This window comes from Aminobacter sp. HY435 (assembly GCF_027568395.1).
Classification (GTDB): domain Bacteria; phylum Pseudomonadota; class Alphaproteobacteria; order Rhizobiales; family Rhizobiaceae; genus Aminobacter.
Window position 1 is genome coordinate 448,889 of record NZ_JANKZL010000001.1, and the last position, 56,409, is coordinate 505,297.

The window sequence follows — 56,409 nt, forward strand, 5'->3', positions numbered from 1 at the left end:
GCCCTCGCAACGCTGAAGGCCGACGGTATCGCCACGGTCATGCTGACCGGCGACAACGAGGCCACGGCGCGCGCCATCGGCACCGGGCTGGGCATACCCGTTCGCGCCGGGCTTTTGCCGGACGACAAGCAGCGAATCGTTCGCGAGCTGCAAAAGAGCGGCCAGGTGGTCGCCAAGGTGGGCGACGGCATCAACGACGCCCCTGCCCTTGCCGCTGCCGACTTCGGCATCGCCATGGGTGGCGGCACCGATGTCGCGCTCGAAACCGCCGACGCTGCCATCCTGCACGGCCGCGTGACCGACATCCCCGACATGATCGCGCTGTCGAAATCGGTGATGGGCAATATCGGCCAGAACATCACCATCGCGCTCGGCCTCAAGGCGGTGTTCCTGGTCACCACCATCGCCGGCATCACCGGTCTGTGGCCTGCCATCCTCGCCGACACCGGCGCCACCGTTCTGGTGACGGCAAACGCCATGCGCCTGCTTGCCTGGCGCGGGCGCTAGCGCGTTCAACAGCGGTTCTGGTCATCAGTGCGCGACTTCGGGCTTTCCTTAGTGTCCATGACTGGAAAAACAGACTCGATTTCCAGTAGGGATCATGCACATTTGCTGCGACCTTGCGCGCCCTGGCGGGCGGGCAAGGGTTGCGCCTGTTGCGCGCAGCAAATCGCCCTATAGCTTCGCTATGGAATTCACTTGAATCTGCACTCACTGCCTGAGGAACGTATGGCCGAAGCCGATAGTAGTTTGGAACAATCTGTGTCCACGGTTGGGGAGCATTGGCGCGACAGCCCATACTATGCCGATGCCGAACAATGGACACATATATTCTGGGGCGACCAAACCCATTTTCGACGGTTGTTCAATCAACTTGATCTGTCAGACGTCGTGGAATTGGCCTGTGGGCACGGGCGGCACGCGGAAAAAATGGCCCCCTTTGCTCGGCAACTAAGCCTGATGGACCTGCATGACAACAACATCGACATTTGTCGGAAACGCCTGGCTGGCCACCCAAACGTCAATTTCTATGCAAATAATGGCTATGATTTTCAGCCGATAGCCGACAATTCTCTGACTGCAATATTCTGCTACGACGCGATGGTTCACTTCAGCCCGGATATCGTCGCATCTTACCTGGCGGACGCCACCCGAGTGTTGCGCCAAGGTGGGATGGCACTGCTTCACCATTCAAACTACCCGGCACCGCCGGAAAATCATTATGGGCAAAATCCCCACGCCCGAAACCACATGACGCTCGAGCTGTTTCAACAACTCACGAAGGACGCTGGATTGGCGATCGTGGAGACGATACCGCTGCAGTGGGGACTGGTCCCCGATCTTGACCGGCTGTCGCTGGTTCGGAAGGCATAACTCTGCTTCGCAGAGCAATCCGCCGGCCCCTTTATGCGGGAAACGCGCTCAATACGGCGCAGCAATAGACTGCGTCGTCTGCTACCGACATGGCCAGGGTGAGAAGCCCCTGGACATGTCGAGACCTCGAACGGCAGGTACGCTACGGGCAATTTCGCGCTTCTTGGCTGCGGTCATCCGTCGGCCGGGCATCCCAGGTTGGCGGCGACTTAGGACTGCCCCGGCCTGCCTTCACTAGCCTGAGCACCAGCGCCGAGATCAAACATCCACAGCCCCCCGTCGTCCATGTGAGGGGGATGATATTGACGGTCCTGCGGAATAGGCTCGAGCCGCACACCGGTTTCATCCGCCAGATAGTCATAGCCGATGGGCTGGTCACGGCGATCAGGGTCGAGAAAACTGTACAGATCGCGCCGCGCCGCTCGCCGACCTGGATCGATCATTTTCAGATGATAGAGATTTAGCCCGCAGCGCATTTCCTTGAAGCCCGCATTCCGCGGATACCAAAGGTCATGCAATCCAGTGTCAGTTCGTTCTGAAGGGTTGAATGCTCGAAACAGGCAATAGCGGATCTTTGCTCCCCATATGCCATCGATGCGGTAACTGTCCGGCGCGTACAGTTCGCGAAAATTGAACCCCCACGCGATGCGCCCCTTCCTGCTGGTCAGTTCCGAGATTTGCGATGATACCGAACCTTCAAAGCGTTCGTCTGGATCTACCGCCAATATCCAATCGGCACCCGCGTTCCGCGCAGCCCCGATCAAGGCGCGTCGTCGCTCGACTTCATTGCTGAACACCCCCGTCGACAAGCGATCGTCATACGCTATCCAGCCATCGACAATCGGATCGATGTTTGCGAGCAAGTCTGGAACCAAGTGCGCATCAAAGCGGAAGCTGAAGACCGCAATTACCTTTTGCCTGCGCTTGAATATGGATTTCCATCGCGACATGCTTGGCTTGATATTGCTACTAATCACACGGCACCTTTTGAAATTCTAATCATTCAACATGATTCAGCTATTTGGCCGTCCATCGGGAAAACAGCACGCCGCCTGCTTTGGCACCCAACGTGATCCAGAATATCGGCATCGACATCATCACGAAGAATAGATCGCGCCCCCTCAGGCCAGAGCGCGCCAGGGCCCGTGCCGGACGCGATTGGCGCAGCACATCCCGGGCAATCTTCAAATGCGTCTTTCCCAATATCCGATGCATGTCTTGGCCATAGCGGACGCCACGTTGAAACTGATCCGCAATCAGCCGCGTAAGTCGCGTTTCATTGAGATGAACAGTCTGAACCTCGGGTTCCCAGACCGGCTGCAAGTCGTGCGGAAGCCTCTTCAAGAACTCGGTGTCTTCGCAAGTTTGGATGCTCTCGTTGAACTGACCGAACTCTTCGAAGAGTTTTCGATCGAACGAAGCGCCGAAGCGGATTGCAAGATGTTCTGGCAAGCCGGGCAGCCGACGCATGAACATACCGATGTAGCCAGCGCACGCGACCAAGTTGCGGGGATGGCTGTTCACGATGGCGCTGGACACCGCTCGCGCTCCGCGATGATGGCGAGACAGACGCTTTTCTACCCACCCAGCCCGCGCCCGACAGTCACTCGCCAGAAAAGCAACAAACGGCGCTTGTGTTTCGTCTATGCCACGATTGCGGGCCGCTCCGACATACAGGCGCTCCTTGTATTCGATGCATGGCACATCGATGCCTGCCCTATTGAGCACGCTGCGAACGTCACCCCCGCCAGAGTTGACCACGACGATCTCCGTAGGGAGATCCTGGTCCAGCAATGATCGAACAGCATCCACAACGTCCGTCGACGCCCTGTAGCAAAGTACGATCGTCGCGAGTTCACTCTGTCGGGCAAGCACGCAATGCATCTCCAAGCCGAACACTCTCAAAGGCCACCAAGGGAAGTGCCTTTAAGTGATACATGCACAATCTGCAATATGCCTGATACCTAATTACCACAACCTTTGCTTGCCGTTTTCGGATAGCAGTTGTGAGGCGGCGCACCTGCTTCGGATATTTGGGCATGAGCGGCCCAGCAGTCCCAAAACCGGAGCGCATTGCCCGCCGTCCGAGGAAAGGGCTCGACATCGGTCGACCGAATAGCGTCTCGACGATGACTTGATGAGATTTGTGAACGACCCACATCCCCAGACGATACATGAACCGTCGACAGCCCTTTGCGGGCGCAGGTCGCTGGGCAAGCCGCGCGCCCAAACGCAATCGTCGAGGATCATCAAGCCGCCGTAGTTTCGGCGATTGGTCTTGCGGGCAACGGCCCATGTTGCGCCGACACATCGCCAGAGCGATCGACGATCTGCACAAGGCGGTCGCGTTCCTCGACATGATGATGGCGATGAACCAGGCCGACGAACCCAGACTTCGTCGGGAAGCACAGCGATGCCAGGGAGCCTCAGGGCTGCTTGCGCAGAGGCCGCACAGGCAGGAATGAAATCATGGCCAGACTGCCTTTTTATTCCAAGACATCCTTGATTTTCTTGCCAAAATATTCGGATTCGGCCTAGACACAGCCCTGAAGAATACGAGCACATCGGCATACACGCCGGGTACGCCTGATCGGAACGGCCATGCTCACGGATCGTAGGGTGCAGCAGAATGCAAAGATCGACTTTGGACGGGGCCAATGCGACGCGCCTGCTTGCTGCATCGACCATCCTTCTCTTCCACCTGATCAGGATGCCTTCGCTGGAATTCCCTAGTTCGGTTCGTTACATCTACGAATTCGGCGGGTATGGCGTCCCCTTATTCTACATCCTAAGTGCCTTCGTGCTTTGCTATGGCTACTTCGGGAATTTGAACACCCGCTCGCAAGTTATTGATTTTTATGTGAGGCGGTTTTTCCGGATTGCTCCATTCTACTACTTCATGATGGCGATTTTCTTCGCGTGGCACTTGGTGGTATTTAACGGCTATGTTATACCACTGGACAAAATGTTTATTTCAGCAACGTTTCTGTTTAATCTCGTTCCGGGATACGCAGAAGGGGTTGTCTGGGCATCATGGTCCATCGGCGTCGAGATGCTCTTTTATGCAATATTTCCGCTCGTCTCCTGGCTCGCTTTTTCTTTGGGGAGGTCGGTTGCACTCTTTGCAACCGCTGTGTGCATCAACGCGGCCTGGCGCTACTTCTTCATCATTGGTAATGATGACAAGGTTCTGGCAAGCTTCGCCACCTCCTCAATTTTCAATCAACTTCATTACTTTGCGGCAGGGGTCGTTGCTTTTTGGGCTTGGAAGAAGTGGAACTCCATGGTTCCTCATCGGCTCGTGATCGCCGCGGCGCTGTTCTGCATTGGTCTTCTAGCAACCTTTGCTCCAAGTATCATGCACTACTATAGCAAGGTCTTTGGCGCCTTTTGGGCGACTGCGTTCGCCGCAACCTGGGCCGCGGCTTTGGCCTTGCTGGTTGCAGGCTTCGGATTTGACCGCTTCCGGCTCAAGTCGCTTGCATGGACCGCCAAGCTGGGGGAAGCCAGCTTCAGCATCTACCTATGGCATCCTCTCGTTATCGGCTCCCTGAACATGGCTGGCGCTTACAAGTGGCTATATGCTTCCCTGCCCGGCGTTGCTGCCCCGTTCTTCGCGAGTGCGGCACTAACATTTGCAATAGTTCTGCCGCTGTCATCGCTCTCTTACGAGTTCATAGAGAAACGGGCGAGTTTCATGCTTCGTCGCGCCTTCGTGAATGCAACGAAAGCCAGGCCCCCGATAACGATTTGACCACTGTCGCCTTGAGGGTGCCGCTGGCGATGCCAAGCACCGCTCTCGTTTTGGGAACGTGCCGATTACCGCGCCGGCGGGCACGGTTCTATCCATGGTATTTCCTCGCTATGCTTTGGGAAGGCAAACATCGCGCTCGTTGCAAATGGCAACGGGCGAAGCTAGCGTCGTGCGCCTGAGGAACAGGGGGACCGAATGTCAAGCTTACATGAAGAACTCTTGTCGGCCTACCCGCGTTGCGGGACGATTGAAGTATCACAGATCGTCGCTCCAGACGACAGCATGTTCAACTCTGGTCAAGCTTGGTACTTCCCGGTCGGGGCAAGCGGTCTGCGGGTGTGCCTGAATGCCATCTCTCGATCCGGTCTTGGCCAAGTTCGTCGGATTCTGGATATTCCTTGCGGCCATGGCCGGGTAGCACGATATTTACGAGCAGGCTTTCCCGACGCTTCGATGTTTTATTGCGACATCGACCGAAGCGGCGTTGACTTTTGTGCCGAGACACTGGGCGGCCATGGCATCTATTCCGAACCGGACCTGACTGCGGTAGATCTGCCCGGCGACCTCGACCTGATTTGGGTAGGCTCGCTGTTCACCCACGTCGACGAGGCGCGCACGAAACTCTGGCTTGAGCACCTGAGCTCTCGGCTTTCCCCGATGGGCGTTCTGGTTGCCACGTTCCACGGTCTCTACTCGATCATCGAGCATTCGCTCCGGCCCATGATCAACCCCACCGGGTGGGCAGAGATCATGCGCCAGTTCGAGCAGGGAGGCTACGGTTACGCTGCATATACGGAACACGACATGGGCGACTATGGCGTTTCCCTTGTAAGGCCGTCCAAGCTCATCGACATTGCTACATCAATCCCGGAAACGCGTGTTCTCTCCTTTACCGAACGGGCGTGGGCCAACAATCACGACGTTCTCGTTGTCGCGAAACCTGGCAGGGCGAGCCTTATCAGAATTTGAACACCGTCGCCTTGAGGGTGCCGCTGGCAGAGGTCGGGTTAGCGTCGATAATGAAATACTCAAACTGCGACGGGCCGGCGATTGGCGCCCCGATGCCCTTGTTGCCAGTGTTGAGGCCAATGGCGGCAGGGGTCGACATATGACCGACGTTCTCCCTGATGATGCAGTTGCGCCGCGCTGCCCAAAAACCGCAACGCATTGCCCGCCGTCCAAGGAAAGGCTCCCATTGCCCTCGGTCGACCGAATAGCGTCTCGACGATGACTTGATGAGATTTGTGGACGACCCTCACATCACCAGACGATACCATGAACCGTCGACAGCCCCACGCGGGCGCAGGTTGCTGGGCAAGTCGCGCGCCCTACGCGATCGTCGAGGATCATCACGCCGCCAGGGTCAAGCATAGCCAGGCACGGACAATGGGAGGTTGCGGTGTCGCGCGCATGACCTGCGTTCACGTAATGACGCTGAACTTTTGTCCTTCGACAACCAGTCTGCCCCAGCTGAATTGGAGCGCTCGAAGGGGGTGCGCGTGTAACGCTACAGAAAATCTGCGCAAAATCTTGAATTGTTTCAGGAAAGTCCAGCTGGTCCCGGATCGCCGCAAGCTGCCGGCGCTGGGGCCGATCAGCCGATCAAGTGACTTGGTGATCACCTGAAAAGTGATGGTGCGGTCGAGAAGACTCGAACTTCCACGGGTTGCCCCACAGCGACCTCAACGCTGCGCGTCTACCAATTCCGCCACGACCGCACTGTCACAGAGGGCCGGTCCGAACCGGCTCGCGGCATGTAGCAAATCGTTTCCGGGGAGACAAGCGCCCTCGACGATATTCTCCAATCAATCTGCATACCCCAACGGAAAGCAGCGACATTTGTCCACAATGGCGGCCATGGCAGCCCTGGCACTGGACGTTTCGGGCCTGAGAAGCCATATCAGGCACAAGAACGGACCCAGACAATGACCGAACGCAGCCTGATCGCCACGTCGTTTTTGCCCATTTCCGGCTCCTCGCCTGTCGAATGGCGAATCGAGCCCGGCCTCACCCCTTACGATCGGGCGCTGGCCTTCATGGAATCGCGCGCCGACCAGATTCGCCAGGGCACGTCAGGCGAGCTTGTCTGGCTTGTCGAGCATCCCCCGATCTACACCGCGGGCACCAGCGCGCAGGAATCGGATCTCGTCGATCCCGACCGCTTTCCGGTGTTCAAGACCGGACGTGGCGGCGAATACACCTATCACGGGCCGGGACAGCGCGTGGCCTATGTCATGCTCGATCTCAAGCGCCGACGCGAAGACGTCCGCGCCTTCGTTGCAGCACTGGAGGCATGGATCATCGAGGCACTTGCGTCGTTCAATGTGAAGGGCGAGCGCCGCGAAGATCGTGTCGGCGTTTGGGTGGTCAGGCCCGATCGCCCGGCCCTGCCCGGCGGGTCGCCGGCCGAAGACAAGATCGCCGCCATCGGCATCAGGTTGCGCCGCTGGGTTTCCTTCCACGGCATAGCGATCAATGTCGAACCGGAACTCGGCCACTTCTCCGGCATTGTGCCTTGCGGCGTCAGCGACCATGGCGTGACAAGCCTGGTCGACCTTGGCCTGCCGGTGACGATGGACAACCTCGATGTCGCCCTGAAGGTTGCATTCGAGAATATCTTCGGTCCGGCGGAAGTTCCCCTCGCAGCGCTCAGCGAGACTGCCTGAGACCACTCTTGGTGATCCGGGGCCCGGATGACGGAACGCGGGCTGGAGCCGCACGCACAGGGGCATTGCCCCGTAGCCGCCGTCGGTGGAGCCCGCGGGCGACGAGCTGCGGGCAAGCCCGCACCCCTTGTCCAAATACAGGGAACAGGTCCCCAGCGGGCGCTCGTCAGAGCGCGCCGATCCACATGGCCATCGTGACAAGAAAGGCGCTCATGCACACCATCGAGACGACATCCTGGATCAGATCGGTCATAACTCGCTCCTGTTTTTAATATGTTCGTAATTTGTTCTATTTTTGTTCAAATGTCAACGCGAGCCATTGCGTTGCGGCGGCAGGCAGCCACGGCAAGAGAATCGACAGTAAACAAAGGATTTATGCGCGCGAGCGCCAGCCGTCCTCCGTTAAGGAAAGCGGCTCAGCGCGCGATCTGAAGCAAATTGAGCGGAGACCTGGTATCCAGGGGCAGTCGTGGACGACAGCAGCGGATAGGCGCACAGCCCGCGCGCGCCGGCACCGTCAGCGTCCGGCACGCCGCGCCAGGCGCTAGCGCAGCGCCACGACCTTGCCGTCGGCCAGCGTCACCCGACGGTCCATGCGCGCGGCGAGTTCGTGATTGTGGGTCGCGATCATCGCCGCCAGCCCCGACTGCCTGACCAGCGCCGAAAGCGCGTCGAACACATAGCCGGCGGTCACCGGATCGAGATTGCCGGTCGGCTCGTCGGCCAGCAGGACCAGGGGCGCATTGGCGACCGCACGGGCGATCGCCACGCGCTGCTGTTCGCCGCCCGACAATTCGGACGGCCGATGCTGCGCCCGCTTGCCGATCTTCATGTATTCGAGCAGCATGCCTGCCCGCTCGCTCGCTTCCTTGCGCGACAGACCTTTTACCAGCTGCGGCATCATCACGTTTTCCAGCGCCGAGAATTCCGGCAGCAGGTGATGGAACTGGTAGACGAAGCCGACGTCGTTGCGGCGGATCGCGGTGCGTTCGTCATCCGACAGCCGCCCGCAGGCGCGTCCGTTGAGGATGACATCGCCAGCGTCGGGCCGCTCGAGCAGCCCGGCCGTGTGCAGCAGCGTCGACTTGCCGGCGCCGGAAGGCGCCACCAGCGCCACCATTTCGCCGGGCTTCAGCGAAAAGTTGGCGTTGTTGAGGATCGTCAGCTTGCGAGACCCCTGCTCATAGTGGCGTTCGACGCCCTTGAGCTCGATAACGGATTCGATGCCCATCATTCGTACCTCAGGGCTTCGACAGGATCGAGCTTGGCTGCGCGCCAAGCCGGGAACAGCGTCGCCAGGAACGACAGCACCAGCGCCATCAGCACCACCGAAATCGTCTCGCTCACGTCCATCTTGGCGGGCAACTGGCTCAGGAAGTAGAGCTCGGGATTGAACAGCACCGTGCCCGAAAGCCACGAAAAGAACTGCCGGATGCGCTCGACATTGAGGCAGATGACGACGCCGAGCAGCACGCCGGCGATCGTACCGGTCATGCCGATGGCAGCACCTGTCATCAGGAAGATGCGCATCACCGCACCGCGTGTCGCGCCCATGGTGCGCAGGATCGCGATGTCGCGGCCCTTGTCCTTGACCAGCATGATCAGGCCCGAAATGATGTTGAGCGCAGCCACCAGCACGATCAGCGTCAGGATCATGAACATGACGTTGCGCTCGACCTGCAGCGCCGAGAAGAAGGTCTGGTTGCGCTGGCGCCAGTCGGTCAGGAAGATCGGCCGTTGCGCCGCCTCCTCGACCTTGGGCTTGATCGCATCGACATTGTCGGGATCGTCGAGATAGATCTCGATCGAGCCCACCTTGCCTTCCGAATTGAAATAGAGCTGCGCCTCGTTGAGCGGCATGAAGACGATCGAGCTGTCATACTCCGACATGCCCACTTCGAAGATGCCGACGATCGGATAGGCCTTGACGCGCGGCGTCGTCCCCATCGGGGTGACGTCGCCGTCAGGCGAAACCAGCGTGATGCTGTCGCCCAGCACCAGCCCCATGTTTTCGGCCATGCGCCGGCCAACCACCACGCCGTCGCTGCCGTCGAAGCCGACAATCGAGCCCTGCTTGATGTTGTTGGCGACCAGCGTCACCTTGCCGAGGTCCTCGCCGCGGATGCCGCGCACCAGAGCGCCGGAACCGCTGCTGACGTTACCCTGGGCCAGCACCTGGCCTTCGACGAGCGGAATGGCGTACTTGACCCCTGCAACGCCGTTGATGCGGCCAGCCACTGCGGCATAGTCCTCGAGCGGCGTGTCGATCGGCGTGACGATGAGATGGCCGTTGACGCCGAGGATGCGCGTCAAGAGCTCGGCACGAAAACCGTTCATCACCGCCATCACCACGATCAGCGTGGCGACCCCAAGCATGATGCCGAGGAAGGAGATCGATGCGATCACCGAGATGACCGTTTCCTTGCGCTTCGAACGAAGGTAGCGCCAGGCCACCATGCGCTCGAACACCGAAAACGGTCCAGCGCCCGCCGGTTTCGCCGCCGCTTGTTGGCTCATGCGGCAACGCCCAGCTTGCCAAGCGCCTCGGCGACCGGCAGCGTCACGCGCTCGCCGCTCTTGCGGTTCTTGAGCTCGACTTCGCCTGCAGCCGCACCGCGCGGCCCGACGATCACCTGCCACGGCAGGCCGATCAGGTCGGCGGTGGCAAACTTGCCGCCGGCGCGCTGGTCGGTGTCGTCGTAGAGCACGTCCTTGCCGGCAGCCTCGAACGCCGCATACAGTTCGGCGCAGATGCGGTCGCACTCGGCGTCGCCAACCTTCATGTTGATCAGGCCGATGTCGAACGGCGCGATCGATTCCGGCCAGATGATGCCGTTCTCGTCATGGCTCGCCTCGATGATGGCGGCGATCAGGCGGCTCGGACCGATGCCGTAGGAGCCCATCGAAACGAAGTGCTCCTTGCCGTCGGGGCCGGTCACCTTGGCCCCCATCGGCTTCGAATACTTCTCGCCGAAATGGAAGATGTGGCCGACTTCGATGCCGCGCGCCGAAACCTTGTCTGCCTCGGGCACCGCATCCCATGCAGCCTCGTCGTGCATCTCTTCGGTCGCGGCGTAAGGCGTCGTCCACCGCTGTACGATTCCGCCGATTTCGCCGTCATTGGCAAAGTCGACATCGGCGCCGGGAACCGGCAGCGACAGGTAGTCGCGATGGCAGAACACCTGGCTTTCGCCGGTGTCGGCCAGGATGATGAATTCGTGGCTGAGGTCGCCGCCGATCGGGCCGGTGTCTGCACGCATCGGGATCGCCTGCAGGCCCATCCGCGTGAAGGTGCGCAGATACGACACGAACATGCGGTTGTAGGCGGCCTTCGCGCCCTCGTAGTCGAGGTCGAACGAATAGGCGTCCTTCATCAGGAATTCGCGGCTGCGCATGACGCCGAAGCGCGGACGCACCTCGTCGCGGAACTTCCACTGGATGTGGTAGAGGTTGAGCGGCAGGTCCTTGTAGGACTTGACGTAGGAGCGGAAGATTTCCGTCACCATCTCTTCGTTGGTCGGGCCGAACAGCATGTCGCGCTCATGCCGGTCCTTGATGCGCAGCATTTCCTTGCCGTAGTCGTCGTAGCGGCCACTTTCGCGCCAAAGGTCGGCCGACTGGATGGTCGGCATCAGGATTTCGAGCGCCCCTGCCCGGTCCTGCTCCTCGCGCACGATGCGGCACACCTTGTCGAGCACGCGCTTGCCCAGCGGCAGCCACGAGAAGCTGCCCGCCCCCTGCTGCCTGATCATGCCGGCGCGGAGCATCAGGCGATGCGAGACGATGTCCGCCTCGCGGGGATTCTCTTTCAGGATAGGCAGGAAATAGCGCGACAGACGCATCGAATGTTCCATGAAAACGCAGATGCCGGAATCGGCAAATTGATGAGGCTTGCTTGAACGCGCTTCATAGCCATTTCATGGCCGGATGGAAACCCGCGCCTCGTTTCAAAGCAGCGTCAGATTGCCCTGATTGATTGCAAGGCAGCGCCTGCACACCACTTGTGCAATGCAGCACAGGAATGCCCCTTCAGAAGCAAATTTCCGCGTGACAATTCATTTCGGCTTGGTCTAATGTGCCCTGATAACCGAGAGGGCGGAGCATAAATCCGCTCTCCTACGCGGTCAAAGTCTTGGGAGGATGCGATCTAGGCGCGGTAACTCGCAGCCGCCGGATAACGGAAAGCGGATCGGACGCGTTTAAATTGCAAGGCTTCGTGCCTTGCTTTTTTTTTGCATTTACATCTACTTGCAACGCGATGCTCAAGCACCATGGCGCAACGCCGGCGCTCAAACTTACTGAGTTGGCGCATCGTGCTTTGCGAAAATCGGGTCCGATTTTCGGGCCGATGCGCTAGACTAGTTGGAGCGTGGCAACAGGTTGGGGATGTCGTCGAAGTTGTAGCCGAGTCCCTTGGTGACGCCGTAGAAGCCGCCCATCAGCACCGCCGTGACAATTGTCGTCCAAAGCATGGCGCGGAGCATGTGCGGGCCGCGCGGAGCACTCGCCTCGGTCCCCAACGTCACATCCTTGTCGTCGTCCTGCGTCTTCAGCCCGAAAGGCAGGATGGCAAACAGCGTCAGCCACCAGAAGACGAAATACATCGCGGCGATTGAAATCCAGGTCATGCCTGCTCCAATTCGACCAGAGTGCCCTGGAAGTCCTTCGGGTGAAGGAACAGCACCGGCTTGCCATGCGCGCCGGTCTTGGGATTGCCGTCGCCAAGCACGCGGGCGCCCGAGGCCTTGAGATGGTCGCGCGCCGCGAGGATATCGTCGACCTCGTAGCAGACGTGATGCATGCCGCCGGATGGGCTCTTGGCCAGGAACGCCGCGATCGGCGAGTTCTCGCCCAGCGGCTCGAGCAGCTCGATCTTGGTGTTGCCGACGTCGATGAACACCACGGTCACGCCATGCTCGGGCAATGCCTGAGGCTCGGTGACCTTGGCGCCGAGGGTGTCGCGATAGACCGCGCTCGCCGCAGCGAGGTCAGGCACGGCGATGGCAACGTGATTGAGGCGTCCAAGCATTGATCCAAATCCCAGCGAATGGCGAATGGTGAGCAGGCAATTGGAAGAGACGATCGCGGATCGCTCTATTCGCCATGCGCTACGCCCATTCGCTCACCTTGTGACGAACACAGTCACCAGCGGTTTCTTGCCCCAGGCTTCGTTGGCAGCACCTCGCACCGCGCGACGAACAGCTTCCTGGACCAGGTCGAGGTCTTTTCGGCGCGCGCGGGGTATCGAGTCCACGGCGCCTATTGCCGCATCGAGCATCAACTCTTCGAGAGCGTCGCCGCCGGCGTCCGCTTCGGCCACGCCGATGGCAACCAGATCGGGGTCTCCAGACAACTCGTACTTGTCATCGAGCACGACATTGACCGCAACATGGCCGGCAAATGACAGCTTGCGCCGGTCGCGGATGCCCATTTCCTCGTCCGAGCCGATCAGCTTGCCGTCCTTGAAGACGCGACCGAAAGGCACCTGGTCGATGATCTCGGCGGCGCCCGGCCACAGCCTCAGCATGTCGCCGTCGCGGATCTGCGCCACTTCGGGAATGCCGCACATCGCCATCAGCGACCCCTGGCCGACCAGATGGGCTGCCTCGCCATGCACCGGCACGCCGATGCGCGGACGAACCCATTCGTACATTCGCTTGAGCTCGCTGCGGCGCGGGTGGCCGGAGACGTGCACCAGCGCGTCGCCGTCCTCGATGATCTTCATGCCCTGGTCGATGAGCAGGTTCTTGATCTCGAGGATGGCCTTTTCGTTGCCGGGAATGGTACGCGACGAAAACACCACCGTGTCGCCGGGCGACAGCGCCACCGTCTTCATCTCGTCGCGGGCAAGCTTGGCAAGGGCTGCGCGCGGCTCGCCCTGGCTGCCGGTGCAGATGACGACGAGGTTTTCGCGCGGGATGTAGCCGTAATCCTCTTCGGAGACGAACTCCGGCAAGCCATCCATGTAGCCGAGCTCGCTCGACACATCGATGACGCGTTTGAGCGAACGGCCCATGACCAGAACCTGGCGGCCGGCGTCGCGCGCGGCTTCCGCGATCGAGCGGATGCGGCCAACATTCGACGAGAAGGTGGTGACCGCGACCCGGCCCTTGGCCTCTTCGATCACCTTGCGGATGCCCTGCCCGACCTGCTGCTCGGACGGGGAGTCGCCTTCGCGCAGCGCATTGGTGGAATCGCAGACCAGCGCCAGCACGCCCTTGTCGCCGTAGGCGCGGAACCGCGCCTCGTCGGTCATCGGGCCGATTTCCGGCGCCGGATCGATCTTCCAGTCGCCGGTGTGGATCACCGTTCCGGCGGGCGTGGTGATCGCAAGCGACACCGGCTCGGGAATCGAGTGACTGACCGCGATCGCCTCGATCTCGAACGGGCCGATCGAAAACTTCTCGCCGGCGCGGTAGACGGTGACCGGGATCTTCGGCGCACCCTGCTCGGACTGGCGCTTGGCTTCGAGCAGGCCCGCCGCGAACGGCGTCATCCACACTTGAGCCTTGAGCTTGGGCCAGGTGTCGAGCAGCGCGCCATAATGGTCTTCATGGGCATGGGTGATGACGATGCCGCGCAGGTTCTTCAGATCGTCCTCGATGAAACGCGTGTCGGGCAGCACCAGGTCGACGCCGGGCAGCGTCGCGTCGGGGAATGTCACGCCGACGTCGATGATGATCCATTCGCGAGCGTTCGCGGGGCCAAACCCATAAAGGGCGAAGTTCATGCCGATCTCGCCGACGCCACCGAGCGGCACGAATACGAGCTCGGCGTTTTCCGCTTTCGCCATACCAGAAATCCTTTCAGGCCTTTCAGGCCGCGCCGGCAGATGCAACCGCGCCGAAATGCACGTCGCCCGCGGCGATCTTTACCGTTTCACCTTTAGCGTCACGGATGACGAAGCGGCAATCCTCGTCTATGGTTTCGAAGACGCCGCGTACCACATTTCCATCGACGCGCACGGCCACTTCACTGCCCAGTCCAGCCGCCCGAGCAAGCCAGCGCTTGCGAATGGCTGCCAGCCCCCGGCCTTCGGCCCAGATGCGTTCATTGTCGCTCCACGCATCCGACAACGCCAGAAACAGCGTCTCGGCGTCGACGGTCGAGCCCAGGGTTACAAGAGACGTCGCCGGGTACGGCACGTCGCTCGGATGGGCGACGACATTGACGCCGATGCCGATGCCGATGGCCAGGCGCCCCTGCGACAGCAGCGTGGACTCAAGAAGAATGCCCGCCATCTTGGCGCCTGAAGCCAGGACGTCGTTCGGCCACTTCAGCTCGAAACGCTTGATGCCCTGGCCCGTGCCGCCATCGACGCCGACCGAAAAGCGAGCGTTGGGGGCAACGGCGTCGAGCGCATCGGCAAGGGCAAGACCGGCGACAAATCCGAGGGTCGCCGCATGTTGCAGGTCGTGGTCGAGAACCTTGAGCAGCGTCGCGGCGAGGTTACCCTCGGGCGTCGCCCAGACGCGACCACGCCGGCCGCGTCCGCTCTCCTGCTTCTTCGAGACGATCCAGAGCTTGCCCGGATCGCCGGCCAGCGCGCGTTCTATGGCCAGCGCGTTGGTCGACCCGACCGTCTCGTGGGCTTCCAGGCGGAAACCGTCGGCGACGGCTGTCGGTGCGAGCTGGAACCGCATGCCGTCAGAAGAAGGTCTTGGCAGCAGCGCTCGCCATCTGGCCGATCGGACCGCCGATCAGCACGTAGAACAGGACGAACGCGCCGGACAGGCCGAGCACCAGGCGAAGCTCGCCGGCCATCGGCTGGAAGCCGCCAACCGGCTCATCGAACCACATGACCTTGATGATGCGCAGGTAGTAGAATGCGCCGACCACCGAAGCCAGGACACCAATGATCGCAAGTGCGTAGAGATTGGCGTCGATTGCCGCAAGGAACACGTACCATTTCCCCCAGAACCCGGCGAGCGGCGGAATGCCGGCCAGCGAGAACATCAGGATGGTCAGGATCGTCGCCATCATCGGATTGGTCGAGGACAGGCCGGCGAGATCGGAGATCTGTTCGACATTGCCGTCCTTGCGCCGCATCGCCAGGATGAAGGCGAAGGTGCCAAGCGTCATCACGAGGTAGATCAGCATGTAGATGACCACGCCGCGCACGCCGGCTTCGCTGTTGGCGGCAAGGCCGACCAGCGCGTAACCCATGTGACCGATCGACGAATAAGCCATCAGGCGCTTGATGTTCCTCTGGCCGATCGCCGCGAACGAGCCGAGCACCATCGAGGCGATCGAAATGAACACGATGATCTGCTGCCAGTCCGAACCGATCGGCTCGAAGGCGCCCATGGTGACGCGAACAATCAGTGCCATTGCCGCCATCTTGGGGGCAGCGGCGAAGAATGCCGTCACCGGCGTCGGCGCCCCCTCATAGACGTCGGGCGTCCACATGTGGAACGGAACCGCCGAGATCTTGAAACACAGGCCGGCCAGCACGAACACCAGGCCGAACACCAGGCCGAGCTGACGCTCGCCGCCGGTGAGAGCAGCAGCGATCGCCTCGAACGAGGTGTGACCGGTGTAGCCGTAAACCAGGCTGATGCCGTAGAGCAGCATGCCCGAGGACAGCGCGCCCAGCACGAAATACTTCAGGCCGGCTTCGGTCGACCGCACATTGTCGCGGTTGATCGCGGCAATGACATAGAGCGCCAGGGACTGCAGCTCGAGGCCGAGATACAGTGCCAGCATGTCGTTGGCCGAGATCATCAGCAGCATGCCCAGCGTCGCCAGCATGACCAGTACCGGGAACTCGAACTTGTCGAACTTCTCGGCCTTGGCGAAGCCAACCGACATGATCAGCGTCACGACCGCGCCAAGCAGCGTCAGAAGCTTCATGAAACGGGCGAACGGATCGGAAATGAAGGCCGTGCCGAATGCCGCGCCGTCATGGCCGAACACCAGCATCCAGGCGCCGGCGGCAATCAGCAGCGCAACGGCAAGGCCGGTCACCGTGGTGTTGGCCCGCTCGCCGGAGAACACGCCGACCATCAGCAGCGCCAGCGCGCCGACGGCGATGATCAGCTCCGGAGCGGAGAGAGAGAGGCTCGAAAGGAGTTCGGGCGTCATGGTTCGCAAAACCCCTTAGTTCGCCGCCGCGGTCTGCGCGGCATCGATCGATACGGTTACGTTGTTGATCAACGCCTTCACCGATGCCGTCGTGACATCGAAGACGGGCGTCGGATAGACGCCGTAGAAGATCACCAGGATCACCAGCGGATAAAGGACGACCTTCTCGCGGACCGACAGGTCGAACAGACCCTTGAGGCTTTCCTTGGTCAGCGCGCCGAAGATCACGCGGCGGTAGAGCCACAATGCATAGGCAGCCGACAGGATGACGCCGGTGGCCGCGAACAGCGCCACCCAGGTGTTGACCTGGAAGATGCCGAACAGCGTCAGGAACTCGCCGACAAAGCCGGAAGTGCCGGGCAGACCGACATTGGCCATGGTGAAGATCAGGAAGGCGACAGCGTATTTCGGCATGTTGTTGACCAGGCCGCCATAGGCCGCGATCTCGCGGGTGTGCATGCGGTCGTAGACGACGCCGACGCAGAGGAACAGCGCGCCCGAAACCAAACCGTGGCTGAGCATCTGGAAGATCGCGCCCTGCACGCCCGCCTCGTTCATCGCGAAGATGCCCATGGTGACGTAGCCCATGTGGGCGACCGACGAGTAGGCGATCAGCTTCTTCATGTCTTCCTGCATCAGCGCCACCAGCGAGGTGTAGATGATGGCGATGACCGAAAGCGTGAACACGAACGGCGCGAAGAAGTCCGAGGCCAGCGGGAACATCGGCAGCGAGAAGCGCAGGAAGCCGTAGCCGCCCATCTTCAGCAGGATGCCCGCCAGGATGACCGAACCGGCTGTCGGCGCCTCGACGTGCGCGTCGGGCAACCAGGTATGAACCGGCCACATCGGCATCTTCACCGCAAACGAGGCGAAGAAGGCCAGCCATAGCCATGTCTGCATGCTGGCCGGGAAGTCATGCGCCATCAGCGTCGGGATGTCGGTCGTGCCCGCCTGCCAGAACATCGCCATGATGGCCAGAAGCATCAGCACCGAGCCGAGCAGCGTGTAGAGGAAGAACTTGAAGCTGGCATAGACGCGGCGCTTGCCACCCCAGACGCCGATGATGATGAACATCGGGATCAGGCCGGCTTCGAAGAACACGTAGAACAGCACGATATCCAGCGCGCAGAAAACGCCGATCATCAGCGTTTCCAGGATCAGGAACGCGATCATGTATTCCTTGACGCGCTTTTCCACCGACTCCCAGCTTGCCAGGATGCACAGCGGCATCAGGAAGGTGGTCAGGATCACGAACAGCATCGAAATGCCGTCCACGCCCATGTGGTAGGAAATGCCGGAGTCGAGCCAGGCCATCTTTTCGACGAACTGGAAGCCGGTCTCGGCGTCGTCGAAATAGAACCAGATCAGCAGCGACACCACGAAGGTGAACACCGTGGTCAGCAGCGCGACATTGCGGATGTTGCGGCGCGCCGCATCACCGTCGTCCCTGATCAGAAGGATCAGGAACGCACCGACCAGCGGCAGGAAGGTGATCAGCGAGAGAATGGGAACGCCGGACATCAGAAGGAGCTCCCAAGCATCATCCAGGTAACTAGGGCCGCCACGCCGATCAGCATGGCGAAGGCATAGTGGTAGAGGTAGCCGGTCTGCAGCTTGACGACACGGTTGGTTACATCGACGACGCGCGCCGAGATACCGTCTGCGCCGAAGCCGTCGATCAGCCAGCCGTCGCCCTGCTTCCACAGGAAGCGGCCGAGCCACTTGGCCGGACGAACGAACAGGAAGTCATAGAGTTCGTCGAAGTACCACTTGTTGAGCAGGAAGGCATACAGGCCGCGGTGGCGCTGAGCCAACACCTTCGGAGCCTCCGGCGAGCGGATGTAGAAGATGTAGGCGACGACAAATCCCGACAGCATCGCAACGAATGGCGCAAGCTTCACCCACATCGGCACGCTGTGGAAGTCGTGCAGGATGTGGTTGGTGTCGAGCGTGAACAGCGCGCCCTTCCAGAATTCGGCATAGGCTTCGCCGATGAAGTAATCGTGGAACACGACGCCTGCAAACAGCGCACCGACAGCCAGGATGAACAGCGGCACCAGCATCACCGGCGGCGATTCATGCACATGGTGCATGACGTCGGCGGTGGCGCGCGGCTTGCCGTGGAAGGTCATGAAAATCAGCCGCCACGAATAGAAGCTGGTGAAGCAGGCGGAGATGACCAGGGCGATGAAGGCGAAGATCGCAACCGCGTTGTGGCCGACGAACGCACCTTCAATGATCGCATCCTTGGAGAAGAAGCCGGCGGTGCCGATGATCGTCGCCGGGATGCCGACGCCGGTCAGGGCAAGCGTGCCGATGACCATCATCCAGTAGGTGGACGGGATCAGCCTGCGCAGGCCGCCCATCTTGCGCATGTCCTGCTCGTCGGAAACGGCGTGGATGACCGAGCCGGATCCCAGGAACAGCAGCGCCTTGAAGAAGGCGTGCGTGAACAGGTGGAAGATCGCAGCCGAGTAGAAGCCGAGGCCGAGCGCCACGAACATGTAGCCGAGCTGCGAGCAGGTCGAATAGGCGATGACGCGCTTGATGTCGTTCTGCACCAGGCCGACGGTTGCCGCGAAGAATGCGGTGAACGCGCCGATGAAGGTCACGACCGTCAGCGCCGAGTGCGACAGTTCGAACACCGGCGACAGGCGCGCCAGCATGAACACGCCGGCGGTGACCATCGTCGCCGCGTGGATCAGCGCCGACACGGGCGTCGGGCCTTCCATGGCGTCCGGCAGCCAGGTGTGCAGCGGCACCTGGGCGGACTTGCCCATGGCGCCCATGAACAGCAGCAGGCAGACCACGGTGACCGCGACATGCTTGTCGAGTGCGTAACCCAGGAAGACGAGCACGGTATCGCCGTGATCGGCGCCCTCGGCCGGCAGGTAGCCGGCAGCATTGGCGAAGATCGTGCTCAGATTGACCGAGCCGAACAGAACGAAAATGCCGAAAATGCCGAGCAGGAAGCCGAAGTCGCCGATACGGTTGACGACGAAAGCCTTGATGGCCGCGGCGTTTGCGGACGGCTTCTTGTACCAGAAACCGATCAGCAGGTAGGACGCGAGGCCCACCCCTTCCCAGCCGAAGAACATCTGGACGAGGTTGTCCGAGGTCACCAGCATCAGCATCGCGAAGGTGAACAGCGACAGATAGGCGAAGAAGCGCGGCCGATGCGGATCGTGGTGCATGTAGCCGATCGAGTAGATATGCACGAGCGACGACACCGTGTTGACCACGACCAGCATGACCACGGTCAGCGTGTCGATGCGCAACGCCCAGTCGGCCTGCAGGCCGGCGACGTCGAGGAAGCGCAGCACCGGCACGGTGAACGCCTCGGCGTGGCCGATACCGACATTGATGAAGGCCACCCAGGACAGCACCGCCGACACCACCAGGAAACCGGAGGTGACATATTCGGAAGCCTTGGCTCCGATGGCGCGGCCGAACAGGCCTGCGATCAGGAAACCTGCGAGCGGAAGGAAGACGATTAGCTGGTACATGTTAGTCCCGTCAGCCCTTCATCATGTTCACGTCTTCGACCGCGATGGAGCCGCGGTTGCGGAAGAATACGACCAGAATGGCAAGCCCGATTGCCGCTTCGGCAGCAGCAACCGTCAGCACGAACAGCGCAAACACCTGTCCGACGAGATCGCCGAGCTGGGCCGAGAACGCCACGAAGTTGATATTGACCGCAAGCAGGATGAGTTCGATCGACATCAGGATGACGATGACGTTCTTGCGGTTCAGGAAGATGCCGAACACGCCAAGCGTGAACATGACAGCCGATAGCGTGAGATAGTGCGCGATGCCGACAACCATGGTCAGATTCCCTTGCCCGTCTCGACCTTCTTGACCTCGATCGCGGTAGCCGGCGTGCGGGCGACCTGAGCCGGAATGCTCTGGCGCTTGACGTTCGGCTTGTGGCGCAGCGTCAGCACGATGGCGCCGATCATGGCGACCAGAAGCACGAGGCCGGCGATCTGGAAGAAGTAGATGTAGTCTGTGTACAGGATGTCGCCGAGTGCTGCCGTATTGTGGCGCGTGGCGATATCTGGCGTCGGCTGTGCGACAGCAGTCGCCAGCTTCGGCGCGAATGCGTAGCCGCCGGTCACCACGATCAGTTCGGCGGCGAGGATGAGGCCGACCAGTGCGCCGATCGGCGCATATTGCAGCGCGCCCGACTTGAGTTCGGCGAAGTCGACGTCGAGCATCATGACGACGAACAGGAACAACACCGCCACCGCGCCGACATAGACGACGAGCAGGATCATCGCCAGGAACTCGGCGCCGGTCAAAAGGAACAGGCCCGCCGCGTTGAAGAACGTCAGGATCAGGTAGAGCACCGAGTGAACCGGGTTGCGCGCCGAAATGACCATGAAGGCCGACGCCACCGCGATGAAGGCGAAGAGGTAGAAAAATACCGCTTCAAGTCCGTTGAGCATGGGTTCCCCCGGGTTTCCTTTCGGTCAGCGCGCCTGTGCGCCCTGCCCTGTTCACGTCCTCGCTCCGCCTCCGGAGCTGGCCGCGCGTTCCTTAGACGAGCCGTACCGGCCCGTCCACTTTCAAGCCTTAGCGGTACGGCGAGTCGATTGCGATGTTGCGCGCGATCTCGCGCTCCCACCGGTCGCCGTTGGCGAGCAGCTTGTCCTTGTCGTAGTACAGCTCCTCGCGCGTCTCCGTCGCGAATTCGAAGTTCGGCCCCTCGACGATGGCGTCCACCGGGCAGGCCTCCTGGCAGAAGCCGCAATAGATGCACTTCACCATGTCGATATCGTAGCGCACCGTGCGGCGTGTGCCGTCGTTGCGGCGCGGGCCGGCCTCGATGGTGATGGCCTGCGCCGGGCAGATCGCCTCGCACAGCTTGCAGGCGATGCAGCGTTCCTCGCCGTTGGGATAGCGGCGCAGCGCGTGTTCGCCGCGGAAGCGCGGGCTGACCGGACCCTTTTCGTGCGGATAGTTCAGCGTCGGCTTCGGCGCGAAGAACTGGCGCATCGACAGGAAGAACGCGCCGACGAACTCTTTCAGCAGCAGCGATTTGGCGGCTTGGGCTAGCGCGGACATCATGCTGCTCCCGAAAGCTTGAGGACGGCGGCGGTGATGACGACCATCGCCAGCGAGATCGGCAGGAACACCTTCCAGCCCAGGCGCATCAGCTGGTCGTAGCGGTAGCGCGGCACGAAGGCCTTCACCATGGCGAACATGAAGAACACCATGCAGACCTTGAGCACGAACCAGATCACGCCGGGAACCCAGGTGAAAGGTGCGAAGTCGAACGGCGGCAGCCATCCGCCGAGGAACAGGATCGTCGTCAGCGCGCACATCAAGACGATGGCCACGTATTCGCCGAGGAAGAACAGCAGGAACGGCGTCGACGAATACTCGATCATGTGACCGGCTACGAGTTCCGACTCGGCTTCGACCAGGTCGAAGGGCGGGCGGTTCGTCTCGGCCAGCGCCGAGATGAAGAAGATCACGAACATCGGAAACAGCACGAGCCAGTTCCAGTCGAGGAACGAGTTCGGCAGGCCGAGGCTGGTGCCGATGCCGTCGCCCTGCGACAGCACGATGTCCGTCAGGTTGAGCGAGCCGGCGGTCAAGAGCACGCAGACGATGACGAAGCCGATCGAGACTTCATACGACACCATCTGTGCCGCCGAGCGCAGCGCGCCGAGGAACGGATATTTCGAGTTCGAGGCCCAGCCGCCCATGATCACGCCATAGACCTCGAGCGAGGAGATGGCGAAGACATAGAGGATGCCGACATTGACGTTGGCGATGGCCCAGCCCTCGCTGACCGGGATCACCGCCCATGCCGAGATCGCCAGAACCGCCGAGACGACAGGCGCAAGCAGGAATACGCCCTTGTTGGCGCCTGACGGGATCACCGGCTCCTTGAAGACGAACTTCAAAAGGTCGGCGAAAGCCTGCAGCAGGCCCCAGGGACCGACGACGTTCGGACCGCGGCGCAGCTGCACGGCAGCCCAGATCTTGCGGTCGGCATAGAGGATGTAGGCGACGAAGATCAGCAGGACGACGATCAGGACGACCGACTTCAAGAGGATGATCAGCGCCGGCAGGACGTAGAAGGAGAAAAAGGTATCCATGACAGCCCTTACTCCGCCGCCTGCTTGAAGCCGTTCTTGGCCAGTGCCGAACATTCGGCCATCACCGCCGACGCGCGTGCGATCGGGTTGGTGAGATAGAAGTCCTTCACCACGGAGGTGAAGACGCCCTTGTTCAGCCGGCCGCCGAGCTTGGCGACCTTGGCGATATCATCGCTGTTGCCTGCCTCGACTGCGTCGATGCGGGCGAGATGCGGGTACTCCGCATAGAGCCTGGCGCGCAGTTGCGGCAGCGAGTCGAAGGGCAGCTTGTGGCCGAGCACGTCGGACAGCGCCCTGAGGATCGCCCAGTCTTCCTTCGCCTCGCCCGGCGCGAAACCGGCGCGGGTCGTCTGCTGCACGCGGCCCTCGGTGTTGACATAGGTGCCGGACTTCTCGGTATAGGCGGCAGCCGGCAGGATGACGTCGGCGCGGTGGGCGCCATTGTCGCCATGCGTGCCGACATAGACCACGAAGGCGCCGCCGGCCTTGGACATGTCGATCTCGTCGGCGCCGAGCAGGAACAGAACATCGGCATCGCCGAGCATCGCAGCCACGTTCTTGCCGCCCTCGCCCGGCACGAAGCCGACGTCGAGACCGCCGACGCGCGCGGCAGCAGTGTGCAGGACGGCAAAGCCGTTCCAGTCAGCACGGCTGGCCTTGACCGCGGTGGCTAGCTTGGCCGCCTGGCCGAGAACCGCTGCGCCATCGGCACGTGCGATCGCGCCCTGTCCGACGATGATCAGCGGGTTCGATGCCTTCTTGAGAACCGAGAAGAACTTGCCGTTGCCTTCGGCCAGATCCTTGAGCGTGTCCGGGCCGGAACCGAGCTGCTCGTACTGGTAGCGCGTGTCGCCGATCTCGCCGATGACGGCGACCGGCACGTTGGCGGCCCGCCAGTGCTTGCGGATGCGGGCATTGAGCACCGAAGCCTCGAAGCGCGGGTTGGCGCCGATGATCAGGATCGCGTCGGCCTGCTCGATGCCCTCGATGGTCGGGTTGAAGATGTAGCTGGCGCGGCCGAGCGAAGGGTCGAGCGCTGCGCCATCCTGGCGGCAGTCGATGTTCTTCGAGCCGAGCGAGGTCATCAGCTGCTTCAGCGCGTACATTTCCTCAACGGTCGCGAGGTCGCCTGATATGGCGCCGATGCGCTCGGCCGAAGTCTTGGCGACGGTGCCCTTGATGGCGGCGAAGGCTTCGGCCCAGGTCGCGGGCAGAAGCTTGCCGTCCTTGCGCACATACGGACGGTCGAGGCGCTGCGTGCGCAGGCCGTCCCAGATGAAACGGGTCTTGTCGGAGATCCACTCCTCGTTCACCTGCTCGTTGATGCGCGGCATGATGCGCATCACTTCGCGGCCACGCGTGTCGACGCGGATCGCCGAACCGACAGCGTCCATCACGTCGATGGATTCGGTCTTGCTCAGTTCCCACGGACGCGCCTGGAAGGCGTAGGGCTTCGAGGTAAGCGCGCCGACCGGGCACAGGTCGATGACGTTGCCCTGCAGTTCGGAGGTCATCGCCTGTTCGAGATAGGTGGTGATCTCGGCGTCCTCGCCGCGGCCGATCAGGCCGAGCTCGGAAATGCCGGCGACTTCAGTGGTGAAGCGGACGCAGCGCGTGCAGTGGATACAGCGCGTCATGATCGTCTTGACCAGCGGGCCGATATACTTGTCTTCGACGGCGCGCTTGTTTTCGTTGTAGCGCGAACCGTCGAGCCCGAAGGCCATCGCCTGGTCCTGCAAGTCGCATTCGCCGCCCTGGTCGCAGATCGGGCAGTCGAGCGGGTGGTTGATGAGCAGGAACTCCATCACGCCTTCGCGGGCCTTCTTGACCATCGGCGTGTTGGTGAAGATCTCAGGCGCTTCGCCGTTCGGGCCGGGGCGCAGGTCGCGCACGCCCATGGCGCAGGACGCCGCCGGCTTGGGCGGCCCGCCCTTCACCTCGACAAGGCACATGCGGCAATTGCCGGCGATCGAGAGCCGCTCATGGAAGCAGAAGCGCGGCACTTCCGCGCCCGCCTCTTCCGCCGCCTGCAGCAGCGTATAGTGGTCGGGTACCGAAATCTCTTTCCCGTCGACCTTAAGCTTTGCCATAGCGCCTCAAATCCCGCGGATGATCCGCATTCCGTCCTGCTGGGAGCGCGGCTGGCGCCGCGCCCCGAAATCCACAATTCAAGCGGTCCTGCCGCCTGCAAGCGTCGCCGCCTGCCCTATCCAGTCGTCGCGACCGATCCGGCCCTTGAAGCCGAGATAGTCGTCGGCCCAGGCCACTTCCTGCGGCGTCCAGCCGGCGATCTGGCCGAACGTCCAGATGCCAAGGCCGTTCAGCACCTGCTCCAGCTTCGGGCCGATGCCCGAAATCGCCTTGAGATCGTCAGGCGTTTGCGGCCTTTCGATCGCTGCGGGCTGCCTGAAATCCTCAGGCTGGAGCCCCGCCGCCACCTCTTCGGCAGCTGCAACCTCGATGTCCACGGGCTCGACGGCGGCAACCACCGGCTTCGCCTCGGCCTTCTCCAGCTTCCGCGCCAGGGTTTTCACCTCGGCGATCAGTGAAGCCGTCGTCGCTTCGGCCCGCTTCGATGCCATTTGCACGGGCGTCGACTGCGCTTGGCCGCCGAAATCGCCGAAATCAGGCGAAAACAGCCGCTGCGCAGCCTCCGATGCACCAGTTACGGCCCCGATCCAGACGCCCATGGCGTGACTGGCGAGGCCGACACCCAGTGCCGAAGCAGCAGCGATTCCGGCGGCGGGGTGTACCATCAGATTTGCCGTACCGGCAAAGTCCTTTGGCAACATCGCCACGAAGTCCCTGTTCATCTGCTCCAAACGTTCCATCTCAGGCACTGCACTTTCGGGAATGGGAAATGTCGACATTGGTAGCTCCTTGTCGCCTTCGCCGTTCGCCTCTGCCTTGTCCGTTTCCTGTATCGGGCCTTTGGCCCGCACTTTCTGATTCTCACAAACCGCACAAACTCAAAGACAGTTGTACGGCCCGCCTTCCCTGCCTGCGAACAAAGCTCCAGCGAGCCCGCCAACCAAGATCACCACATTCAACGCCGCCAGATAGCCTTTTGCCTCGCGCGCCTTTGGCCTGAACATCCCATTTGCCAGCACAGCCAACGCAATAGCTCCGCAGCCCAGCACCACGGGCATTGGCAAAAGAAGGAGCAATCCCCAACAGCTCGCGAACGTATACGAACCAGCCTTTGCATATGCAGCAGCAGCCATGGCAAGCCAAAATGCCACGTGCGCAACAGCAAAGAGTCGGCTCGTTTTGGTCATTCTGCCGCCACCAGCACCGGCTCGCTGCGGTGCGCGTTGCGCGAGAACTCATCGATGCGCCGCTCGATCTCCGGGCGGAAGTTGCGGATCAGGCCCTGGATCGGCCATGCGGCCGCATCGCCCAGCGCGCAGATCGTATGGCCTTCCACCTGCTTGGTGACGTCGAGCAGCATGTCGATTTCGCGCTTGTGCGCTTCACCGCGCACCAGACGCTCCATGACGCGCCACATCCAGCCGGTGCCCTCGCGGCACGGCGTGCACTGGCCGCAGCTCTCGTGCTTGAAGAAGTAGGAAAGACGCGCGATCGCCTTCACGATGTCGGTCGACTTGTCCATGACGATCACGGCGGCCGTGCCGAAGGACGACTTCTTCTCGCGCAGGCCGTCGAAATCCATCGGGCAATCGATGATGTCTTCAGCCTTGACCACCGGGCACGACGCGCCGCCGGGGATCACGGCCAGCAGGTTGTCCCAGCCGCCGCGAATGCCGCCGCCATGCTTTTCGACCAGCTCGCGGAAGGTGATGCCCATGGCCTCTTCGACCGTGCAGGGCGTATTCACATGGCCGACCAGCATGAACAGCTTGGTGCCGACGTTGTTGGGACGGCCGATGCCCGAGAACCAGGCAGCGCCACGGCGCAGGATGGTCGGCGCGACGGCGATCGACTCGACGTTGTTGACCGTCGTCGGGCAGCCGTAGAGGCCGACATTGGCCGGGAACGGCGGCTTCAGGCGCGGCTGGCCCTTCTTGCCCTCGAGGCTTTCCAGCAGCGCGGTTTCTTCGCCGCAGATATAGGCGCCGGCGCCGTGGTGGACGTAGATCTCGAAGTCGTAGCCGTTCTTGTTGTTCTTGCCGATCAGCTTGGCCTCATAGGCCTCGTCGATGGCACGCTGCAGCGCCTCGCGTTCGCGGATGAACTCGCCGCGCACGTAGATGTAGGCGGCAACCGCACCCATGGCGAAACCGGCGAGCAGGCAACCCTCGACCAGCGTATGCGGGTCATGGCGCAGGATGTCGCGGTCCTTGCAGGTGCCGGGCTCGGATTCGTCGGCGTTGACGACCAGGTAGGACGGACGCCCGTCGGGATTGCTCTTGGGCATGAACGACCATTTGAGACCGGTCGGGAAGCCGGCGCCGCCACGGCCGCGCAGTCCCGAAGCCTTCATCTCGTTGATGATCCACTCACGGCCCTTCTCGATGATGCCGGCGGTGCCATCCCAGGCGCCGCGCGACATCGCCCCGGCCAGCGACTTGTCGAAGCGGCCGTAGATGTTCGTGAAAATGCGGTCTTTGTCTTCAAGCATGGTTGCGCTCCTCAGACCGGCTTCTTGCCGAAGACGCGGATGTATTCGGCCACGCCGCCCTTGGCGAGAGCCTTGGCCTGCTTGACCCAGTCGTCACGCTCGATGCGGCCCTTGAAATTCAGGTAGCCGTCGACCCACTCGCGCTCGGCCTTCTTCCATGCCGCCACCTGGGCAAAGGTGAAGATGCCGAGTTCGTGCAGCGTGCCTTCGATCTTCGGGCCGACGCCCGAGATCAGCTTGAGGTCGTCGACAGCGGTCGGACGGGCGATGCCAGCCGGCCGGTTCTTGTCCTCGAGCGACGGCTTGGCCGCAGCCTTCGGTGCGGCGACGCTTGCGGCCTTCTCGGCAGCGGGAGCCGCCTTGACCTTCGACGGCGACTTGACGGCCGGGCTGGTCTCGATCGCGTCGGTCTTTGGTGCAGCCGCATTGGACGGCGGCACGGTTGCTTCCGTTGCGGCGGCCCTTGCAGCCTTCGAAGCAGCCTTGGCTTCCTTGTCGCGGGTGGTCTTGAGAACCGACTTCTCGTCCTTGAGCGCAGTAAAACCGGTCAACGGCGAGGAAAACTCGCGCCCGGTCTGTGGACCGGTCTTGACCTGCTCGCCCTTGCCGGCCTCGAACAGGTCGATGATCTCGGCCAGGCGCTCCGGCGTCAGGTCCTCGTAGGTGTCCTTGAAGATCATGACCATCGGTGCGTTGACGCAAGCGCCGAGACACTCGACCTCTTCCCACGACAGCGTGCCCGCCTCATTGGTGTGGAACTGGTCGTGATGGATCTTCGAGCGGCAGACATCCATCAGCTCTTCCGAGCCGCGCAGCATGCACGGCGTGGTGCCGCAAACCTGGATGTGGGCGCGCGTACCGACCGGCTTGAGCTGGAACTGGGTGTAGAAGGTCGCCACTTCCAGCGCGCGGATGTAAGGCATATCAAGCATGTCGGCGACATGCTCGATGGCAGCCTTGGTCACCCAGCCGTCCTGTTCCTGCGCCAGCATCAGCAGCGGGATGACGGCCGACTGTTCGCGGCCCTTGGGGTACTTCTTGATCCAGGTCTTGGCCTGCGCGGTGAACGCCTTGTTGAAGGCGAAGGACGCGGGCTGGACGCTGGCTTCTGCGAGACGGCGGACTGACATTTAGCGGTCGACCTCACCAAACACGATGTCGAGGGAGCCGAGAACGGCTGAGATATCCGCCAGCATGTGGCCGCGGCACAGGAAATCCATCGCCTGGAGATGGGCGAAGCCTGGCGCGCGCAGCTTGCAGCGGTATGGCTTGTTGGTGCCGTCGGAGACGAGGAAGACGCCGAACTCGCCCTTCGGCGCCTCGACGGCCGCATAAACCTCGCCAGCCGGCACGCGGTAGCCTTCGGTGTAGAGCTTGAAGTGATGGATCAGAGATTCCATCGAGCGCTTCATTGCCTGGCGCTTCGGCGGAACGACCTTGCCGTCCATGTTCGAGACCGGGCCGACGCTTTCCTTGCCGAGCAAAAGATCGACGCACTGGCGCATGATCTTCGCCGACTGGCGCATCTCTTCCATGCGGATCAGGTAGCGGTCGTAGCAGTCGCCGTTCTTGCCGATCGGAATGTCGAAATCCATCTCCGAGTAGCATTCGTAAGGCTGGCTCTTGCGCAGGTCCCAGGCAGCGCCCGAACCGCGCACCATCACGCCCGAGAAACCCCAGGCCCATGCGTCTTCGAGCGAGACCACGCCGATGTCGACGTTGCGCTGCTTGAAGATGCGGTTCGGGGTCAGCAGGTCGTCGAGGTTTTTCACCGTTTGCAGGAACGGATCGATCCACTTGCCGATGTCCTCGACCAGCTTCTGCGGCAAATCCTGATGGACGCCGCCGGGCCGGAAATAGGCTGCGTGCATGCGCGCGCCGCAGGCGCGTTCATAAAACACCATCAGCTTTTCGCGCTCTTCAAAGCCCCACAGCGGCGGGGTCAGCGCGCCGACGTCCATCGCCTGCGTCGTGACGTTGAGCAGATGCGACAGGATGCGGCCGATCTCGGAGTAGAGCACGCGGATGATCTGGCCGCGCTTCGGCACTTCGAGGCCGAGCAGGCGCTCGACCGCCAGCGCAAAGGCATGTTCCTGGTTCATCGGCGCGACGTAGTCGAGACGATCGAAATAGGGCACGGCCTGCAGATAGGTCTTCTGCTCGATCAGCTTTTCGGTGCCGCGGTGCAGCAGGCCGATATGCGGATCGACGCGGTCGACGACTTCGCCATCGAGTTCGAGCACCAGGCGCAGAACGCCGTGCGCCGCCGGATGCTGCGGGCCGAAGTTGATGTTGAAGTTGCGGACGGAGGTTTCAGCCATGTCGCCGCCTCAATTCGTCTTGGCTTTTTCGTCACCCGGCAGCACGTATTCGGTGCCTTCCCAGGGAGACAAAAAGTCGAAATTGCGGAATTCCTGCTTGAGCTCGACCGGCTCGTAGACAACGCGCTTCTGCTCGTCGTCGTAGCGAACCTCGACGAAGCCGGTGAGCGGGAAGTCCTTGCGCAGGGGATGCCCCTCGAAGCCGTAGTCAGTCAGAAGACGACGCAGGTCGGGATGGCCCGAAAACAGGATGCCGTACATGTCGTAGGCTTCACGCTCGAACCAGTCGGCGCCGGGATAGACCGAGGTGATCGACGGAACCGGCGTGTCCTCGTCCGTGCTGACCTTGACGCGGATGCGCAGGTTCTGGCGCGGCGACAGCAGGTGATAAACGACGTCGAAACGGTTGCGGCGCTGCGGATAGTCGACGCCTGCGGCATCGATGAACGATACGAACTGGCACTGCACGTCGCTGCGCAGGAAGGTCAGGGTATCGACGATGTCGGCAGCGTTCACCGTCAGCGTCAGCTCGCCATAGGCGACGACGCTTTCCACGATCTCGACATCGAGCTTTTCCGCGACATAGGCGGCAAGGTCGTTCAGGGCTTCACTCATCTGGGCTCACCGCTCGATCGTGCCGGTGCGGCGAATCTTCTTCTGCAGAAGAAGGATGCCGTAGAGCAGCGCTTCGGCGGTCGGAGGACAGCCGGGAACGTAGATGTCGACAGGCACGACGCGATCGCAGCCGCGCACCACCGAATAGGAATAGTGATAGTAGCCGCCGCCATTGGCGCACGAGCCCATCGAGATGACGTAGCGCGGCTCCGGCATCTGGTCGTAGACCTTGCGCAGCGCCGGCGCCATCTTGTTGGTCAGCGTGCCGGCGACGATCATCACGTCCGACTGGCGCGGTGAAGCGCGCGGCGCGATGCCGAAGCGTTCGGCGTCATAGCGCGGCATTGAGATGTGCATCATCTCGACGGCGCAGCAGGCCAGGCCGAAGGTCATCCACATCAGCGAGCCGGTGCGCGCCCAGGTGATCAGCGCCTCGGACGAGGTGACGAGGAAGCCCTTGTCGGACAGCTCGCTGTTCAGATCGCCGAAGAAGGCGTCGTCGGAGCCGATGGGCTTGCCGGTGTTCGGATCGATGATGCCTTTCGGCTTCGGTGCGATCAGGGTGCCGGAGGCGTCGTTCAATCCCATTCCAGCGCTCCCTTTTTCCACTCATAGATAAAGCCGATGGTCAGCACGCCCAGGAAGACCATCATCGACCAGAAGCCGAGCATGCCGATCTCGCGGAACGCCACCGCCCACGGGAACAGGAACGCCACTTCGAGATCGAAGATGATGAACAGGATGGAGACCAGATAAAAGCGGATGTCGAACTTCATGCGGGCGTCGTCGAACGAGTTGAAACCGCACTCGTATGCCGACAGCTTTTCCGGGTCCGGACTGCGGTAGGCGACAAGAAAGGGCGCCACGATAAGGGCGATGCCGACCAGTAGTGCCACACCGATAAAGATGACGATGGGCAGATACGAACTCAGGAGAGCGCTCATGCTGCGAATTCCGTTGGTGGCCTATCCACCAGATTTACAGCACGGGATCCGTTTCCGGAAGCGCGACGGATCTCGCCGGCCAGACGAAACGGTCGTGCTGCAATGCGGCGACGGTTAGCGCAGGCGGTCGGGCGAAGCAAGCCCAACCTTGTCCAAAAGGAGGCAAAGCCCACCGCTGGACCAAAATCCAGTGTGTGTTGCTCCTGTTTGATTTCCTTCTCTTTTTACTCCACTTTTATCTCCTGACAAGCCTGGAACCGCGCTGCTGCTAGCCTTGCAGCGGAATACTGATTCCGATGCCCTTGCGTCACACCAACACGGACTGCGATAGCTTGCCGCAATGAGAGAAAAATTATCGCTTTCGAGCGCCCGCCGTATAGCTTTGGCAGCACAGGGTTTCGCCGACCCGCGCCCCACCGGCGCGATCACGCGGCGTCACCTGCAGCGCGTGCTCGACCGTATCGGCCTGTTTCAGATCGACTCGGTCAGTGCGGTGGTGCGGGCCCATTACATGCCGCTCTATGCACGACTCGGCCCCTACCCCATGGCGCTGCTCGATGACGCCATGCAGACCCGCAAGCGCCTGCTGTTCGAGTACTGGGCGCATGAGGCGTCGCTGCTGCCGCTGGAGACCTTTCCGCTGCTGCGCTGGCGCATGGCGCGGGCCGAGGACGGCATGTATGGCGGGCTTGCCAAGTTCGGCCGTGCAAACAGGCCTTACATAGAAGAGATATTTGGCCAGGTGGTCGACCGCGGTCCGATCGCTGCTTCCGACATCGAAGGCTCCAAGGGCGCCGGCGGCTGGTGGGGCTGGAGCCGCGAGAAGCACGCCTTCGAATGGCTGTTCTGGGCCGGTCGCATCACCACCCATTCCCGCCGCGGCTTCGAGCGCCTCTACGACCTGCCGGAACGGGTCCTGCCGGCCGCCATCTACAACAGTCCGGTTCCGGCAGCCGCCGACGCGCACCGCGAACTGCTACGCATCTCGGCTCGCGCCCATGGCGTGGCGACTGGCATCTGCCTGCGCGACTATTTCCGCCTGTCGCCTGCCGACATGAAGGGCCGGCTCGAGGAACTGGTCGAGATGGGCGAACTGATTCCCGTACGCGTCGAAGGCTGGGACCGGCAGGCCTATCTTCACGCCGATGCCCGCATTCCGCGCAAGGTTCATGCCCGCGCCCTGCTCGCGCCCTTCGATCCGCTCGTTTTCGAGCGCACGCGCGCCGAACAGCTGTTCGATTTCCGCTACCGCATCGAGATCTACACCCCTGCGGAAAAGCGCCAGTACGGCTACTACGTGCTGCCCTTCCTGCTCGGCGAACGCATCGTCGCCCGCATCGACCTCAAGGCCGACCGTCCTGCCGGGATCCTGCGCGTCCATGCCGCCTATTCGGAGCCCTGCGCGCCGCCGGACACCGCGGCTGAACTTTACGAAGAGCTCAAGCAGATGCGCGACTGGCTCGGCCTCGAACGCATCGAGGTGACGCCCGCCGGTGACCTCGGGCCGGCACTGAGCGACATCGTTGGTCGCTCGTCCGCGTTGACTCCTCCCCTCACGAAAGCCTAAATCGCCCACAGACGGTCCTTCGCCCGCAACGGCGGAGGCTAAGAGGGAATGCGGTGCGGCGCTTCGACGCCAAATCCGCGGCTGTCCCCGCAACTGTAAGCGACGAGCCAAGTCCGGTTACCACTGGGAAATCCTCCCGGGAAGGCGGCGCGAAGGCTAAGACTCGCGAGCCAGGAGACCTGCCGTCTGCAACATTGATCCGATCGCCTGGCGGGTGTCCCGGGCAAGGAGCCTGGATTTGGACTTCGACGACAACCTCCCGGTCGCATCATCCGACGCATCCTGCGATGCAGCCGACGCGCGCACTTGCGACGTGACCATCCTCGTCTGTTCCTCCTGCCGCGACGAAACCGGCTCGGACGCCCATCCCCGCGCCGGCGCAAGACTGGCCGAAGATGCCCGGCTCGCGGCCAACGGCAAAAATATCGCCGTGCGCGGCGTCGAGTGCCTGGGCAACTGCAAGCGCCGCCTTAGCGCCGCCCTCATCCGCGACGGCGCGTGGAGCTACGTCTTCGGCGATCTCAACCCATCCTCGGGCGAAGACCTCGTCGCCGGCGCGAAGCTTTTCGCCACCTCGACCGACGGCCTCATCCCCTGGCGCGGCCGTCCGGACAGTCTCAAGCGCGGCCTCATCGCGCGCATTCCTCCCCTCGCTTTCATCAAGGAAGACAAATGACCGCCTCCGTCGAACGCGTTCCCTGCACCGTCGTCACCGGCTTTCTCGGCGCCGGCAAGACCACGCTGCTGCGCAACATCCTAGAGAATTCCAAGGGCAAGCGCCTGGCCATCATCGTCAACGAGTTCGGCGATGTCGGCATCGACGGCGAGATCCTCAAGGGCTGCGGCGTCGACGCCTGCCCGGAGGAAAACATTGTCGAGTTGGCCAATGGCTGCATCTGCTGCACCGTCGCCGACGACTTCGTGCCCGCCCTCGACCAGATCCTGTCGCTTACGCCCAAGGTTGACCACATCCTGATCGAGACCTCGGGCCTGGCGCTGCCCAAGCCGCTGGTCCAGGCCTTCCAGTGGCCGAGCGTGAAGAGCCGTGTGACGGTCGATGGCGTCATCGCCGTGGTCGACGGCCCAGCACTTGCCCAAGGCAAGGTCGCATCCGACATGGAAGCGCTTGCGGCCCAGCGCAGCGCTGATGATTCGCTCGACCACGACGACCCGGTCGAGGAAGTGTTCGAGGATCAGGTCGCCTGCGCCGACCTCATCATCCTGTCCAAGAGCGACCTGCTCGACGAGGCCGGCCACGCTCGCGCCAGCGCCATCGTCGGCGAGCATCTCGCCCGCGCCGTCAAGATCGTGCCGTCGGCGCATGGCAGGGTCGACCCGTCGGTGCTGCTTGGGCTCGGCCTCGCCGTCGAGGACGACATCGAAAACCGCAAGACCCATCATGACGGCGCCTTCGACCACGAGCACGACGATTTTGACACCTTCGTCATCGAAATCCCGTCGATTGCCAACCCCGACGAACTGGCCAGGCGCGTCGCAACGGCCGCCGAGGAAGAGAATGTGCTGCGCGTGAAAGGTTTCGTCGATGTCGGCGGCAAGCCGATGCGCCTGCTCGTCCAGGCCGTCGGCCCGCGCGTCAACCACTATTACGACCGCGCCTGGACGCCCCTGGACGACCGTCGCTCGCGCCTGGTGGTGATCGGCCTCAAGGGCCTCGACCGCCCGGCCATCGAGCGCATCCTGGTAGGCTGAACCAATGCCCCCTCACCCGACCTCCGCTACGCTCGGTCGACCTCTCCCCCTCGAGGAGAGCAGATCACCGACGTTTGGACCTGCCTCTTCTCCCCACCGGGGAGAAGGTGGCCCGAAGGGCCGGATGAGGGGGACATTTCGCGCGACCTCCGGCGAGGCGCGCTGATGCACATCCTCACCACCACATCCGCCTCGCTCGACGACCTCATCGAACCGGTCGACCTCAGGCAGAAGCCTGCGGATGTAGTGGCGTTGTCCTTCACCGACAGCGATTTGGCCGGCCTGGCGAGCGCCTGGAAGGCCGATGCGGAAAATCTGCCGTCGATGCGGCTCGCCAGCCTGCGCGACCTCCGCCACCCGATGTCGGTCGACCTCTGGATTGACAGTGTCGCGAGCCACGCCAAGGTCATCCTCGTCCGCATCCTCGGCGGCCATGACTGGTGGCGCTACGGCTGCGACCAACTCGCGGCATTGGCGCGCGAAAAGGGTATCGCACTGGCGCTGCTGCCCGGCGAAAGCCATGACGAGGATTTCAGGCTGATCGAAGCCTCGACACTACCGCGCGCCGAACTCGACGCCCTGCTCGGCTATTTCCGCGAGGGCGGACCGGAGAACATGAAGGCGCTGGTGGCGCGGCTGGCCGGACTGGCGGGTGGCAAAGGCGTCGTCGCCGCACCGGTCGCCGTACCGAAGGCTGGTTTCTACGATCCTGAGCGGGGCGTGATTGAGACGCCAGCCCTTTACCCTCCCCCTAGTGGGGAGGGTGGCCCGACGGTGGGGGTATCTGACGAAACGCTTTCACCCCCACCCCGCTCCGCTGCGCGGATCGACCCTCCCCACAAGGGGGAGGGTAACATTCCAATCATCCCCATCCTCTTCTACCGCTCGATGCTGCTGGCAGCCGACGTCGCCCCCATCGACGCGCTGGTCGAGGCGCTGAGAACACAAGGCCTCCGCCCCGTCCCGATCTTCGTCTCCAGCCTGAAGGACAAAGCCTCCCTCGCCTTCGTCGAAACGGCGCTGGCGCAGCTCAACCCCGCAGCCATCGTCACCGCCACGGCCTTCGCCGCGGGTGCCGAACCAGGCTCGGAAACGCTGTTCGACCGGGCCGGGGTGCCGGTATTCCAGGTCATCGTCGCCACCACCCGCCGCGAAGCCTGGGAAGGCAGCCCGCGCGGTCTGGCACCCGCCGACCTCGCCATGCATGTGGTGATGCCCGAGCTCGACGGCCGCATCCTTGCCGGCGCCATTTCGTTCAAGGCCGAGAGCGAGGTCGACCCGGCGCTCGGCTTCCGCGCCTTCGCCAACCGGCCCGAGCCGGACCGCGTCGAGCAGGTCGCCCGACGCATCGCCGCACACCTCAGGCTGCGCGAAACGCCGCCCGAGAAGCGCAAGCTGGCGATCCTCGTCCCCGACTACCCCAGCGCCCCTGGCCGTACCGGCTATGCCGTCGGCCTCGACGTACCATCAAGCGTGCTCGCCATGCTGCACGACTTCAAGCAGGCTGGATACACCGTTGAATCGATTCCGGAATCGCCGCGCGCATTGCTCGATTTGATCGAGTCTGGCGGGCATGGGCTGGCGCTCAATGACTATGTCTCGCTTTCCGCCAATCTGCCCGATGAGGCAAGGAACGCCGTTGAAGCGGCCTGGGGGGAAGCTGCGCAGGAAGCCACACCCGCGCCGTCGCGCCGCCCCTCATCCCCTGCCGGACTTTCTCCCCGCAAGGACGGGGAGAAAGAAGCTGGCCGCAACGCCGATGCCATCGACGCGCGCTCCCTCGTATCCGATCAGGTCCGCCACGCCGACGCCCCCCTCTCCCCGTCCTTACGGGGAGAGGGTAAGGGTGAGGGGCAGTTCGACCGCAGCGAGGGGCAACTCGCCTTCCCCTTCCGTGCCGTCACCTTCGGCAACATCACCGTTGCCCTCGCCCCCGACCGCGGCCGCTCGGCCGACCGCCGCGCCGACTATCACGACCCGACGCTGCCGCCGCGCCACGCGCTGCTCGCCTTCGGCCTCTGGCTGCGGAAATCGCTCGGCATCCACGCCATCGTCCATGTCGGCGCCCACGGCACGCTCGAATGGCTGCCGGGCAAGGCAGTAGCGCTGAGCCAAAACTGTTTTCCCGAGATCGTCACCGGCTCGCTGCCGGTGGTCTATCCGTTCATCGTCTCCAATCCCGGCGAGGCAGCCCAGGCCAAGCGCCGTATTGCAGCCGTGACCCTCGGCCATTTGCCGCCGCCGCTCGCCGCTGCTGGCCTCGACGAACACCAGCAGAAACTCGAGCGCCTGGTCGACGAATACGCCCAGGCCGACGGCCTCGACCGCCGCCGCCGCGACCGGCTGGCCAAGCTCATCGTCGAGACGGCGTCGCAGACCGGCCTTGCCGCCGAGGCCGGCGTCGCCGGGACCGACGCGCCCGACGAAGCCCTGCGCCGCATCGACGCCTGGCTTTGCGACCTCAAGGATTTCGCAATCAAGGACGGCCTGCACATCTATGGCCGCGCCGAAGCCGATGAGCCTGACGCAGCCCGCCGCGCCAGCGCAGAAGCCGAGCGCAACAATCTGATTGCCGCTCTCGACGGCCGCCACGTCAAGGCCGGCCCTTCGGGCGCGCCGGCGCGTGGCCGCACCGACGTTTTGCCCACAGGGCGCAACCTGTTCACATCAGACCCGCGCACAATGCCGACACCGACGGCCTTCGACCTCGGCAAGGCAGCCAGCGACGAGGTCATGCGCAGCTACCTGCAAAGCCATGGCGACTGGCCGCGCGCGCTGGTCATCGACCTGTGGGGCAGCGCGTCGCTGCGCACCGGTGGCGAGGAGATCGCGCAAGGCCTGGCGCTGATGGGCTGCCGGCCGCAATGGGACGCTGCCACCGGCCGCGTCACCGGCATCGAAGTGCTGCCGCCGGCAGCGCTCGGCCGGCCGCGCGTCGACGTCACCTGGCGCATCTCCGGCCTGTTCCGCGACATGTTCCCGACCCAGATCGCGCTGGTCGACGCCGCTGCCCGCGCCGTCGCAATCCGCGACGAGGACGATAGCGAAAACCCGTTGGCTGCGAGCACCCGCGCTTCGGGCAAGGTCGAGCCGCGCATCTTCGGCTCATCGCCGGGCACCTATGGCGCCGGCCTCGAAGACCTTTTGTCGTCGGGTAACTGGGCCACGCGCGACGAACTCGGCCGCGCCTATCTCGACGCCGCCTCCCACGCCTATGGCGGCACCGACGGCGAAGGCATTTCCGCGCCCGGCGCCTTTGCCGGCCGCATCGCCGAGGCCGACTTGCTTGTGCATACCGGCGACGACCCCGGCCGCGATATCCTCGAAGGCTCCGCCGATGTCGCCTTCATCGGCGGCTTCACGGCAGCATTGGCAACGCTCGGCAGGAATGCCGACGTCATCGTTCTCGACACCTCGGACCCGCAGAGGCCCCGGCCGCGCTCGGTCACCGAGGCCGTCGGCCGCGTCGTCAGGGCGCGCGCCACCAACGCCCGCTTCATCGCCGGCCAGATGCGCCATGGCCCGCGCGGCGCCTCCGAGTTCGCCGAGACGGTCGACCGGCTGATCGGCTTCGCCGAAACCACCAACGCCATTCCGGGCGCGCTGATCGAGGCCGTCCACGACGCCTATGTCGGCAATGACGACGTGCGCGACTTCATTCTGCGCGAAAATCCCGCCGCAGCAAAATTCATCGCCGAGCGTTTTGCCACCGCACGCCGGCGCGGGCTCTGGCACCCACTGCGCAATTCCGTCGACGACGATCTCGCGGCTTTGATCGCCGAAGCATCGGCGAAGGAGGTCGCGGCATGACCAGCTTCTCACGCCGCGGCGCTTGTCCGGCCCTATCAGCGCCGATGCAGACTGGCGATGGCCACTTGGTGCGCCTCAACCCGCTTGCTGATGAAATCGCGCCCAAGGCATTGATCGGACTCTGCGAATCCGCCCAGCGTCATGGCAACGGCATCGTCGAAGTCACCGCGCGCGGCAGCATCCAGATCAGGGGCTTGACGGCGGAAAGCGCCTGCCTGCTGGCCGCGGAGGTCGATGTGCTCGGCATCCCGGTGCGCACCGGCGTGCCTATCGATACGAGCCCGCTCGCCAGCATCGATCCCGAGGAGATCGCCAATCCCGCTCCGCTGGCCGCAGCCATCCGGTTGGCCATTGCCGAGGCAGGCCTTGCCACGCGGCTCGGCCCGAAGGTGTCTGTCATCGTCGATGGCTGCGGTCAGATCAAGCTCGGCGCCATCATGGGCGATGTCAGGCTTGTCGCCTTGAATGCAGAACGCTGGCGCCTGTCTGTGGGAGGCGATGCGGCCTCGGCGCGTTTGGTCGGCGAATTCGGCTCGGATGCAGCCCGCGTGGCCACGCTCGGCATCCTGCGATCCATCTCAGAACTCGGCCGGCAAGGCCGCGCGCGCGATCTCCGCGTTGGAGCGGGGGCGGATGAATCAAGATTTGAGCAGTCCCGCGCAACCAGTTCATCCCCCATCGGAATCCTCCCCCTCGCCGATTCCCGAATCGCCCTCGGCATCGCCCTTCCCTTCGGCAGCATCGACGCCACGACGCTGATCGCTTTCTGCCGGGCAGCTACGGACGCCGACGCCGCCGGCATCCGCGCGGCCCCCGGTCGCAGCCTGCTGGTCATGGGCCTCGCCCCCCCCGCCGCAGACACCCTGATCGCCACGGCCAAAACCCTCGGCTTCGTCACCTCGCCCTCCGACCCGCGCATCCGCATCGCCGCCTGCCCTGGCGCGCCAGCCTGCGCCTCGGGCATGATCGCCGCGCGCGACGTCGCCGCCGAGATCGCAGCAGACCTCGGCGAAAGCCTCGACCCGACGCTTTCGCTGCATGTCTCCGGCTGCGCCAAGGGCTGCGCCCATCCCGGCCCTGCCACGCTCACCATCGTCGGTGACGAAAAGGGTGCTGTATTTGTCGTCGGCGGAACGGCGAAGGGCCTTCCGGCGGCCTACACCGCAGGCTATGAAGCCGCGCGCGGCATGGGCCGCCTCACGAAATTGCTCGCCCAAGAGCGCAAGCCGGACGAAAATGCCGCCGCCTGCCTCGCAAGGCTGGGCGCAAAGCGCCTCGCGCAAGCTCTGGCACAGGAATGAACATGGCCGCCTACGACTATATCCATGATGGCACGGCCATCTACGAACGCTCCTTCGCCATCATCCGCTCTGAGGCCGACCTCAAGCGCTTCTCCGAGGATGAGGCCGACGTCGCCGTGCGCATGATCCACGCCTGCGGCCTGGTTGAAGCGGCCGAACATTTCGTCTTCTCCGAAAATTTCGTCTCCGCCGCGCGTGGCGCCCTCCAGGCCGGCGCGCCGATCTTCTGCGACGCCGAGATGGTGGCGCGTGGCGTCACCCGCGCCCGCCTGCCCGCCGACAACGAGGTGATCTGCACTCTGCGCGACCCGCGCACGGCCGAAATCGCAAAGGAGATCGGCAACACCCGCTCCGCCGCCGCGATCGACCTCTGGGCCGACAAGCTCGCCGGCTCGGTCGTCGCCATCGGCAATGCGCCGACAGCACTCTTCTACCTGCTCGAAAAGCTGCGCGACGGCGCGCCCAAGCCTGCCGCCATCGTCGGCATGCCGGTCGGCTTCGTCGGTGCGGCCGAATCCAAGGACGCGCTGGCCGAAAACTCCTATGGCGTGCCCTATGCCATCGTCCGCGGCCGCCTCGGCGGCAGCGCCATGACCGCGGCAGCCCTCAACTCGCTGGCGAGGCCCGGCGTATGAGCGCCCACGCTGCAAAGGGCCGCCTGATCGGCGTCGGCACCGGACCCGGCGATCCGGAATTGCTGACGGTCAAGGCCGTGCGCGCGTTGGCCGAGGCCGACGTTATCGCGCATTTCGCCAAGCGCGGCGCCAACGGCAACGCCCGCACCATCACCGAGGCGCATTTCCGCGACGACGTGATCGAGCTGCCGCTCGTCTATCCAGTCACCACCGAGATAGACAAGGACCACGACGACTACCGGGCCGCGATCACCGGCTTCTATGAGGAATCGGCGCAATCAGTGGCCGCCCATCTCGACCGGGGCCGTACGGTAGCGATCCTGTCCGAGGGCGACCCGCTGTTTTACGGCTCGTACATGCACCTGCATGTGCGCCTGTCGCATCTCTACCCGACCGAGGTCATCCCCGGCGTCACGGCCATGTCCGGCTGCTGGTCTCAAACAGGCGTGCCGATCGTCCAGGGCGACGACGTGCTGTCGGTGCTGCCGGGCACGATGAGCGAATTCGAGCTCACCCGCCGCCTCGCCGACACCGACGCCGCCGTCATCATGAAGGTCGGCCGCAACCTGCCCAAGATCCGAAAGGCGCTGGAAGCGACCGGCAAGCTCGGCCGCGCGCTTTATGTCGAGCGCGGCACCATGCCGAACACCCAGCACATGAAGCTGGTCGACAAGACGGACGACAAGGCGCCCTATTTCGCCATCGTCTTGGTGCCTGGATGGGCAGGCAAGCCGGGAGCAGACAATTGAGCGGCCGCCTCGTCGTCATCGGCCTCGGCCCCGGCAATCCGGATCAGGTCACGCCGGAAGCCAGCCAGGCGGTTGCTGAGGCCAGCTTCTTCTATGGCTACAAGCCCTATCTCGACCGGCTCGACCTGCGACCCGACCAGACGCGCGTCGCCTCCGACAACCGCGAGGAAATTTCGCGCTCCAACGCCGCCCTCGAAATGGCGGCAAGCGGCCACAAGGTTGCCGTCGTCTCGGGTGGCGATCCCGGCGTCTTCGCCATGGCCGCAGCCGTCTGCGAGGCGATCGAGGCCGGCCCCAGGGAATGGCGCGACATCGAACTATCGGTCGTTCCCGGCGTCACCGCCATGCTGGCCGTCGCAGCCCGCGTCGGCGCGCCGCTCGGCCACGATTTCTGCGCCATTAACCTGTCGGACAATCTGAAACCTTGGGACCTGATCGAGCGCCGCCTGATCGCGGTCGCTGAGGCGGGTTTCGTCATCTCGCTCTACAACCCGATCAGCAAGGCACGCCCCTGGCAACTCGGCAGCGCGCTGGAAACACTGCGCAACCACCTGCCTGCCGCAACGCCCGTCATCTTCGGCCGCGCCGCCGGCCGGCCCGACGAACGCATCGAGGTTTTTTCGCTTGCCAAAGCCGACGCGGCCAAGGCCGACATGGCGACCTGCGTCGTCATCGGCTCGCCTGAAACGCGCCTGATCGAACGCGACGGCAAGCGCCCGCTGGTCTACACGCCGCGCTTTTCCGCCGGGGCGACAAAATGATCGACCATTTCGGCCATCGCGGTGACATCAGGTGCGGACAGTACCTCGGGAAGCTGCGGCCGGCGGAACAGGATCACCTCGATGCCGAGCTGCCGCGCCGCCGCGATCTTGCCGTAGGTCGCCTGCCCACCACTGTTCTTGGCGACGATGACGTCGATCTTTTGCGCTTCGAGCAGCGCCCTTTCATCCGCTTCGCGAAACGGCCCGCGCGCCAGGATGTAGGTCGCATCGGGCACGCCGAGCGGCGGTTCGATCGGATCGACGCTGCGGATGACATAGCCATGCTGGTGAGCGCGCTCGAAGGCCGCCACCTCCTGCCGGCCGAGTGCCAGGAACACGCGGCGCGGTTCTTCGCCCAGTGCATCGACAGCCGCTTCGGCATCGTCCACCAGCGTCCAGCGGTCGCCGTCGACCGGCTCCCAACCCGGGCGACGCAGGGCAAGGATCGGCACGCCGGCAATGCGCGACGCCTCCGCCGCATTGGCCGAGATGCGCGCCGCATAAGGATGCGTGGCGTCGATCAGGAGATCGGTCTTGTGCCCGGCCAGCCAATCGGCCAGCCCTTGCGCACCGCCGAAACCGCCTGTTCGAACCGGCACCGGCTGGGCAACCGGGTTTTCGGTCCGGCCCGCCAGCGAAAGCGTGATGTCGAGATCGCCACGAGCCGCGAGCCTGGCAGCAAGCTGTCGCGCTTCGGTGGTTCCGCCCAGGATCAATACCGTCTTCATGATCGTCCGTGTTCGAGGGAAACTGCCCCTCACCCTTACCCTCTCCCCGTAAGGACGGGGAGAGGGGTTCTTCAACGCAGCCGATTGTCCATTTTGTCTGTCAAGAAGGCGGCGGCGCCCCCGCTTCTCCCTTCTCCCCGCCTGCCGGGAAAAGGTGCCGGCAGGCGGATGAAGGGCAGCGCGACATGACAACACCACGCAACCCAGAGCAAAAATGGCTGACAGTGGTCGGCATCGGCGAGGACGGTGTAGCGGGTCTCGGCGACGAGGCCAAGCGAGCGATCTCAGCAGCAAGCCACGTCTTCGGCGGCAAGCGCCACCTGGCGCTCGCAGGAGAACTGATAAAGGGCGAAGCGCGACCCTGGCCAACGCCCTTCGACAGCGAAATGCGCGACGTCGTCGCCCTGCGTGGCGAAAACGTCTGCGTGCTCGCCTCCGGCGACCCGTTTCTGCACGGCGTCGGCGTCACGTTAGCCCGCGTAGTCCCGCCGGCCGAAATGCGTGTCCTGCCTGCCCCGTCCGCCTTCTCGCTCGCCGCATCGCGGCTGGGCTGGGCACTGCAGGATGTCGAAACGATATCGCTGCACGGCCACGCCATCGACCTGCTCCGCCCGCGCCTGCACCAGGGCGCGCGCATCATCGCGCTCACCTCCGACGGCAACGCACCGGCCCAGATCGCAGCGTTGCTCGCTGACAGCGGATTTGGCTTGTCGCGGCTGACGGTGCTTGAAGCGCTCGGCGGTGAAAATGAGTGCATCCGCACCACTGTCGCGGCGTCTTTCGATGTCGAAAACATCAATCCGCTCAACGTTCTGGCGCTCGAGCTTGAATCGGAACCGCAAGCGCGAATCCTGCCGCTGGCTTCGGGTCTCGCTGACGAGTTGTTCGAACACGACGGCCAGATCACCAAGCGCGAGATCCGCGCGGTGACCCTGTCCACCCTCGCCCCGCGCCGTGGGGAGTTGCTGTGGGACATCGGCGGCGGCTCGGGCTCGATTTCCATCGAATGGCTGCTTAGCCACCCCTCGCTGCGCGCCATCGCCATCGAACACAACACCGACCGCGCCGACCGCATCGCGCGCAACGCAGTCGCCTTTGGCGTGCCCGGCTTGAAGGTCGTCCGAGGTGCTGCACCTGACGCGCTCGGCGGCCTGCCCACGCCCGACGTCGTCTTCATCGGCGGCGGCGGCTCGGACGCGGGCGTCTTCGATGCGGCAATCGCAGCGCTTCGATCCGGCGGCCGCCTTGTCGCCAACGCCGTCACGCTCGAAATGGAAACGCTGCTGCTGTCGCGCCATGCCGCGATTGGCGGTGAGCTTCTGCGCCTTCAAGTCTCCCGCGCCGCCCCTGTTGGCTCGATGACCGGCTGGCGGCCGGCTATGCCGGTCACGCAATGGAGCTGGGTGAAGCCATGATGGTCGCAGGCATTGGCTGCCGCAAGGGCGCGGCGCACGAGGACATTCTTTCGGCAATCGAGACCGCGCTTGAAGCGCATGGCCTTGCGGTCACGGCACTTTCGGCACTAGCAACCGCAACGCTCAAACGCGACGAACCCGGCATCCTCGCCGCCGCGCGCCGCCTCGACCTGCCCTTGCTCGTCGTCGACAACGCGTCGCTGGCCGGCGCCGCGCCCCGCACGCTCAGCCATTCGCAAGCCTCGCAGGAAGCGGCGGGCACGCCATCGGTCTCGGAAGCGTCGGCGCTCGCCGCCGCCGGTGCGGACGCCACCCTGCTCGGCCCGCGCATATCAGTCGGCCCAGCCACCTGCGCCATCGCCACTTCTGGAGCCACAGCTTGACCGTTCATTTCATCGGCGCCGGCCCGGGCGCGGCAGACCTCATCACCGTGCGCGGCAGCCGCCTGCTCGGCTCCTGCCCGGTCTGCCTCTATGCCGGTTCCATCGTTTCGCCGGAGCTTCTGACCTACTGCCCCACCGATGCCCGGCTGGTCGACACGGCACCGATGTCGCTCGACGAGATCGAGGCCGAGTATATCGCCGCCCACAAGGCGGGCCACGACGTTGCCCGCCTGCATTCGGGCGATCTCTCGGTGTGGAGCGCGGTTGCCGAGCAGATCCGCCGGCTGGAGAAGCACGGGATTCCCTACACGCTGACCCCAGGCGTCCCCTCCTTCGCCGCGGCTGCTGCCGCGCTGAAGCGCGAGCTGACGATTCCCGAGGTCGCCCAGAGCCTGGTGCTGACCCGCACCTCCGGCCGCGCCTCGAAGATGCCTCCGGGCGAAACGCTCGCCGGATTCGGCCGCACCGGTGCCACGCTTGCCGTCCACCTGTCGATCCACGCCATCGACCAGGTCGTGGCGGAGCTGACCCCGCATTACGGCCCGGATTGCCCCGTGGCTGTCGTCTTCCGCGCCTCCTGGCCGGACGAGCGCATCGTCAGGGGCACGCTGTCGACGATTGCGGCTGAACTGGCCAAGGATCCGATCGAGCGCACCGCCATCATCTTCGTCGGCCAGTCGCTGGCGGCAGAGGATTTCCGCGAAAGCTCGCTCTACGACGCCTATTATCAGCGCCGCTTCAGGGGTCGCGACGGGCTATGAGAGGCGGCGAAGGGCGCATGCCCCATCAGCTCCCCCTCGCGGTTGAAGACCAGGATCTCGATCGCGATCTCGGAATTGTCGAACACGCTTGCCGCCGTGCGCCAGGCCGCAGCGGCGACAGCGTCGCCGATGGCGATGCCGGCCTTGTTCGCCTCGATGAAGGCCTCGGCCACCGTGTTGGCGCCCTTGATGCGGGCTTCGAGTTCGGAGTCAGCGCCAGCCTCGACCGCGATTGCCGCCAAGCCGTCGAGATCGGCCGAACCGCGGCTCGAATGCAGGTCGAGCAGGCCCTGCGCCAGCTTGGTCATCTTGGCAACGCCGCCGGCGATCGTCACCTTGGGCACCGGATGGGCGCGGACGTATTTCAGCATGCCGCCGACGAAATCGCCCATGTCGATCAGCTGCACCTCATGCAGACCATGGAATTTTTGGACGGCCATCTCGGAAGCGTTGCCGGTCGAGCCGGCGACATGGTCGAAGCCCATGGCGCGCGCCACGTCGACGCCGCGATGGATGGAGTGAATCCAGGCCGAGCAGGAATAGGGAATGACGATACCCGTCGTCCCAAGGATCGAAATTCCGCCGAGAATGCCGAGGCGCGGGTTGAGCGTCCTGAGCGCCATCTCCTCGCCGCCGGCGACGGAAATCTCCACCTCGACGTCGGCGCCCTCGCCCAGCACCTCGGCCACGACACCAGCGATCATCTTGCGCGGCACCGGGTTGATCGAGGCTTCGCCCGGCGGGATCGGCAGGCCCGGCCGCGTCACCGTGCCGACGCCCTTGCCCGCCTTGAACACAAGGCCGCTGCCGGCAGCGCCAGGTCGCACCGTGCTCATGACCAGCGCGCCATGGGTGACATCAGGGTCATCCCCGGCGTCCTTGACGATGCCGGCCATCGCCCAGCCGTCGCCGCGCTCGCTCTTCGCCAGCGCGAAGGACACGTTCTGGCCGCCCGGCAGCACGATCTCCACCGGGTCGGGAAACTGCCCCGTCTTCAATGCCAGACACGCCGCCTTTGTGGCAGCAGTGGCGCAGGCTCCGGTGGTCCAGCCGCGCTTGAGCGGACGATCTTCTTCATTCATGACGCGATCTATAGGCTGGCACAGCCTGTGCGTCATCGGCGAAAGCGACACGCATGACACTCGAAAGCGCTATCGCGCGTTTGAACTACAAGCAACACGTGCTGGAACCGGGCCACGTCTGGCTTGCAGGCGCCGGTCCCGGCGATCCTGGCCTGCTGACGCTCGACGTGCTGTCGGCGCTCGCCCAGGCCGATGCGCTGGTGCATGACGCGCTGGTGTCGCCCGAAATCGTCGCGGTTGCCGAGCAGGCGGAAAAGTTCTTCGTCGGCAAACGCGGCGGCCGGCTGTCGATCCCGCAGGGTGACATCAATGCGCTTCTGGTGAAACTGGCGCGCGAAGGCCGCAAGGTCGTGCGGCTCAAGGGCGGCCACCCCTTCGTCTTCGGCCGCGGCGCCGAGGAAGCGCTGGTGCTGACCCGAGAGAACATTCCCTGGCGCGTGCTCTCTGGCATCACCTCGGCCTTCGGCGGTCTCTCCTCCGCAGGCATCCCCGCCACCATGCGCGGCGTCAACGGCGCGATCATCCTCGCCACCGGCTTTGCGGCGGTCAGCGACGACCGGCCCGACTGGGCGGCCCTTGCCCGCACCGGCCAGCCCATCGTCATCTATATGGGCCTGACCCACATGGCCGAGACGGTGGCCGATCTGATGCGCGGTGGCCTGTCGGTCGACACACCAGCCGCCTTCGTCGAGAACGCCTCGACGCCGGAGGAGCGCACGGTCACCGCCACGCTCGGCACCCTGGTCGCCACCGCCGAGCGCGAACAGGTCGTCTCGCCGGCCCTCATCGTGGTCGGCGGCATCGTTGCGCTGCGCGCCGAGCTGATGGGGCAAAAATGACGGCGCGTGGGCTGATCATCGGCGCGCCGCGCTCGGGCTCCGGCAAGACCAGCGTCACCATCGGCCTGCTGCGCGCGCTCGCGCGGCGCGGCATCAAGGTGCGCGGCGCGAAATCGGGGCCGGACTACATCGATCCCGGTTTCCACGCTGCCGCCACCGGCCTGCCCGGCGTCAATCTCGACAGCTGGGCCATGGCGCCGTCGCTGCTCAACGCGCTTGCCACCGATGCATCGTCCGAAGCCGAGATGGTGATCCTCGAAAGCGCCATGGGCCTGTTCGACGGCATTCCCTCGGAGAAAGGCCGCTCGGGTGCGGCAGCCGACCTCGCCCGCCTCTACGGCCTGCCGGTGCTGCTGGTGCTCGACGTCTCCGGCCAGTCGCAGACATCGGCCGCCATCGCCAAGGGTTTTGCCACCTATGACCCCGATGTCCGCATCGCGGGTGTCGTGCTGAACAGGCTCGGCAGTGACCGCCACCGCAAGCTTGCCGGCGACGCCATCGAAGCGCTCGGCCTGCCCGTCGTCGGCGCCATCCTGCGCGACCCGACCTTGTCGATCCCCGAACGCCATCTCGGCCTCGTCCAGGCCGAGGAACACGCCGATCTGATCGCCCACATCGACAAGCTCGCCGACATGGTCGAGCGCTCGCTCGACCTCGACGCGATCATCGAGTTGGCAACCCCGCTCGAACCGCTATCAGGCGATCAATCCTACGCCCTGCCGCCCCCCGGCCAGCGCATAGCGCTGGCCCAAGATGCCGCCTTCACCTTCCTTTATCCGCATATCGCAGCCCACTGGCGCGCCATGGGGGCAGAGCTTGTGCCGTTCTCGCCGCTCGCCGACCAGGCGCCAGATTCCTCCTGCGACGTCTGCTGGCTTCCGGGCGGCTATCCCGAGCTGCATCCCGCTCGCCTCGCCGCCGCCAGCAATTTTCTCACTGGCACACGCCGTTTCGCCGAAACCAACCCGGTTCACGGCGAGTGCGGCGGCTTCATGGTGCTGGGCGAGAGCATCGAGGACGCAGAGGGGTTGACGCACCCCATGCTCGGCCTGCTCGGCCACGCCACCAGCTTCGCCAAGCGCAAGATGAACCTCGGCTACCGCCAGGCGAGGCTTTCGGCACCCTGCCCGCTCGGAGGCACAGGCAGCGTCATCCGTGGCCACGAATTCCACTATGCCCAGACGGTCGAGCGTGGCGACGACACGCCTCTGGGCGAACTGGCCGATGGCCAGGGCAATCCGCTCGGCAGCTTCGGCGGTCGGCGCGGCCACGTCACCGGCACATTCTTCCACGCGATCGCCAAGAGCTGAGATGAGCACCCCGGGGACGATCTTCGACGACATCCGCATCGGCCTCGTGTTCTTCACGCGGCTGCCGCTGCCGCATTTCGAGGTCAAGGACCGCTCGTTCGCCGACGCCATCTGGACCGCACCCTTGGTCGGCTTCGCTGTGGCTCTCCTGGCCTGGCTCGTCTTCGCTGCCGGCAATGCCCTCGGCCTCGCCGAGGGACCGTCCGCAGCGTTGGCAATCGCCGCCACGATGCTGGTCACCGGGTGCCTGCATGAGGACGGTCTGTCGGACACTGCCGACGGCTTCGGCGGCGGACGCACGCGCGAGCGCAAGCTCGAGATCATGCGTGACAGCCGCATCGGCAGCTATGGCGCGGCAGCACTGGTGCTTGCCATCCTGGCGCGCTGGAGCGCGATCGTCGAAATCGAAGATCCGGCACCGGTCTTCGCCGCCCTCGTCGCCGCCCATGTCGGCTCGCGCGCGCTAATCCCTGCCTTCATGCGTCACCTGCCGCAGGCGCGCGTCGACGGTCTTGCAGCCGGCGTCGGCGCGGTTACCGACGGGGTCGTGATCGCAGCCCTCGCCATCGGCGCGGTCGGCCTGCTCTTCCTCGGCCTCAAGGGCGCGGTCGTCGCGGCGCTCTGTCTCGCCATCCTCTTCTTCGCCTTCAGAAAGCTCAGCCTCGCCCAGATCGGCGGCCAGAGCGGCGACACCATCGGCGCCCTGCAGCAACTGGCCGAAATCGCCCTGCTGTTTGTCGCATCTGCCATCCTTGCTTGATTCTGTTTTGGAGTATTCGCTGCCATGGCCTTCAAATCGCTCGATGAATTGCGCAAAGCCTGCCTCTACCTGCCGGCCGGCAGCGATGCTGCCGCAGACGCCGTCGCCCGCCGCCAGGACACGCTGACCAAGCCGCGCGGCAGCCTCGGCAAGCTCGAATCCATCGCCGCCTGGCTCGGCCGCTGGCAGGGTCGCGACATGCCCAGGCTCGACAAGGTCAAGGTCATCGTCTTTGCCGGCAATCATGGCGTCACGGCGCAAGGCGTGTCGGCCTTCCCGTCCGAAGTCACTGTCCAGATGGTCGCCAATTTCGCCGGCGGGGGTGCTGCCATCAACCAGCTTGCACGCCTCGCCGGTGCCGAGCTCGCGGTCATCCCGCTCGAACTCGACCGTCCGACCGGAGATCTCACCCAGGCGTCGGCGATGGACGAAGCCGACTTCCTCACTGCTGTCTCGACCGGCTACGACGCTGTGACGCCGGATCTCGACCTCGTCTGCTTCGGCGAGATGGGCATCGGCAACACCACCCCGGCAGCGGCCATCGCTGCAGGGCTGTTCGGCGGCACCGGCCGCGACTGGGCCGGACGTGGCACCGGCGTCGATGACACCGGCCTCTCGCGCAAGTTCGCCGCCATCGACGCCGGCCTCGCCCGTCACGCCGCAACCCTTGCCGATCCACTGGCGGTGGCCGCCAATCTCGGCGGCCGTGAGCTCGCCGCCATCCTTGGCGCCACGCTCGCCGCGCGCCACCGCAATGTGCCCGTCCTGCTCGACGGCTTCGTCGTCACCGCAGCAGCTGCGCCGCTGGCCAAGCTCCACCCCGAAGGCCTCGCGCACACGCTGTCCGCGCACGTCTCGGCCGAGGCCGGCCACCGCCAGTTGCTTGAAGCCCTTCAGCTTGCACCGCTGCTCGACATGGGCATGCGCCTCGGCGAGGGATCGGGCGCCTGCCTGGCGGTCAACCTCGTTCGTTCGGCGCTCGAATGCCACGCGAGAATGGCGAGCTTCGCCGAAGCCGGCGTCTCCGACAAATAGTCTGGAATTTCTGGCCGGGCTGCGCCACGACCGAAGCGGTGGAAAATGATTTCTTCCACCGCGCAAACCAAGAGAAGAAAATTTCCTCTTATGCAGCAGAGGCAACTGGCCTCTGCCTCTACCTGACACGGGCTCCCGATTATCTTGCGGCAAAGTTTAGCCATTTGCCGCTTGTCTCAGGAGAATGCCCCCATGAAACGCTACCTACTCGTCGGCGCTGCTGTCGCTGCGATCCTCGCCGGCCCACTGCAGGCCAATGCCGCAGACAAGCTGCTCAACGCATCCTATGACGTCGCCCGCGAGCTGTTTGCCGCTGAAAACGCCGCCTTCATCGCAAAGAATGCCGCCATCACCGTCGACCAGTCGCATGCCGGCACCTCCAAGCAGGCGCGCGCCATCGTCGAGGGGCTTGAAGCCGACGTCGTCACCTTCAACCAGGTCACCGACATCGAATTCCTGGTCAAGAACGGCTTTGTATCGGACGACTGGAAGCAGGATTTCGCCAATCAGGCTTCGCCCTTTTATTCGCTGCCGTCCTTCCTCGTCCGCGCCGGCAACCCCAAGGGCATCAAGGACTGGTCCGATCTCGTCCGCGACGACGTCAAGGTGATCTTCCCCAACCCCAAGACCTCGGGCAATGCGCGCTACACCTATCTCGCGGCCACCGCCTACGCCAAGGAGGCGTTCAAAGGCGACGACGCCAAGGTCAAGGAGTTCGTGGCCAAGCTGTTCGACAACGTGCCGGTGTTCGACACCGGTGGCCGCGCCGCCACCACCACCTTCGTCGAGCGCAACATCGGCGACGTGCTGATCACCTTCGAGGCCGAGACCCGCTCGATCGCCAAGGAATACGGTTCCGACAAGGTCGAGAGCGTCATCCCCTCGGTCAGCCTGCTCGCCGAGTTCCCGGTCGCTATCGTCGACAAGGTCGTCGACAAGCGCGGCTCGCGCGATCTGGCCAAGTCCTACCTCGACTTCCTCTACGCCGCCGAAGGCCAGCGCATCGCCGCCCAGCACGGCAACCGCGTCCACGACGCGGCGGTCACCGCCGAATTCAAGGACCAGTTTCCCGAGGTTCGCCTCGTCACCGTCGAAGACGTGTTCGGCGGCTGGGACAAGGTCCAGAAGGAACATTTCGGTTCGGGCGGCCTGCTTGAAGAGATCTACGGCGAGCGTTGACCGTAACCTCCCCCTGCTGTTGAAAATTGGAAAGCCGGTCTACGCCGGCTTTCCTCGTTGAAGTTTCGAAGGAAGGCATATCAGTGGCGCGCCGCATCTTGCCGGGCTTTCCCCTGGCGCTGGGGATCACCCTCGTCTACGTCTCGATCATCGTCGTGCTGCCGCTCGGCGCGCTTGCCTTCAAGGCGGCCAGTCTCGGCTTCGAGGACTATTGGCGCATCGTCTCATCGCCGCGCGCTGTCGCCAGCTATCGCGTCACCGCCCTCTCCGCGCTGGGCGCGACTGCCTTCAACCTTGTCTTCGGCATGGCGCTGGCCTGGGTGCTGGTGCGCTACCGCTTCCCCGGGCGCCGCTTTTTCGACGCGCTCGTCGATCTTCCTTTTGCCCTGCCGACGGCTGTCGCCGGCATCGCACTGACCACGCTGTTTGCCGAAAACGGCTGGTTCGGCTCGGTGCTCGCCCAGGCCGGCATCAAGGTCGCCTACACGCCGCTTGGCATCATGGTCGCCATGGCCTTCACCAGCCTGCCCTTCATTGTGCGCACCGTGCAGCCGGTGCTTGAGGACCTCGACCCCGCGCTCGAAGAAGCCGCCCAGACGCTCGGCGGCAGCGATCGCGCCATCTTCGTGCGGGTCATCCTGCCTCTGCTCACGCCCGCGCTGCTCGCCGGCCTGTCCTTGTCCTTCGCCCGCAGTCTCGGCGAATTCGGCGCCATCATCTTCATCGCCGGCAACCAGCCGATGTCGACCGAAATCACCGCCCTGCTCGCCTTCATCCGGCTCGAGGAATACGACTACCAGGCGGCCGCGGCCATCGCCTCGGTGCTGCTCATCGCCGCCTTCCTGATGCTCGCCGTCACCAACATCCTGCAGGCGCGCGCCCTGCGCTACACGGCAAGAGGCTGAGATGAGCGCACCCGTCAACGGCCGCCCGCCCCGCGTCGGCGACGCGCCTGTCTTCCGCCGCGCCCTGATTGGCATCGTGCTGGCGCTGGTCGCCATCGTCATCATCGCCCCGCTCGCCGTCATCGGCTACCAGGCCTTTTCACAAGGCCTTGCCGTCTATGCGGCGGCAATCGCCAACCCCGACACCCTGCACGCCATCGGGCTGACGGTGGTCACCGCACTGATCGCCGTCCCCATCAACACCGCCTTCGGTGTCGCCGCTGCCTGGGCGATCACCAAGTTCGACTTCCGGGGCCGCCGCCTCCTGCTCGTGGTCATCGAGATTCCGTTCTCGATCTCGCCCATCGTCGCCGGCGTCGCCTATCTCTTCGTCTATGGCCTGCAGGGCCTGTTCGGCCCGGCGCTCGAATCGGCCGACATCAAGATCCTGTTCGCCCTGCCCGGCATCGTGCTCGCCTCGATGTTCGTCACCGCTCCCTTCGTCGCTCGTGAGCTGATTCCGCTGATGCAAGCGCAGGGGCGCGATCTGGAAGAAGCCGCCACCTCGCTCGGCGCGTCCGGCTGGCGCACCTTCTTCTCGGTCACGTTGCCCAACATCCGCTGGGCGCTGCTTTACGGCGTGGTGCTGTGCAACGCGCGCGTCATGGGCGAATTCGGCGCTGTCTCCGTCGTCTCCGGCAATATCCGTGGCCAGACCAACACGCTGCCGCTGCACATCGAACTGCTCTACCACGACTACCAGACAGCGGGCGCCTTCGCCGCCGCCTCGATCCTCGCCCTGCTCGCCGTCGTCACGCTCGTCGCCAAGGTGCTGCTCGAACGCCAGGGCGCGGGACGCGCCCGCCGCCGCCCGTCACTTGCCGCACCCGCCGCCGCTCCCCAAACCGCTTCCGCTGAGGTCTCGTCATGAAAATCCGCCTCGACAATGTCGTGAAGACCTTCGAGACCTTCCGTGCCGTCCATGGAGTGTCTCTGGAGATTGAAAGTGGCGAACTGGTAGCCCTGCTCGGGCCGTCCGGCTCGGGCAAGACCACCATCCTGCGCATGGTCGCCGGCCTCGAATATGCCGATGCCGGCCACATCTATTTCGGCGCGGAAGATGCCACGGACATTCCGGTGCGCGACCGTGGCGTCGGCTTCGTCTTCCAGCATTACGCGCTGTTCCCGCACATGACGGTGGCCGAAAACATCGCTTTCGGCATGAAGGTGTCGAAGGTGCGCCGCGACAAGTCGGCCATTGACGCCCGCGTTGTTGACCTTCTGCGCCTGGTCCAGCTTGACGGCCTCGGCGAGCGCTTTCCCGGCCAGATCTCGGGTGGCCAGCGCCAGCGCGTCGCCCTTGCCCGGGCGCTTGCCGTCGATCCCAAGGTGTTGCTGCTGGACGAACCCTTCGGCGCACTCGACGCCAATGTGCGCCGCGACCTGCGCCGCTGGCTGCGCGAAATCCATCAGGAGCTCGGCATCACCACGTTGTTCGTCACCCACGACCAGGAAGAGGCGCTCGACCTCGCCGATCGTGTCGTCATCCTCGACAAGGGCCAGATCGTCCAGCAGGGCACGCCCGAAGAGGTCTGCCGCAACCCCGCTTCGGCGTTTGTGATGAACTTCTTGGGCGACACCAACCGCTTCTCCGCCGCGGTCTCCGGCGGCGTCGCGCGCCTTGGCGAAGCCCAGATCCCTGCCCCCGGTTTCGCCGACGGCCCGGTCGAAATCTTCCTGCGTCCGAGCGATCTTGGCTGGAGCAGCGACGGCGACGGCAATGGCATCGCCGCGACCGTCGCCCGCGTCATCGACCGGCCAGCCGGACGGCGCATCCTGGCGCTGACCGCAGCCGGCGAAGCGGTGGAGCTCGATGTGGCCCCCGAGACCCAGGTCAGCGCCCGCGAACAGGGCATCATCACCATCGAGCGCGCAAAGGTCTACGCGACGCGCTGATTCGCATCGAAGGCCGCAAAACTTACGGAAAATCAACGTGTTTCGGCTTGTATATCAAGTCTGTGGAATTTATCTCTGGTGAAGCCGGAATGCGATGGGGACGAATCGTTATCCTCGGCCAGCAACCTCACGCTGCAGCGCAGCCGAAGCCGATGACACGCGTTCACCATGCTGACTAAAAAAGGCAAATACGGCCTCAAGGCCCTCGTCCACCTATCCCAACTGCCAGCCGGCCAGCTCGCCTTCGTCGGCGACATCGCGACCGCCAACAAGATTCCGAAAAAGTTCCTCGACGCCATACTGGGCGAACTGCGCAATGCCGGTTTCGTCCAGAGCCGCAAGGGCAAGGACGGCGGCTACCGCCTCGCCAAGCCTGCCGCGGAGATCAAGATCGGCCATGTCGTGCGCGTGCTCGACGGGCCGCTGGCGCCCATCCCCTGCGCCAGTCGAACCCAGTACCAGCCCTGCGACGACTGCGACGAGGCAACCTGCCAGATCAGGCACATGATGCTCGAGGTGCGGCAAGCCATTGCCGGCGTGCTCGACAACCGCAGCCTCGCCCAGGTGCGGGATGCCGCCAATGACGACATCCTGGCCGAAACGCTGCATCACGCCTGAACCGCTCGCTTCCGGGCGTCTCAAACGACCTGGCGTAACACCGCCGGCTGGCCGCGCCGATGTGGCGCCGTCGGCTCATGGCGGCGCAGCGCCTTTCGCACCGTGGGAATGACCATCCGGCCCAACGAGCACCTGGCTGATGTTGTGGCAGCAATGGTTCGATTGCCGCCCACCCAGCGCAACATCATACAGCTGATTGAGTACTGACCCTAGTGGATCAGGCCGAGCACGAGCGCTGCGGTGAAGCCGAACGAAACCGTGAAGAACAGGTAGGAAGCCAGTTTGGCAAGGCTCGCCGGCTTGCCAATAGCCGCGGCTCCAGCGCTACGGCTGTTCGAGAGATACTGGGTCTGTGCCATCGCAATCTCCATCATGCCGTTAGTCTATAAAAATAATAGACTTTGTCGATTGCTAATTTTGGCAAAATTGTGGAACAGCTTTGCCGGCCAACGGACGATGTGAGCAAATTCTCGCTGCGCAAGCCGTCGCGCAATGGCGTCCATGGACGCCATCGCGGGTAGCGAACGCTCTGACGCAAGCGAATGCAGGGCAAGACATCTGGCCCGCAACCCATTGAAAAAACAACAATACCACGAAGGCAACTGGCGACGGCCCAGATCGGGACGCCGCCGCATCGGTGGAATCAGTAATATCCGCGCGGGCAAGCCGCGATATACGTGCGACCGTAGCGATCGCGGAAACGGCACTGATTAGGCTCGCTTGCCCTGCCGATCAGCGCACCGGCAACGGCACCAACGGCGCCACCGACAAGCGCGCCTTCAGCACGATTTCCAGGCGCTGCGACAGCGCTGCCAATGGCCGCGCCGCTGAGACCACCGATCGCGGTCCCCTGCTCGGTCGCCGTGCAGGCCGCCAGCGGCACCAATAGCGCAAGACACAAAACCAGGTTCTTCATTACCGTCACTCCGAAAATGTTTGCAGTCCCCACCGCCCTACAATGCACGGAGGCGAAAAACGATCCATCGCGCTGCGCCGCCGGTGATGCGGCATCTCCGGGCCGCAACAGTATCTGACGAAGCTGGAGGCCCGTGGCGGCACGCGGAGCAGCATGCATGCGGGCCTCGGCACTGCAGCGGCATTTCTACCGGAGGCTCGAGGCGTTATGCGAACGAAAGTCCGATCGACCTGCCATGCCGGCCAACCGCAATCCCAGGCCTCGAGGCTGGGCCTTGCCCGATCCGCCGGCGCGTCGTGATGCGGCGGCTCGTTTTCATGACGTATCCTCCCAGTCGTCAAAACGACTTCGCACCGCATGGGTTGCGGCTTGTCGCGACAAGGCGTGAATACATTGAAAAATGGGAAGAAAGTGGTGGGTGCGACAGGGATCGAACCTGTGACCCGCTGATTAAGAGTCAGCTGCTCTACCAACTGAGCTACGCACCCACTGCGACCGGCGAACCGACCGTGGCCGGCATATAGCCATAGCTTTTCGCGCTGTCCACCCACCAGAGGGAA

General features: G+C 63.9%; 55 protein-coding genes, 2 tRNA genes and 1 riboswitch (1 of these 58 running past the window's edge). Of the genes, 25 read left to right on the forward strand and 32 right to left on the reverse strand.

Annotated elements, in window-relative coordinates; genetic code table 11:
• A protein-coding gene (locus tag PCJ21_RS02170) for a heavy metal translocating P-type ATPase (protein ID WP_269929731.1) crosses the window boundary here: on the forward strand, positions 1-507 show its 3' end. Its footprint begins 1,773 nt before the window's first position; the window shows 507 of its 2,280 coding nt (coding positions 1,774-2,280); its start codon lies beyond the left edge, outside the window; its stop codon occupies positions 505-507.
• Between the two features lie 222 nt (positions 508-729).
• The gene (locus tag PCJ21_RS02175) at positions 730-1,374 is read left to right on the forward strand and encodes a class I SAM-dependent methyltransferase (RefSeq protein ID WP_269929732.1); all 645 of its coding nucleotides are present in this window, start codon (positions 730-732) and stop codon (positions 1,372-1,374) included.
• Positions 1,375-1,583: 209 nt separating this feature from the next.
• On the opposite strand, the gene PCJ21_RS02180 is transcribed toward PCJ21_RS02175, so the two are convergent.
• Positions 1,584-2,351: a hypothetical protein gene (locus tag PCJ21_RS02180; RefSeq protein WP_269929733.1), complete on the reverse strand. Its 768-nt coding sequence runs from the start codon at positions 2,349-2,351 to the stop codon at positions 1,584-1,586.
• 40 nt (positions 2,352-2,391) lie between these two features.
• Positions 2,392-3,249: a glycosyltransferase family A protein gene (locus PCJ21_RS02185; protein WP_269929734.1), complete on the reverse strand. Its 858-nt coding sequence runs from the start codon at positions 3,247-3,249 to the stop codon at positions 2,392-2,394.
• A gap of 754 nt (positions 3,250-4,003) precedes the next feature.
• Between PCJ21_RS02185 and PCJ21_RS02190 the strand changes: the two genes are divergently transcribed.
• Together PCJ21_RS02190 and PCJ21_RS02195 are read left to right on the forward strand one after the other, a co-directional pair.
• Positions 4,004-5,128 (forward strand): acyltransferase family protein, encoded by a 1,125-nt coding sequence (locus PCJ21_RS02190; protein ID WP_269929735.1) that lies wholly within the window; start codon positions 4,004-4,006, stop codon positions 5,126-5,128.
• Between the two features lie 195 nt (positions 5,129-5,323).
• On the forward strand, positions 5,324-6,097 hold the full coding sequence (locus tag PCJ21_RS02195; protein ID WP_269929736.1) for a class I SAM-dependent methyltransferase: 774 nt from the start codon (positions 5,324-5,326) through the stop codon (positions 6,095-6,097).
• On the opposite strand, the gene PCJ21_RS02200 is transcribed toward PCJ21_RS02195, so the two are convergent.
• Both PCJ21_RS02200 and PCJ21_RS02205 read right to left on the reverse strand, forming a co-directional pair.
• Positions 6,087-6,236: a hypothetical protein gene (locus PCJ21_RS02200; protein WP_269929737.1), complete on the reverse strand. Its 150-nt coding sequence runs from the start codon at positions 6,234-6,236 to the stop codon at positions 6,087-6,089. The genes PCJ21_RS02195 and PCJ21_RS02200 overlap by 11 nt on opposite strands.
• A gap of 525 nt (positions 6,237-6,761) precedes the next feature.
• Positions 6,762-6,846 (reverse strand) — tRNA-Leu (locus PCJ21_RS02205).
• Between the two features lie 207 nt (positions 6,847-7,053).
• Between PCJ21_RS02205 and lipB the strand changes: the two genes are divergently transcribed.
• The gene (gene lipB, locus PCJ21_RS02210; RefSeq protein ID WP_269929738.1) at positions 7,054-7,794 is read left to right on the forward strand and encodes a lipoyl(octanoyl) transferase LipB; all 741 of its coding nucleotides are present in this window, start codon (positions 7,054-7,056) and stop codon (positions 7,792-7,794) included.
• Between the two features lie 544 nt (positions 7,795-8,338).
• Here the strand turns inward: lipB and PCJ21_RS02215 are convergent.
• The 23 genes from PCJ21_RS02215 to PCJ21_RS02325 form a co-directional block, all read right to left on the reverse strand.
• Complete coding sequence (locus tag PCJ21_RS02215; protein ID WP_269929739.1) at positions 8,339-9,025, reverse strand: ABC transporter ATP-binding protein; 687 nt, start codon at positions 9,023-9,025, stop codon at positions 8,339-8,341.
• Complete coding sequence (locus tag PCJ21_RS02220) at positions 9,025-10,311, reverse strand: lipoprotein-releasing ABC transporter permease subunit (RefSeq protein WP_269929740.1); 1,287 nt, start codon at positions 10,309-10,311, stop codon at positions 9,025-9,027. The genes PCJ21_RS02215 and PCJ21_RS02220 overlap by 1 nt, the downstream gene beginning before the upstream one ends.
• The gene (gene proS, locus PCJ21_RS02225; protein WP_269929741.1) at positions 10,308-11,636 is read right to left on the reverse strand and encodes a proline--tRNA ligase; all 1,329 of its coding nucleotides are present in this window, start codon (positions 11,634-11,636) and stop codon (positions 10,308-10,310) included. The genes PCJ21_RS02220 and proS overlap by 4 nt, the downstream gene beginning before the upstream one ends.
• A 516-nt stretch (positions 11,637-12,152) precedes the next feature.
• Positions 12,153-12,422: a DUF1467 family protein gene (locus PCJ21_RS02230; protein ID WP_269929742.1), complete on the reverse strand. Its 270-nt coding sequence runs from the start codon at positions 12,420-12,422 to the stop codon at positions 12,153-12,155.
• A complete protein-coding gene (gene mce / locus PCJ21_RS02235) occupies positions 12,419-12,823 on the reverse strand; it encodes a methylmalonyl-CoA epimerase (RefSeq protein WP_269929743.1) in 405 nt (134 codons plus the stop codon). Before mce ends, PCJ21_RS02230 begins: the two co-directional genes overlap by 4 nt.
• 93 nt (positions 12,824-12,916) lie before the next feature.
• Positions 12,917-14,587 (reverse strand): ribonuclease J, encoded by a 1,671-nt coding sequence (locus PCJ21_RS02240; protein WP_269929744.1) that lies wholly within the window; start codon positions 14,585-14,587, stop codon positions 12,917-12,919.
• A gap of 22 nt (positions 14,588-14,609) precedes the next feature.
• A complete protein-coding gene (locus PCJ21_RS02245) occupies positions 14,610-15,437 on the reverse strand; it encodes a biotin--[acetyl-CoA-carboxylase] ligase (RefSeq protein ID WP_269929745.1) in 828 nt (275 codons plus the stop codon).
• 4 nt (positions 15,438-15,441) lie between these two features.
• On the reverse strand, positions 15,442-16,878 hold the full coding sequence (nuoN, locus tag PCJ21_RS02250; RefSeq protein ID WP_269929746.1) for an NADH-quinone oxidoreductase subunit NuoN: 1,437 nt from the start codon (positions 16,876-16,878) through the stop codon (positions 15,442-15,444).
• A 15-nt stretch (positions 16,879-16,893) separates the two neighbouring features.
• Complete coding sequence (locus PCJ21_RS02255; protein ID WP_269929747.1) at positions 16,894-18,399, reverse strand: NADH-quinone oxidoreductase subunit M; 1,506 nt, start codon at positions 18,397-18,399, stop codon at positions 16,894-16,896.
• Positions 18,399-20,384, reverse strand: coding sequence for an NADH-quinone oxidoreductase subunit L (gene nuoL, locus PCJ21_RS02260; RefSeq protein ID WP_269929748.1), 1,986 nt, complete (start codon positions 20,382-20,384; stop codon positions 18,399-18,401). The genes PCJ21_RS02255 and nuoL overlap by 1 nt, the downstream gene beginning before the upstream one ends.
• Before the next feature lie 10 nt (positions 20,385-20,394).
• On the reverse strand, positions 20,395-20,703 hold the full coding sequence (nuoK, locus tag PCJ21_RS02265; protein WP_269929749.1) for an NADH-quinone oxidoreductase subunit NuoK: 309 nt from the start codon (positions 20,701-20,703) through the stop codon (positions 20,395-20,397).
• A gap of 2 nt (positions 20,704-20,705) precedes the next feature.
• Positions 20,706-21,326 (reverse strand): NADH-quinone oxidoreductase subunit J, encoded by a 621-nt coding sequence (locus PCJ21_RS02270; protein ID WP_269929750.1) that lies wholly within the window; start codon positions 21,324-21,326, stop codon positions 20,706-20,708.
• A gap of 127 nt (positions 21,327-21,453) precedes the next feature.
• Complete coding sequence (nuoI, locus tag PCJ21_RS02275) at positions 21,454-21,945, reverse strand: NADH-quinone oxidoreductase subunit NuoI (RefSeq protein WP_269929751.1); 492 nt, start codon at positions 21,943-21,945, stop codon at positions 21,454-21,456.
• Positions 21,945-22,988 (reverse strand): NADH-quinone oxidoreductase subunit NuoH, encoded by a 1,044-nt coding sequence (gene nuoH, locus PCJ21_RS02280; protein ID WP_269929752.1) that lies wholly within the window; start codon positions 22,986-22,988, stop codon positions 21,945-21,947. The genes nuoI and nuoH overlap by 1 nt, the downstream gene beginning before the upstream one ends.
• 8 nt (positions 22,989-22,996) lie before the next feature.
• Positions 22,997-25,078: an NADH-quinone oxidoreductase subunit NuoG gene (gene nuoG, locus PCJ21_RS02285; RefSeq protein ID WP_269929753.1), complete on the reverse strand. Its 2,082-nt coding sequence runs from the start codon at positions 25,076-25,078 to the stop codon at positions 22,997-22,999.
• Between the two features lie 78 nt (positions 25,079-25,156).
• Positions 25,157-25,858, reverse strand: a complete 702-nt coding sequence (locus PCJ21_RS02290; protein WP_269929754.1) for an NADH-ubiquinone dehydrogenase — start codon at positions 25,856-25,858, stop codon at positions 25,157-25,159.
• Positions 25,859-25,957: 99 nt separating this feature from the next.
• Positions 25,958-26,266 (reverse strand): hypothetical protein, encoded by a 309-nt coding sequence (locus PCJ21_RS02295; RefSeq protein ID WP_269929755.1) that lies wholly within the window; start codon positions 26,264-26,266, stop codon positions 25,958-25,960.
• Positions 26,263-27,570: an NADH-quinone oxidoreductase subunit NuoF gene (gene nuoF / locus PCJ21_RS02300; protein ID WP_269929756.1), complete on the reverse strand. Its 1,308-nt coding sequence runs from the start codon at positions 27,568-27,570 to the stop codon at positions 26,263-26,265. The genes PCJ21_RS02295 and nuoF overlap by 4 nt, the downstream gene beginning before the upstream one ends.
• 11 nt (positions 27,571-27,581) lie before the next feature.
• Complete coding sequence (locus tag PCJ21_RS02305; RefSeq protein ID WP_269929757.1) at positions 27,582-28,700, reverse strand: NADH-quinone oxidoreductase subunit E; 1,119 nt, start codon at positions 28,698-28,700, stop codon at positions 27,582-27,584.
• Positions 28,701-29,891: an NADH-quinone oxidoreductase subunit D gene (locus tag PCJ21_RS02310; protein ID WP_269929758.1), complete on the reverse strand. Its 1,191-nt coding sequence runs from the start codon at positions 29,889-29,891 to the stop codon at positions 28,701-28,703.
• A gap of 9 nt (positions 29,892-29,900) precedes the next feature.
• On the reverse strand, positions 29,901-30,506 hold the full coding sequence (locus PCJ21_RS02315; protein ID WP_269929759.1) for an NADH-quinone oxidoreductase subunit C: 606 nt from the start codon (positions 30,504-30,506) through the stop codon (positions 29,901-29,903).
• 6 nt (positions 30,507-30,512) lie between these two features.
• Positions 30,513-31,094, reverse strand: coding sequence for a NuoB/complex I 20 kDa subunit family protein (locus PCJ21_RS02320; RefSeq protein WP_269929760.1), 582 nt, complete (start codon positions 31,092-31,094; stop codon positions 30,513-30,515).
• Entirely contained in the window at positions 31,085-31,450 is a 366-nt protein-coding gene (locus tag PCJ21_RS02325; protein ID WP_269929761.1) for an NADH-quinone oxidoreductase subunit A, read from the reverse strand. Before PCJ21_RS02325 ends, PCJ21_RS02320 begins: the two co-directional genes overlap by 10 nt.
• A 340-nt stretch (positions 31,451-31,790) precedes the next feature.
• Between PCJ21_RS02325 and PCJ21_RS02330 the strand changes: the two genes are divergently transcribed.
• The 8 genes from PCJ21_RS02330 to PCJ21_RS02365 all read left to right on the forward strand — a co-directional run bounded on the left by PCJ21_RS02330 (position 31,791) and on the right by PCJ21_RS02365 (position 41,983).
• Complete coding sequence (locus tag PCJ21_RS02330; protein ID WP_269929762.1) at positions 31,791-33,017, forward strand: winged helix-turn-helix domain-containing protein; 1,227 nt, start codon at positions 31,791-31,793, stop codon at positions 33,015-33,017.
• A riboswitch (cobalamin riboswitch) is annotated at positions 33,013-33,218 on the forward strand. It overlaps the preceding gene by 5 nt.
• Before the next feature lie 112 nt (positions 33,219-33,330).
• Positions 33,331-33,693 carry a DUF1636 family protein gene (locus PCJ21_RS02335; RefSeq protein WP_269929820.1) on the forward strand — a complete coding sequence of 121 codons (363 nt, stop codon included), beginning with the start codon at positions 33,331-33,333 and terminating at the stop codon, positions 33,691-33,693.
• Complete coding sequence (gene cobW / locus PCJ21_RS02340) at positions 33,690-34,727, forward strand: cobalamin biosynthesis protein CobW (protein WP_269929763.1); 1,038 nt, start codon at positions 33,690-33,692, stop codon at positions 34,725-34,727. Before PCJ21_RS02335 ends, cobW begins: the two co-directional genes overlap by 4 nt.
• 165 nt (positions 34,728-34,892) lie before the next feature.
• Positions 34,893-38,537 (forward strand): cobaltochelatase subunit CobN, encoded by a 3,645-nt coding sequence (locus PCJ21_RS02345; RefSeq protein WP_269929764.1) that lies wholly within the window; start codon positions 34,893-34,895, stop codon positions 38,535-38,537.
• Complete coding sequence (cobG, locus tag PCJ21_RS02350; RefSeq protein ID WP_269929765.1) at positions 38,534-39,838, forward strand: precorrin-3B synthase; 1,305 nt, start codon at positions 38,534-38,536, stop codon at positions 39,836-39,838. The genes PCJ21_RS02345 and cobG overlap by 4 nt, the downstream gene beginning before the upstream one ends.
• 2 nt (positions 39,839-39,840) lie before the next feature.
• On the forward strand, positions 39,841-40,473 hold the full coding sequence (locus PCJ21_RS02355; RefSeq protein ID WP_269929766.1) for a precorrin-8X methylmutase: 633 nt from the start codon (positions 39,841-39,843) through the stop codon (positions 40,471-40,473).
• Positions 40,470-41,222: a precorrin-2 C(20)-methyltransferase gene (locus tag PCJ21_RS02360; protein WP_269929767.1), complete on the forward strand. Its 753-nt coding sequence runs from the start codon at positions 40,470-40,472 to the stop codon at positions 41,220-41,222. The genes PCJ21_RS02355 and PCJ21_RS02360 overlap by 4 nt, the downstream gene beginning before the upstream one ends.
• Positions 41,219-41,983 (forward strand): precorrin-3B C(17)-methyltransferase, encoded by a 765-nt coding sequence (locus tag PCJ21_RS02365; protein WP_269929768.1) that lies wholly within the window; start codon positions 41,219-41,221, stop codon positions 41,981-41,983. Before PCJ21_RS02360 ends, PCJ21_RS02365 begins: the two co-directional genes overlap by 4 nt.
• Here PCJ21_RS02365 and PCJ21_RS02370 read toward each other — a convergent pair.
• A complete protein-coding gene (locus PCJ21_RS02370) occupies positions 41,947-42,711 on the reverse strand; it encodes a cobalt-precorrin-6A reductase (protein WP_269929769.1) in 765 nt (254 codons plus the stop codon). The two genes, PCJ21_RS02365 and PCJ21_RS02370, sit on opposite strands and share 37 nt — an antisense overlap.
• Before the next feature lie 185 nt (positions 42,712-42,896).
• Here PCJ21_RS02370 and cbiE point away from each other — a divergent pair, with 185 nt between their 5' ends.
• From cbiE to cobM, 3 genes are read left to right on the forward strand one after another with little or no spacing between them, the layout of a single operon-like run.
• Positions 42,897-44,126 (forward strand): precorrin-6y C5,15-methyltransferase (decarboxylating) subunit CbiE, encoded by a 1,230-nt coding sequence (cbiE, locus tag PCJ21_RS02375; RefSeq protein ID WP_269929770.1) that lies wholly within the window; start codon positions 42,897-42,899, stop codon positions 44,124-44,126.
• Complete coding sequence (locus tag PCJ21_RS02380) at positions 44,123-44,509, forward strand: cobalamin biosynthesis protein (RefSeq protein ID WP_269929771.1); 387 nt, start codon at positions 44,123-44,125, stop codon at positions 44,507-44,509. The genes cbiE and PCJ21_RS02380 overlap by 4 nt, the downstream gene beginning before the upstream one ends.
• Positions 44,506-45,270, forward strand: coding sequence for a precorrin-4 C(11)-methyltransferase (gene cobM, locus PCJ21_RS02385; RefSeq protein ID WP_269929772.1), 765 nt, complete (start codon positions 44,506-44,508; stop codon positions 45,268-45,270). Before PCJ21_RS02380 ends, cobM begins: the two co-directional genes overlap by 4 nt.
• Here cobM and PCJ21_RS02390 read toward each other — a convergent pair.
• Positions 45,237-46,352, reverse strand: coding sequence for a cobalt-precorrin-5B (C(1))-methyltransferase (locus PCJ21_RS02390; protein ID WP_269929773.1), 1,116 nt, complete (start codon positions 46,350-46,352; stop codon positions 45,237-45,239). The genes cobM and PCJ21_RS02390 overlap by 34 nt on opposite strands.
• A gap of 53 nt (positions 46,353-46,405) precedes the next feature.
• On the opposite strand from PCJ21_RS02390, the gene cobA reads away from it, so the two are divergent.
• From cobA to PCJ21_RS02435, 9 genes are all read left to right on the forward strand, one after another.
• Positions 46,406-47,191: a uroporphyrinogen-III C-methyltransferase gene (gene cobA, locus PCJ21_RS02395; protein WP_269929774.1), complete on the forward strand. Its 786-nt coding sequence runs from the start codon at positions 46,406-46,408 to the stop codon at positions 47,189-47,191.
• A complete protein-coding gene (locus PCJ21_RS02400) occupies positions 47,188-48,501 on the forward strand; it encodes a cobyrinate a,c-diamide synthase (RefSeq protein WP_269929775.1) in 1,314 nt (437 codons plus the stop codon). The genes cobA and PCJ21_RS02400 overlap by 4 nt, the downstream gene beginning before the upstream one ends.
• Before the next feature lies 1 nt (position 48,502).
• The gene (locus tag PCJ21_RS02405) at positions 48,503-49,261 is read left to right on the forward strand and encodes an adenosylcobinamide-GDP ribazoletransferase (protein WP_269929776.1); all 759 of its coding nucleotides are present in this window, start codon (positions 48,503-48,505) and stop codon (positions 49,259-49,261) included.
• A gap of 24 nt (positions 49,262-49,285) precedes the next feature.
• Complete coding sequence (cobT, locus tag PCJ21_RS02410; RefSeq protein ID WP_269929777.1) at positions 49,286-50,296, forward strand: nicotinate-nucleotide--dimethylbenzimidazole phosphoribosyltransferase; 1,011 nt, start codon at positions 49,286-49,288, stop codon at positions 50,294-50,296.
• 192 nt (positions 50,297-50,488) lie between these two features.
• Positions 50,489-51,475, forward strand: a complete 987-nt coding sequence (cysP, locus tag PCJ21_RS02415) for a thiosulfate ABC transporter substrate-binding protein CysP (protein ID WP_269929778.1) — start codon at positions 50,489-50,491, stop codon at positions 51,473-51,475.
• Positions 51,476-51,558: 83 nt separating this feature from the next.
• Positions 51,559-52,380 carry a sulfate ABC transporter permease subunit CysT gene (gene cysT / locus PCJ21_RS02420; RefSeq protein WP_269929779.1) on the forward strand — a complete coding sequence of 274 codons (822 nt, stop codon included), beginning with the start codon at positions 51,559-51,561 and terminating at the stop codon, positions 52,378-52,380.
• A 1-nt stretch (position 52,381) separates the two neighbouring features.
• Positions 52,382-53,290 (forward strand): sulfate ABC transporter permease subunit CysW, encoded by a 909-nt coding sequence (gene cysW / locus PCJ21_RS02425; RefSeq protein WP_269929780.1) that lies wholly within the window; start codon positions 52,382-52,384, stop codon positions 53,288-53,290.
• Positions 53,287-54,315 (forward strand): sulfate/molybdate ABC transporter ATP-binding protein, encoded by a 1,029-nt coding sequence (locus tag PCJ21_RS02430; RefSeq protein ID WP_269929781.1) that lies wholly within the window; start codon positions 53,287-53,289, stop codon positions 54,313-54,315. The genes cysW and PCJ21_RS02430 overlap by 4 nt, the downstream gene beginning before the upstream one ends.
• Positions 54,316-54,483: 168 nt before the next feature.
• Positions 54,484-54,933 carry an RrF2 family transcriptional regulator gene (locus PCJ21_RS02435; RefSeq protein ID WP_269929782.1) on the forward strand — a complete coding sequence of 150 codons (450 nt, stop codon included), beginning with the start codon at positions 54,484-54,486 and terminating at the stop codon, positions 54,931-54,933.
• Between the two features lie 209 nt (positions 54,934-55,142).
• Here the strand turns inward: PCJ21_RS02435 and PCJ21_RS02440 are convergent, their stop codons facing one another.
• The 3 genes from PCJ21_RS02440 to PCJ21_RS02450 all read right to left on the reverse strand — a co-directional run bounded on the left by PCJ21_RS02440 (position 55,143) and on the right by PCJ21_RS02450 (position 56,337).
• Positions 55,143-55,292 (reverse strand): hypothetical protein, encoded by a 150-nt coding sequence (locus PCJ21_RS02440; protein ID WP_269929783.1) that lies wholly within the window; start codon positions 55,290-55,292, stop codon positions 55,143-55,145.
• Positions 55,293-55,576: 284 nt separating this feature from the next.
• Positions 55,577-55,849 carry a glycine zipper domain-containing protein gene (locus tag PCJ21_RS02445; RefSeq protein WP_269929784.1) on the reverse strand — a complete coding sequence of 91 codons (273 nt, stop codon included), beginning with the start codon at positions 55,847-55,849 and terminating at the stop codon, positions 55,577-55,579.
• Positions 55,850-56,261: 412 nt separating this feature from the next.
• A tRNA-Lys gene (locus PCJ21_RS02450) sits at positions 56,262-56,337 on the reverse strand.
• Positions 56,338-56,409 lie beyond the last annotated feature (72 nt).

Coding starts and splice junctions, on each gene's coding strand:
- PCJ21_RS02380 (WP_269929771.1), top strand. CDS start 44,123: ATGATGGTCGCAGGCATTGGCTGCCGCAAGGGCGCGGCGCACGAGGAC.
- PCJ21_RS02310 (WP_269929758.1), bottom strand. CDS start 29,891: ATGGCTGAAACCTCCGTCCGCAACTTCAACATCAACTTCGGCCCGCAG.
- cysP (WP_269929778.1), top strand. CDS start 50,489: ATGAAACGCTACCTACTCGTCGGCGCTGCTGTCGCTGCGATCCTCGCC.
- PCJ21_RS02255 (WP_269929747.1), bottom strand. CDS start 18,399: ATGTCCGGCGTTCCCATTCTCTCGCTGATCACCTTCCTGCCGCTGGTC.
- nuoN (WP_269929746.1), bottom strand. CDS start 16,878: ATGACGCCCGAACTCCTTTCGAGCCTCTCTCTCTCCGCTCCGGAGCTG.
- nuoK (WP_269929749.1), bottom strand. CDS start 20,703: ATGGTTGTCGGCATCGCGCACTATCTCACGCTATCGGCTGTCATGTTC.
- PCJ21_RS02175 (WP_269929732.1), top strand. CDS start 730: ATGGCCGAAGCCGATAGTAGTTTGGAACAATCTGTGTCCACGGTTGGG.
- PCJ21_RS02390 (WP_269929773.1), bottom strand. CDS start 46,352: ATGAATGAAGAAGATCGTCCGCTCAAGCGCGGCTGGACCACCGGAGCC.
- PCJ21_RS02445 (WP_269929784.1), bottom strand. CDS start 55,849: ATGAAGAACCTGGTTTTGTGTCTTGCGCTATTGGTGCCGCTGGCGGCC.
- nuoH (WP_269929752.1), bottom strand. CDS start 22,988: ATGGATACCTTTTTCTCCTTCTACGTCCTGCCGGCGCTGATCATCCTC.
- PCJ21_RS02370 (WP_269929769.1), bottom strand. CDS start 42,711: ATGAAGACGGTATTGATCCTGGGCGGAACCACCGAAGCGCGACAGCTT.
- PCJ21_RS02190 (WP_269929735.1), top strand. CDS start 4,004: ATGCAAAGATCGACTTTGGACGGGGCCAATGCGACGCGCCTGCTTGCT.
- PCJ21_RS02220 (WP_269929740.1), bottom strand. CDS start 10,311: ATGAGCCAACAAGCGGCGGCGAAACCGGCGGGCGCTGGACCGTTTTCG.
- nuoG (WP_269929753.1), bottom strand. CDS start 25,078: ATGGCAAAGCTTAAGGTCGACGGGAAAGAGATTTCGGTACCCGACCAC.
- PCJ21_RS02215 (WP_269929739.1), bottom strand. CDS start 9,025: ATGGGCATCGAATCCGTTATCGAGCTCAAGGGCGTCGAACGCCACTAT.
- PCJ21_RS02430 (WP_269929781.1), top strand. CDS start 53,287: ATGAAAATCCGCCTCGACAATGTCGTGAAGACCTTCGAGACCTTCCGT.
- PCJ21_RS02295 (WP_269929755.1), bottom strand. CDS start 26,266: ATGACCAAAACGAGCCGACTCTTTGCTGTTGCGCACGTGGCATTTTGG.
- PCJ21_RS02320 (WP_269929760.1), bottom strand. CDS start 31,094: ATGGGATTGAACGACGCCTCCGGCACCCTGATCGCACCGAAGCCGAAA.
- PCJ21_RS02345 (WP_269929764.1), top strand. CDS start 34,893: ATGCACATCCTCACCACCACATCCGCCTCGCTCGACGACCTCATCGAA.
- PCJ21_RS02355 (WP_269929766.1), top strand. CDS start 39,841: ATGGCCGCCTACGACTATATCCATGATGGCACGGCCATCTACGAACGC.
- PCJ21_RS02405 (WP_269929776.1), top strand. CDS start 48,503: ATGAGCACCCCGGGGACGATCTTCGACGACATCCGCATCGGCCTCGTG.
- cobA (WP_269929774.1), top strand. CDS start 46,406: ATGACACTCGAAAGCGCTATCGCGCGTTTGAACTACAAGCAACACGTG.
- PCJ21_RS02435 (WP_269929782.1), top strand. CDS start 54,484: ATGCTGACTAAAAAAGGCAAATACGGCCTCAAGGCCCTCGTCCACCTA.
- PCJ21_RS02195 (WP_269929736.1), top strand. CDS start 5,324: ATGTCAAGCTTACATGAAGAACTCTTGTCGGCCTACCCGCGTTGCGGG.
- cobW (WP_269929763.1), top strand. CDS start 33,690: ATGACCGCCTCCGTCGAACGCGTTCCCTGCACCGTCGTCACCGGCTTT.
- mce (WP_269929743.1), bottom strand. CDS start 12,823: ATGCTTGGACGCCTCAATCACGTTGCCATCGCCGTGCCTGACCTCGCT.
- PCJ21_RS02440 (WP_269929783.1), bottom strand. CDS start 55,292: ATGGCACAGACCCAGTATCTCTCGAACAGCCGTAGCGCTGGAGCCGCG.
- nuoF (WP_269929756.1), bottom strand. CDS start 27,570: ATGCTTGAAGACAAAGACCGCATTTTCACGAACATCTACGGCCGCTTC.
- PCJ21_RS02200 (WP_269929737.1), bottom strand. CDS start 6,236: ATGTCGACCCCTGCCGCCATTGGCCTCAACACTGGCAACAAGGGCATC.
- PCJ21_RS02270 (WP_269929750.1), bottom strand. CDS start 21,326: ATGCTCAACGGACTTGAAGCGGTATTTTTCTACCTCTTCGCCTTCATC.
- nuoI (WP_269929751.1), bottom strand. CDS start 21,945: ATGTCCGCGCTAGCCCAAGCCGCCAAATCGCTGCTGCTGAAAGAGTTC.
- proS (WP_269929741.1), bottom strand. CDS start 11,636: ATGCGTCTGTCGCGCTATTTCCTGCCTATCCTGAAAGAGAATCCCCGC.
- cobT (WP_269929777.1), top strand. CDS start 49,286: ATGGCCTTCAAATCGCTCGATGAATTGCGCAAAGCCTGCCTCTACCTG.
- PCJ21_RS02400 (WP_269929775.1), top strand. CDS start 47,188: ATGACGGCGCGTGGGCTGATCATCGGCGCGCCGCGCTCGGGCTCCGGC.
- PCJ21_RS02230 (WP_269929742.1), bottom strand. CDS start 12,422: ATGACCTGGATTTCAATCGCCGCGATGTATTTCGTCTTCTGGTGGCTG.
- PCJ21_RS02325 (WP_269929761.1), bottom strand. CDS start 31,450: ATGAGCGCTCTCCTGAGTTCGTATCTGCCCATCGTCATCTTTATCGGT.
- cysW (WP_269929780.1), top strand. CDS start 52,382: ATGAGCGCACCCGTCAACGGCCGCCCGCCCCGCGTCGGCGACGCGCCT.
- PCJ21_RS02360 (WP_269929767.1), top strand. CDS start 40,470: ATGAGCGCCCACGCTGCAAAGGGCCGCCTGATCGGCGTCGGCACCGGA.
- nuoL (WP_269929748.1), bottom strand. CDS start 20,384: ATGTACCAGCTAATCGTCTTCCTTCCGCTCGCAGGTTTCCTGATCGCA.
- PCJ21_RS02240 (WP_269929744.1), bottom strand. CDS start 14,587: ATGGCGAAAGCGGAAAACGCCGAGCTCGTATTCGTGCCGCTCGGTGGC.
- PCJ21_RS02290 (WP_269929754.1), bottom strand. CDS start 25,858: ATGTCGACATTTCCCATTCCCGAAAGTGCAGTGCCTGAGATGGAACGT.
- cobG (WP_269929765.1), top strand. CDS start 38,534: ATGACCAGCTTCTCACGCCGCGGCGCTTGTCCGGCCCTATCAGCGCCG.
- PCJ21_RS02245 (WP_269929745.1), bottom strand. CDS start 15,437: ATGCGGTTCCAGCTCGCACCGACAGCCGTCGCCGACGGTTTCCGCCTG.
- PCJ21_RS02315 (WP_269929759.1), bottom strand. CDS start 30,506: ATGAGTGAAGCCCTGAACGACCTTGCCGCCTATGTCGCGGAAAAGCTC.
- cbiE (WP_269929770.1), top strand. CDS start 42,897: ATGACAACACCACGCAACCCAGAGCAAAAATGGCTGACAGTGGTCGGC.
- PCJ21_RS02330 (WP_269929762.1), top strand. CDS start 31,791: ATGAGAGAAAAATTATCGCTTTCGAGCGCCCGCCGTATAGCTTTGGCA.
- PCJ21_RS02305 (WP_269929757.1), bottom strand. CDS start 28,700: ATGTCAGTCCGCCGTCTCGCAGAAGCCAGCGTCCAGCCCGCGTCCTTC.
- lipB (WP_269929738.1), top strand. CDS start 7,054: ATGACCGAACGCAGCCTGATCGCCACGTCGTTTTTGCCCATTTCCGGC.